Annotated in this window: 60 protein-coding genes (2 of these 60 only partly in view); 36 read left to right on the forward strand and 24 right to left on the reverse strand. The window is 60.1% G+C overall.

What is annotated here, in order from left to right; genetic code table 11:
- Positions 1-137: the 5' end (the start) of a nucleoside hydrolase gene (locus tag ACMGF9_RS01845; RefSeq protein WP_021505119.1), read on the reverse strand. 805 nt of this gene lie to the left of the window's left edge; 137 of the gene's 942 nt are visible here — the first part of the coding sequence; it begins with the start codon at positions 135-137; its stop codon lies beyond the left edge, outside the window.
- A 207-nt stretch (positions 138-344) separates the two neighbouring features.
- On the opposite strand from ACMGF9_RS01845, the gene ACMGF9_RS01850 reads away from it, so the two are divergent.
- Both ACMGF9_RS01850 and ACMGF9_RS01855 read left to right on the forward strand, forming a co-directional pair.
- Positions 345-620, forward strand: coding sequence for a zinc ribbon domain-containing protein (locus tag ACMGF9_RS01850; RefSeq protein ID WP_021505118.1), 276 nt, complete (start codon positions 345-347; stop codon positions 618-620).
- On the forward strand, positions 617-961 hold the full coding sequence (locus tag ACMGF9_RS01855) for a hypothetical protein (RefSeq protein WP_172574980.1): 345 nt from the start codon (positions 617-619) through the stop codon (positions 959-961). The genes ACMGF9_RS01850 and ACMGF9_RS01855 overlap by 4 nt, the downstream gene beginning before the upstream one ends.
- Here ACMGF9_RS01855 and aaeR read toward each other — a convergent pair.
- On the reverse strand, positions 952-1,863 hold the full coding sequence (gene aaeR, locus ACMGF9_RS01860) for an HTH-type transcriptional activator AaeR (protein WP_015379188.1): 912 nt from the start codon (positions 1,861-1,863) through the stop codon (positions 952-954). The genes ACMGF9_RS01855 and aaeR overlap by 10 nt on opposite strands.
- 314 nt (positions 1,864-2,177) lie before the next feature.
- On the opposite strand from aaeR, the gene aaeX reads away from it, so the two are divergent.
- The 5 genes from aaeX (at position 2,178) to ACMGF9_RS01885 (ending at position 6,344) form a co-directional block, all read left to right on the forward strand.
- The gene (aaeX, locus tag ACMGF9_RS01865) at positions 2,178-2,381 is read left to right on the forward strand and encodes a p-hydroxybenzoic acid efflux pump operon protein AaeX (RefSeq protein WP_004936952.1); all 204 of its coding nucleotides are present in this window, start codon (positions 2,178-2,180) and stop codon (positions 2,379-2,381) included.
- Positions 2,382-2,388: 7 nt separating this feature from the next.
- Positions 2,389-3,324, forward strand: a complete 936-nt coding sequence (aaeA, locus tag ACMGF9_RS01870) for a p-hydroxybenzoic acid efflux pump subunit AaeA (RefSeq protein WP_004936954.1) — start codon at positions 2,389-2,391, stop codon at positions 3,322-3,324.
- Complete coding sequence (aaeB, locus tag ACMGF9_RS01875) at positions 3,324-5,291, forward strand: p-hydroxybenzoic acid efflux pump subunit AaeB (RefSeq protein ID WP_015379187.1); 1,968 nt, start codon at positions 3,324-3,326, stop codon at positions 5,289-5,291. The genes aaeA and aaeB overlap by 1 nt, the downstream gene beginning before the upstream one ends.
- Before the next feature lie 280 nt (positions 5,292-5,571).
- Positions 5,572-6,039, forward strand: coding sequence for a ribonuclease (locus ACMGF9_RS01880; RefSeq protein ID WP_004936959.1), 468 nt, complete (start codon positions 5,572-5,574; stop codon positions 6,037-6,039).
- Positions 6,040-6,044: 5 nt separating this feature from the next.
- The gene (locus ACMGF9_RS01885) at positions 6,045-6,344 is read left to right on the forward strand and encodes a barstar family protein (RefSeq protein ID WP_004936963.1); all 300 of its coding nucleotides are present in this window, start codon (positions 6,045-6,047) and stop codon (positions 6,342-6,344) included.
- A 30-nt stretch (positions 6,345-6,374) separates the two neighbouring features.
- Here the strand turns inward: ACMGF9_RS01885 and yjgA are convergent, their stop codons facing one another.
- On the reverse strand, positions 6,375-6,923 hold the full coding sequence (yjgA, locus tag ACMGF9_RS01890) for a ribosome biogenesis factor YjgA (RefSeq protein ID WP_004936968.1): 549 nt from the start codon (positions 6,921-6,923) through the stop codon (positions 6,375-6,377).
- Between the two features lie 179 nt (positions 6,924-7,102).
- Here yjgA and pmbA point away from each other — a divergent pair, with 179 nt between their 5' ends.
- Together pmbA and cybC are read left to right on the forward strand one after the other, a co-directional pair.
- Positions 7,103-8,443, forward strand: a complete 1,341-nt coding sequence (gene pmbA / locus ACMGF9_RS01895) for a metalloprotease PmbA (RefSeq protein ID WP_004936970.1) — start codon at positions 7,103-7,105, stop codon at positions 8,441-8,443.
- Positions 8,444-8,581: 138 nt separating this feature from the next.
- Positions 8,582-8,968, forward strand: coding sequence for a cytochrome b562 (gene cybC, locus ACMGF9_RS01900; RefSeq protein ID WP_015379185.1), 387 nt, complete (start codon positions 8,582-8,584; stop codon positions 8,966-8,968).
- A gap of 4 nt (positions 8,969-8,972) precedes the next feature.
- Here the strand turns inward: cybC and ACMGF9_RS01905 are convergent, their stop codons facing one another.
- Positions 8,973-9,755: an AraC family transcriptional regulator gene (locus ACMGF9_RS01905; protein ID WP_004936980.1), complete on the reverse strand. Its 783-nt coding sequence runs from the start codon at positions 9,753-9,755 to the stop codon at positions 8,973-8,975.
- Between the two features lie 283 nt (positions 9,756-10,038).
- On the opposite strand from ACMGF9_RS01905, the gene ACMGF9_RS01910 reads away from it, so the two are divergent.
- Genes ACMGF9_RS01910 through ACMGF9_RS01920 form a run of 3 tightly spaced genes read left to right on the forward strand, consistent with a single transcriptional unit; the run spans position 10,039 to position 13,152 of the window.
- Positions 10,039-11,493: an FAD/NAD(P)-binding protein gene (locus tag ACMGF9_RS01910; RefSeq protein ID WP_021505114.1), complete on the forward strand. Its 1,455-nt coding sequence runs from the start codon at positions 10,039-10,041 to the stop codon at positions 11,491-11,493.
- Positions 11,490-12,371, forward strand: a complete 882-nt coding sequence (locus tag ACMGF9_RS01915; RefSeq protein WP_015379183.1) for a formyltransferase family protein — start codon at positions 11,490-11,492, stop codon at positions 12,369-12,371. Before ACMGF9_RS01910 ends, ACMGF9_RS01915 begins: the two co-directional genes overlap by 4 nt.
- Positions 12,364-13,152, forward strand: coding sequence for a sulfite exporter TauE/SafE family protein (locus tag ACMGF9_RS01920; protein WP_015379182.1), 789 nt, complete (start codon positions 12,364-12,366; stop codon positions 13,150-13,152). Before ACMGF9_RS01915 ends, ACMGF9_RS01920 begins: the two co-directional genes overlap by 8 nt.
- A 37-nt stretch (positions 13,153-13,189) precedes the next feature.
- Here ACMGF9_RS01920 and rnk read toward each other — a convergent pair whose 3' ends face one another.
- On the reverse strand, positions 13,190-13,600 hold the full coding sequence (rnk, locus tag ACMGF9_RS01925) for a nucleoside diphosphate kinase regulator (RefSeq protein ID WP_004936993.1): 411 nt from the start codon (positions 13,598-13,600) through the stop codon (positions 13,190-13,192).
- Positions 13,601-14,053: 453 nt separating this feature from the next.
- Between rnk and ACMGF9_RS01930 the strand changes: the two genes are divergently transcribed.
- The 10 genes from ACMGF9_RS01930 to ACMGF9_RS01975 all read left to right on the forward strand — a co-directional run bounded on the left by ACMGF9_RS01930 (position 14,054) and on the right by ACMGF9_RS01975 (position 22,977).
- Positions 14,054-14,371, forward strand: a complete 318-nt coding sequence (locus ACMGF9_RS01930) for a glycine dehydrogenase (RefSeq protein WP_086016691.1) — start codon at positions 14,054-14,056, stop codon at positions 14,369-14,371.
- 36 nt (positions 14,372-14,407) lie between these two features.
- Positions 14,408-14,773, forward strand: a complete 366-nt coding sequence (locus ACMGF9_RS01935) for a glycine-rich SFCGS family protein (RefSeq protein ID WP_004937000.1) — start codon at positions 14,408-14,410, stop codon at positions 14,771-14,773.
- Positions 14,773-15,069 (forward strand): DUF4312 family protein, encoded by a 297-nt coding sequence (locus ACMGF9_RS01940; RefSeq protein ID WP_004937003.1) that lies wholly within the window; start codon positions 14,773-14,775, stop codon positions 15,067-15,069. Before ACMGF9_RS01935 ends, ACMGF9_RS01940 begins: the two co-directional genes overlap by 1 nt.
- Positions 15,070-15,099: 30 nt before the next feature.
- Positions 15,100-15,876 (forward strand): DUF4311 domain-containing protein, encoded by a 777-nt coding sequence (locus tag ACMGF9_RS01945; RefSeq protein WP_004937006.1) that lies wholly within the window; start codon positions 15,100-15,102, stop codon positions 15,874-15,876.
- An 11-nt stretch (positions 15,877-15,887) separates the two neighbouring features.
- Entirely contained in the window at positions 15,888-16,538 is a 651-nt protein-coding gene (locus tag ACMGF9_RS01950; RefSeq protein WP_004937013.1) for a DUF4310 family protein, read from the forward strand.
- A 63-nt stretch (positions 16,539-16,601) separates the two neighbouring features.
- Positions 16,602-17,741, forward strand: coding sequence for an amidohydrolase/deacetylase family metallohydrolase (locus ACMGF9_RS01955; protein ID WP_021505111.1), 1,140 nt, complete (start codon positions 16,602-16,604; stop codon positions 17,739-17,741).
- Positions 17,725-18,843: a DgaE family pyridoxal phosphate-dependent ammonia lyase gene (locus tag ACMGF9_RS01960; protein WP_021505110.1), complete on the forward strand. Its 1,119-nt coding sequence runs from the start codon at positions 17,725-17,727 to the stop codon at positions 18,841-18,843. The genes ACMGF9_RS01955 and ACMGF9_RS01960 overlap by 17 nt, the downstream gene beginning before the upstream one ends.
- Positions 18,840-19,580, forward strand: a complete 741-nt coding sequence (gene dagF / locus ACMGF9_RS01965) for a 2-dehydro-3-deoxy-phosphogluconate aldolase (RefSeq protein ID WP_004937022.1) — start codon at positions 18,840-18,842, stop codon at positions 19,578-19,580. The genes ACMGF9_RS01960 and dagF overlap by 4 nt, the downstream gene beginning before the upstream one ends.
- Before the next feature lie 214 nt (positions 19,581-19,794).
- Positions 19,795-21,009: a lactonase family protein gene (locus ACMGF9_RS01970; protein WP_015379180.1), complete on the forward strand. Its 1,215-nt coding sequence runs from the start codon at positions 19,795-19,797 to the stop codon at positions 21,007-21,009.
- Positions 21,010-21,060: 51 nt separating this feature from the next.
- Positions 21,061-22,977 carry a BglG family transcription antiterminator gene (locus tag ACMGF9_RS01975; protein WP_015379179.1) on the forward strand — a complete coding sequence of 639 codons (1,917 nt, stop codon included), beginning with the start codon at positions 21,061-21,063 and terminating at the stop codon, positions 22,975-22,977.
- A 3-nt stretch (positions 22,978-22,980) separates the two neighbouring features.
- Here the strand turns inward: ACMGF9_RS01975 and ACMGF9_RS01980 are convergent, their stop codons facing one another.
- The 13 genes from ACMGF9_RS01980 to ACMGF9_RS02040 form a co-directional block, all read right to left on the reverse strand.
- Positions 22,981-23,403, reverse strand: a complete 423-nt coding sequence (locus ACMGF9_RS01980) for a helix-turn-helix domain-containing protein (RefSeq protein ID WP_015379178.1) — start codon at positions 23,401-23,403, stop codon at positions 22,981-22,983.
- Positions 23,400-23,711, reverse strand: coding sequence for a type II toxin-antitoxin system HigB family toxin (locus tag ACMGF9_RS01985; RefSeq protein ID WP_118891648.1), 312 nt, complete (start codon positions 23,709-23,711; stop codon positions 23,400-23,402). Before ACMGF9_RS01985 ends, ACMGF9_RS01980 begins: the two co-directional genes overlap by 4 nt.
- A 294-nt stretch (positions 23,712-24,005) precedes the next feature.
- Entirely contained in the window at positions 24,006-24,278 is a 273-nt protein-coding gene (gene npr, locus ACMGF9_RS01990) for a PTS phosphocarrier protein NPr (RefSeq protein ID WP_004937034.1), read from the reverse strand.
- Entirely contained in the window at positions 24,275-25,129 is an 855-nt protein-coding gene (gene rapZ / locus ACMGF9_RS01995; protein ID WP_015379177.1) for an RNase adapter RapZ, read from the reverse strand. The genes npr and rapZ overlap by 4 nt, the downstream gene beginning before the upstream one ends.
- 127 nt (positions 25,130-25,256) lie before the next feature.
- Positions 25,257-25,718, reverse strand: a complete 462-nt coding sequence (ptsN, locus tag ACMGF9_RS02000) for a PTS IIA-like nitrogen regulatory protein PtsN (protein WP_016930212.1) — start codon at positions 25,716-25,718, stop codon at positions 25,257-25,259.
- Positions 25,719-25,873: 155 nt separating this feature from the next.
- Positions 25,874-26,161 (reverse strand): ribosome hibernation promoting factor, encoded by a 288-nt coding sequence (hpf, locus tag ACMGF9_RS02005; RefSeq protein WP_004937038.1) that lies wholly within the window; start codon positions 26,159-26,161, stop codon positions 25,874-25,876.
- A 23-nt stretch (positions 26,162-26,184) separates the two neighbouring features.
- Positions 26,185-27,618, reverse strand: coding sequence for an RNA polymerase factor sigma-54 (gene rpoN / locus ACMGF9_RS02010; protein ID WP_021505109.1), 1,434 nt, complete (start codon positions 27,616-27,618; stop codon positions 26,185-26,187).
- Positions 27,619-27,670: 52 nt separating this feature from the next.
- Positions 27,671-28,396 carry an LPS export ABC transporter ATP-binding protein gene (lptB, locus tag ACMGF9_RS02015; RefSeq protein WP_004937040.1) on the reverse strand — a complete coding sequence of 242 codons (726 nt, stop codon included), beginning with the start codon at positions 28,394-28,396 and terminating at the stop codon, positions 27,671-27,673.
- Between the two features lie 6 nt (positions 28,397-28,402).
- A complete protein-coding gene (gene lptA / locus ACMGF9_RS02020; protein ID WP_004937045.1) occupies positions 28,403-28,942 on the reverse strand; it encodes a lipopolysaccharide ABC transporter substrate-binding protein LptA in 540 nt (179 codons plus the stop codon).
- Complete coding sequence (gene lptC / locus ACMGF9_RS02025) at positions 28,911-29,489, reverse strand: LPS export ABC transporter periplasmic protein LptC (RefSeq protein WP_004937047.1); 579 nt, start codon at positions 29,487-29,489, stop codon at positions 28,911-28,913. The genes lptA and lptC overlap by 32 nt, the downstream gene beginning before the upstream one ends.
- Positions 29,486-30,040, reverse strand: a complete 555-nt coding sequence (gene kdsC, locus ACMGF9_RS02030; protein WP_021505108.1) for a 3-deoxy-manno-octulosonate-8-phosphatase KdsC — start codon at positions 30,038-30,040, stop codon at positions 29,486-29,488. Before kdsC ends, lptC begins: the two co-directional genes overlap by 4 nt.
- 17 nt (positions 30,041-30,057) lie before the next feature.
- Positions 30,058-31,044: an arabinose-5-phosphate isomerase KdsD gene (gene kdsD, locus ACMGF9_RS02035; RefSeq protein ID WP_004937051.1), complete on the reverse strand. Its 987-nt coding sequence runs from the start codon at positions 31,042-31,044 to the stop codon at positions 30,058-30,060.
- A 16-nt stretch (positions 31,045-31,060) separates the two neighbouring features.
- On the reverse strand, positions 31,061-32,038 hold the full coding sequence (locus ACMGF9_RS02040) for a calcium/sodium antiporter (RefSeq protein WP_004937053.1): 978 nt from the start codon (positions 32,036-32,038) through the stop codon (positions 31,061-31,063).
- A gap of 303 nt (positions 32,039-32,341) precedes the next feature.
- Between ACMGF9_RS02040 and mlaF the strand changes: the two genes are divergently transcribed.
- The 7 genes from mlaF (at position 32,342) to murA (ending at position 37,153) form a co-directional block, all read left to right on the forward strand.
- On the forward strand, positions 32,342-33,157 hold the full coding sequence (mlaF, locus tag ACMGF9_RS02045) for a phospholipid ABC transporter ATP-binding protein MlaF (protein ID WP_015379174.1): 816 nt from the start codon (positions 32,342-32,344) through the stop codon (positions 33,155-33,157).
- Between the two features lie 4 nt (positions 33,158-33,161).
- Entirely contained in the window at positions 33,162-33,944 is a 783-nt protein-coding gene (gene mlaE, locus ACMGF9_RS02050; protein ID WP_004937059.1) for a lipid asymmetry maintenance ABC transporter permease subunit MlaE, read from the forward strand.
- A gap of 4 nt (positions 33,945-33,948) precedes the next feature.
- Positions 33,949-34,497, forward strand: a complete 549-nt coding sequence (gene mlaD, locus ACMGF9_RS02055; protein ID WP_004937061.1) for an outer membrane lipid asymmetry maintenance protein MlaD — start codon at positions 33,949-33,951, stop codon at positions 34,495-34,497.
- Positions 34,498-34,511: 14 nt separating this feature from the next.
- Complete coding sequence (mlaC, locus tag ACMGF9_RS02060; RefSeq protein WP_004937063.1) at positions 34,512-35,141, forward strand: phospholipid-binding protein MlaC; 630 nt, start codon at positions 34,512-34,514, stop codon at positions 35,139-35,141.
- Complete coding sequence (mlaB, locus tag ACMGF9_RS02065) at positions 35,141-35,443, forward strand: lipid asymmetry maintenance protein MlaB (protein ID WP_118891649.1); 303 nt, start codon at positions 35,141-35,143, stop codon at positions 35,441-35,443. The genes mlaC and mlaB overlap by 1 nt, the downstream gene beginning before the upstream one ends.
- Before the next feature lie 140 nt (positions 35,444-35,583).
- Complete coding sequence (gene ibaG, locus ACMGF9_RS02070; protein WP_004937066.1) at positions 35,584-35,838, forward strand: BolA family iron metabolism protein IbaG; 255 nt, start codon at positions 35,584-35,586, stop codon at positions 35,836-35,838.
- 55 nt (positions 35,839-35,893) lie between these two features.
- Positions 35,894-37,153, forward strand: a complete 1,260-nt coding sequence (gene murA / locus ACMGF9_RS02075) for a UDP-N-acetylglucosamine 1-carboxyvinyltransferase (protein ID WP_004937068.1) — start codon at positions 35,894-35,896, stop codon at positions 37,151-37,153.
- A gap of 71 nt (positions 37,154-37,224) precedes the next feature.
- Here the strand turns inward: murA and degS are convergent, their stop codons facing one another.
- The 3 genes from degS to zapG form a co-directional block, all read right to left on the reverse strand.
- Complete coding sequence (gene degS, locus ACMGF9_RS02080) at positions 37,225-38,283, reverse strand: outer membrane-stress sensor serine endopeptidase DegS (RefSeq protein ID WP_004937070.1); 1,059 nt, start codon at positions 38,281-38,283, stop codon at positions 37,225-37,227.
- A gap of 88 nt (positions 38,284-38,371) precedes the next feature.
- Complete coding sequence (degQ, locus tag ACMGF9_RS02085) at positions 38,372-39,742, reverse strand: serine endoprotease DegQ (protein ID WP_004937072.1); 1,371 nt, start codon at positions 39,740-39,742, stop codon at positions 38,372-38,374.
- Positions 39,743-39,922: 180 nt separating this feature from the next.
- A complete protein-coding gene (zapG, locus tag ACMGF9_RS02090; RefSeq protein WP_004937074.1) occupies positions 39,923-40,324 on the reverse strand; it encodes a Z-ring associated protein ZapG in 402 nt (133 codons plus the stop codon).
- A gap of 231 nt (positions 40,325-40,555) precedes the next feature.
- Here zapG and zapE point away from each other — a divergent pair, with 231 nt between their 5' ends.
- The 5 genes from zapE to sspB all read left to right on the forward strand — a co-directional run bounded on the left by zapE (position 40,556) and on the right by sspB (position 44,257).
- Positions 40,556-41,683: a cell division protein ZapE gene (gene zapE / locus ACMGF9_RS02095; RefSeq protein WP_004937077.1), complete on the forward strand. Its 1,128-nt coding sequence runs from the start codon at positions 40,556-40,558 to the stop codon at positions 41,681-41,683.
- A gap of 264 nt (positions 41,684-41,947) precedes the next feature.
- The gene (gene rplM / locus ACMGF9_RS02100; RefSeq protein ID WP_004937079.1) at positions 41,948-42,376 is read left to right on the forward strand and encodes a 50S ribosomal protein L13; all 429 of its coding nucleotides are present in this window, start codon (positions 41,948-41,950) and stop codon (positions 42,374-42,376) included.
- A gap of 15 nt (positions 42,377-42,391) precedes the next feature.
- Entirely contained in the window at positions 42,392-42,784 is a 393-nt protein-coding gene (rpsI, locus tag ACMGF9_RS02105) for a 30S ribosomal protein S9 (protein WP_004937080.1), read from the forward strand.
- A 325-nt stretch (positions 42,785-43,109) separates the two neighbouring features.
- Entirely contained in the window at positions 43,110-43,751 is a 642-nt protein-coding gene (gene sspA, locus ACMGF9_RS02110) for a stringent starvation protein SspA (protein ID WP_004937082.1), read from the forward strand.
- 5 nt (positions 43,752-43,756) lie between these two features.
- Positions 43,757-44,257: a ClpXP protease specificity-enhancing factor gene (gene sspB / locus ACMGF9_RS02115; RefSeq protein WP_004937084.1), complete on the forward strand. Its 501-nt coding sequence runs from the start codon at positions 43,757-43,759 to the stop codon at positions 44,255-44,257.
- A gap of 64 nt (positions 44,258-44,321) precedes the next feature.
- Here sspB and ACMGF9_RS02120 read toward each other — a convergent pair whose 3' ends face one another.
- From ACMGF9_RS02120 to gltB, 3 genes are all read right to left on the reverse strand, one after another.
- Positions 44,322-44,801, reverse strand: a complete 480-nt coding sequence (locus tag ACMGF9_RS02120) for a hypothetical protein (protein WP_015379171.1) — start codon at positions 44,799-44,801, stop codon at positions 44,322-44,324.
- 165 nt (positions 44,802-44,966) lie between these two features.
- Entirely contained in the window at positions 44,967-46,385 is a 1,419-nt protein-coding gene (locus ACMGF9_RS02125) for a glutamate synthase small subunit (protein WP_015379170.1), read from the reverse strand.
- A 14-nt stretch (positions 46,386-46,399) separates the two neighbouring features.
- Positions 46,400-50,860: a glutamate synthase large subunit gene (gltB, locus tag ACMGF9_RS02130; protein WP_414160510.1), complete on the reverse strand. Its 4,461-nt coding sequence runs from the start codon at positions 50,858-50,860 to the stop codon at positions 46,400-46,402.
- Between the two features lie 691 nt (positions 50,861-51,551).
- Here gltB and ACMGF9_RS02135 point away from each other — a divergent pair.
- Both ACMGF9_RS02135 and arcB read left to right on the forward strand, forming a co-directional pair.
- Positions 51,552-52,490 (forward strand): TIGR01212 family radical SAM protein, encoded by a 939-nt coding sequence (locus ACMGF9_RS02135; RefSeq protein WP_414160511.1) that lies wholly within the window; start codon positions 51,552-51,554, stop codon positions 52,488-52,490.
- A 92-nt stretch (positions 52,491-52,582) separates the two neighbouring features.
- Positions 52,583-54,559: the 5' portion of an aerobic respiration two-component sensor histidine kinase ArcB gene (gene arcB, locus ACMGF9_RS02140; protein WP_015379167.1), read on the forward strand. The gene runs 363 nt beyond the window's last position; the window shows 1,977 of its 2,340 coding nt (coding positions 1-1,977); it begins with the start codon at positions 52,583-52,585; its stop codon lies beyond the right edge, outside the window.

Consider the following 54,559-nt stretch of genomic DNA (forward strand, 5'->3'; position numbering starts at 1 on the left):
CGCGTCACTTTGTCCAGCGTCTGGTTACCCACCACGGTGGTGACCGCCAGCAGGTCGATCTGCGGATTGCCCCAGGCCAGCAACAGAGCGATGGCGTCGTCATGCCCCGGGTCACAGTCCAGTATGATTTTTTTCATGGTTATTCCTGATGCAGGGAGAGGTTTCCGCAGCATAACGCAGCGCGGCGGCGTGGGATAATGCCGATGGTGCTTTTGTTAACGGCATCAAAGCCTTGCCACTTTTACGATGTAATGAAACGTAAATCCTGCTCACCGGGCTTTACCCTGGAGTTTACTCCAGGGTTTACAGTGAGGTTCAGCGTCAATGCACAGAGGAGAGGCGGGATGAGCTTACTGAAACGGTTGTTGGGGCAAAGCGGTATTCACGGCGGTCATCAGCGCGCGGGCCACGGCGGCGGGCATCATGGCAACCGCTATAACCAACATGGCGAGCCGGGGCCGCAGTGCCCGGAATGCCGGGCAGTGAATAAATCGGGCGCCCGTTATTGCCACCGCTGCGGTCAGCCGTTTGCCGCGCTAAGCGCCACCTGCGGCCAGTGCGCCGCGCCGTTGCCGCCGGGCAGCCGCTTTTGTCCGCAGTGCGGCGGCGGTGTGCCGTGAACCGGGGCGGTTGGACACTCGCGCTGCTGCTGGGCGCCATGGCGCTATGGACGCTGCTGGCCTGGGGCGTAGCCGGGGTGCTGGCCTGGCTCCCGGCGTTGGCGGAGGCAGCCGGGAAGGCATCGTTGCCGGTGAACGGTGCGCTGAGCCTGGTGCCGCAGACGGTGCTGGACGCCTGGCTGCCGTGGCTGAAACAGCTGGGCAGCGGGTTGGCGAGCTATTTTCCTCTGCTGCTGACCTGGGCGGGCTACGCCGTCTGGCTGCTGTGGGGCATCGGCATGTTGGCGCTGATGCTGCTGGCCGCGCTGGCGCGCCGCTATTTAAGCGCTGCTCAGCGATAACCCTGATAGACCGCCGCTACGCGTTCGAAATAGTCGGTTAAATAGTTGATGCACACCTGCACCTTCAGCGGCAGTTTGTCCTTCTCGGTATAGAGCGCGTAGATTGGCCGCGGATCCGAATGGTAGCTTTTGAACAGGATCTCGATCTCGCCGCGTTTGATCTCTTCGATCACCCACATCAGCGGGGCGTAGGCGATGCCGGCGCCATTTTTCAGCCAACGGATCATGGTGGAGGAGTCGTTGGTGACGAAGCGCCCCTGCGGGGAAATGCGCGTGGTGATGCCTTCCGGCGACATCAGTTCGAATTCGCTGTCGGGCCGCACGCTGTACTCCAGCCAGGAGAAGTTGACCATGTCGCTCGGCTTCTGCGGCGTACCGTGCTGGATCAGGTAGCTTTTGGCGGCGCACACCACCATCGGCATCTGCCCCAGGCGGCGGGAGAACAGGCTGGAGTCCTGCAGCGCCCCGGTGCGGATCACCAGATCCAGTCCGTCGGTGATCAGATCCGGCGCCGGTATGCCGGTCACCAGGTTGACCGTCAGGCCCGGATACTCTTTCATCATCTCGGCGGTCATGTTCGCCAGCACGTTTTGCGCCATGGTGGACGAGCTGCCGATGCGCAGCGTGCCGGCGGGCGTATTGTTAAACGCGTACAGCTGCTCATGCACTTCGCTGACTTCCTGCAGCATGCGTCGGCAGCCCTGATAGTAGATTTTGCCGGCCTCGGTCAGGCCGATGCTGCGCGTGCTGCGGTTCAACAGCTTGACCTGCAGTTCATTTTCCAGTTTCGAGACGGTTTGACTGATCGATGAAACGCTCATGTCGAGTTGGCGTGCGGCCGCGGTAAACGACCCGAACTCAACCACTTTGGCGAATACCGACATCCGTTTTAATCTTTCCATTATTCACTCTGGCTTAAAAGTGATTTAGATCACAGATTGTTGATGCCTTGATAGTAAGCAGGCTAATATAACGTGGTCGGGTGAATAGACCTTACCAACGTGCGAGAGCGATCGGCAACGCAATCCTGCCGCTCCTCCGGCACCCTCGCAATCCCTGTCGTGGATGTCTGCCCCCAAGTTTAACCTTTTTTCGGGTTCGTGACCTGGACAAGCTGTCCGGTCAAGATTTGTGGCGCGCGCACGCTAAAATGTAAAGAGAATGTGAATGGCGAGATGTGTCTTTCCCCGGCGTAGTGAACAATAAGGAAAAAGTGATGAGTTTGCTTCCGGTTATGGTCATCTTCGGGCTGTCGTTTCCGCCGGTGTTTTTCGAGCTGCTGGTGTCGCTGGCGCTGTTTTTTCTCCTGCGCCGCCTGCTGCAGCCGACGGGGATTTACGATTTTGTCTGGCATCCGGCGCTGTTTAATACCGCGCTGTATTGCTGCTTGTTTTATCTGATTTCGTGTCTTTTTGTTTGAGGTCGCTGTGAAAAATTTTTCGATAAAAATAACCCGAATCGCGATCACTTTGATTCTTGTGCTGTTGGGCATCGCCGCGATATTCAAGGCCTGGGTGTTCTACACCGAGTCGCCGTGGACGCGTGATGCCAAGTTTACCGCCGATGTGGTGGCGATCGCGCCGGACGTCAGCGGCCTGCTGACCGACGTGCCGGTGGTGGATAACCAACTGGTGAAGAAAGGCCAGGTGCTGTTCGTGGTCGATCGGCCGCGTTATGAGCAGGCGCTGGCGGAAGCCGGCGCCGACGTCGCCTACTATCAGACGCTGGCGGCGGAAAAACGGCGCGAGGCCGGCCGCCGCGTGAAGCTGGGCGTGCAGGCGATGTCGCAGGAAGAGATTGACCAGTCGAACAACTCACTGCAGACCGTGCAGCACCAGCTGGCGAAGGCCATTGCGGCACGCGAGCTGGCGCAGCTGGATCTGGAACGCACCACGGTGCGGGCGCCGGCCGATGGCTGGATCACCAACCTCAACGTCCATGCCGGCGAATACATCACCCGCGGCTCGGTGGCGGTGGCGCTGGTGAAGAAAGATTCCTTCTACATCCTGGCGTACCTGGAAGAAACCAAGCTGAATGGCCTGAATAAGGGCGACCGCGCGGAGATCACCCCGCTCGGCAGCAACCGTATCATGCACGGCACCGTCGACAGCGTGGCGGCGGCGGTGAACAACAGCAGCAGCACGGTGAACAACAAAGGGTTGGCCTCGATCGACAGCAACCTGGAGTGGGTGCGCCTGGCGCAGCGCGTGCCGGTGAAGATCCTGCTGGACGCCAAGGATCAACAGCATCCGTACCCGGCCGGCACCACCGCCACCGTGGTGATCGTCGGCAAGAACGATCGCAATGCCGACAGCGGCTCGCCTTTTGTGCGCCTGATGCACCGGCTGCGTGAGTTCGGCTAATGAGCAGCCCAACTTTTATCCGGCTGAGATTCGCCTTCAAACTCAGCTTCGCGATTGTGTTTGCGCTGTTCGTCGGCTTCCATCTCAATCTGGAAACCCCGCGCTGGTCGGCGATGACCGCCGCCATCGTCGCCGCCGGCCCGGCCTTTGCCGCCGGCGGCGAACCCTTCTCCGGCGCCATCCGCCACCGCGGCTGGCTGCGCATTATCGGCACCTTTATCGGTTGCTTCGTCGGCCTGATCATTATCATCACCACCGCCCGTGCGCCGGTGGTGATGCTGTTGCTGTGCTGCATCTGGGCCGGTTTCTGCACCTGGCTCTCTTCGCTGATCAAGGTGGAGAACTCCTATGCCTGGGGGCTGGCCGGGTATACCGCGCTGATCATCATCGTGACGGTCGCCACCAGCGAGTCTCATCTGCTGGAAGCGCCGCAGTTCGCCATCGAGCGTTGCAGCGAGATCGTGCTGGGGATCGTCAGCGCCGTGTTGGCGGATCTGCTGTTCTCGCCGCGTTCGATCAAACAGGACATCGATCGGGCGGTGGATCAACTGCTGGTGGCGCAATACCGCCTGATGCAGATGTGCATCAGCAATGCCGACAAAGAGGATATCGACCGCGCCTGGAGCAATCTGGTGAAGAGCACCACGGCGCTGGACGGCATGCGCAACAACCTGATGATGGAGTCCTCGCGCTGGCAGAAGGTCAACCGCCGGGTAAAAGCGCTGCATACGCTGTCGCTGACGCTGATCACCCAGGCCTGCGAAACCTATCTGATCTTGTTGAATCATCCGGACGCGCTGAAAGACAGCCTGCGTGAGCAGCTGATGGTCCCGGCGGAAACCCCGCAGGAGATCCACAAGCGCATGAAGCTGCTGCGCCAGGTGCTGACCACGCATCGTTCCGAGGAAACGCTGCCGACCCTCACCGGCTGGGTCGGCGCGGCGACGCGCTACCTGCTGCTGTCGAAAGGCGTGCACGCCAACTGCAGCATCAGCGCGGTGGAAGAGGGGGTGTTGAGCAACGAAACCGTGGTCAAGCCGACTTCGGCGGAAGGGCATCACGCGATGATCAACGGCCTGCGCACCTTTGTGGCGACGGCCTTCGGCAGCCTGCTGTGGCTGTGGACCGGCTGGACGTCCGGCAGCGGTTTTATGGTGATCATCGCGGTCATCACCTCGCTGGCGATGCGCACCCCGGCGCCGCGCATGGTGGCGATGGATTTCGTGCTGGGCATGCTGGCGGCGATCCCGGTCGGCTCTCTGTTCTTCATGGTGATCCTGCCGGCGACGCAGCAGAGCATTTTGCTGCTGTGTCTTAGCCTCGGCCTGTTGGCGTTTTTCATCGGCATCGAGGTGCAGAAGCGGCGGCTCGGTTCGCTGGGGCTGCTGGCCGGGACCATCAACATTCTGGTGCTGAGCAACCCGATGGAGTTCAACGTCACCCAGTTTCTCGACGGGGCGCTGGGCCAGTTCCTCGGCAGCTGCGTTGGGCTGATGGTGCTGCTGTTGATCCGCGACAATTCGCGTGAACGCACCGGCCGCACGTTGCTCAACCAGTTCGTCAGCAGCGCGGTGTCGGCGCTGACCACCAAGGCGGCGCGTCGTCGGCAAAACCACCTGCCGGCGCTGTATCAGCAGCTTAACCAGCTGCTGATGATGTTCCCGAACGACATCGCCAAGTATCGTCTGGCGCTGAACCTGATCATTGCCCACCAGCGCATGCAGCGGGCGGAGATTCCGGTCAGCGAAGAGCTGTCGGCCTTCCACCGCCAGATCCGCAGCACCGCCGATCGGGTGGTCTCCGCCAAGAACGACGTCAAGCGCGCCTATTACTACGATCGCTTGCTGGGTGAAATGAACGAGTACCAGCAGAAGCTGGTGGACAATCAGGCGCCGCTCAGCGTCACCGGGCCGGTGAAACGCCTGGCCGACATGCTGCATCGCTATCGTCACGCCTTGATCGATTGATGCGTTCCCTCCTGTTGCGCCGCGTTGTGCGGCGCCTTCCCTGACTATACTGAAAGCAGCGCCTGGCATGGCGAGCCGTCTCATGTGAGGCGGCCCGTTTTCAGAGAGACTCCGAGTGCCAGAACGGCTGGAAAGTGGCATCATTGTCATGAGTGGATGAAACGCTTACCGCCGCGAAAACGTGACGTGCCGGTCATCTTAGTTTCATCCTGGTCGGCTATATACCTAACTAGCCTGGGGGCGCTGCGGCGCCTTCGGCGGCATAATTTCAGGGAATGTCATGAACAAGCGGATTCTGTTGGCGATTGTCATCGCCGTGGTCATCGCCGTCTTCAGCGCGCTGCGCGGCAACGAGCACCGTGCGATCGGCGGCAATGCGACGGTGGTGCAAGCGCCGGCGGGGCAACAGCAGAGCATCGATCGGCTCACGCAGCAGCAAACGGTGGTGAGCTACCTGCAGCAGCATCAGCGGCTTCCGGGCTATTACGTCACCAAGAAGCAGGCGCGCGAGCAGGGCTGGGACCCGCGTTCAGGCAACCTCTGTGCGGTATTGCCGGGCAAGGCGATTGGCGGCGATCGATTCTCTAACCGTGAAGGGCAACTGCCGAGCGCCGGCGGCCGGGTCTGGCGCGAAGCGGACATCAATTACCAGTGTGGCCGGCGCGGCGCCGATCGCCTGCTGTATTCGAGCGACGGTCTGATCTTCGTCACGCGCGACCATTACAAAAACTTCATTCGTGTGGAGTGAGTTTGATGGCAAAAGTAGAGTTTGATTTTGAACAGATCCAGGATGTGCCGACCTTCTACCGCGATTTTGCGCACAAGTTTGCGCTGGACGAGGGATTCGGCGCCAACCTCGACGCGCTGTGGGACGTAGTGACCGGCGATATCGGTCTGCCGGTGGAAATCGAGTTCACTCACCTGAATGCCCGCAGCAAGCGTCGTTTCGGCGCGATCATTCTGCTGTTTGAAGAGGCGGAAGAAGAGCTGGAAGGCAGCCTGCGCTTCAATATCCGCGAAAGCAGCGGCGAACCGGCACATCACCGGGGATGAAACGGGTTCATCCCGGGATGGCGGCGGCGCTTAGTCGGCCGCTTCGGCCAGCTCGCGCAGGTATTGGAAGATCTGGCGGTAAGCCTTAGGCGGCTTGTTGGCGGCCTTCTCTTTCTGCGCGTTGCGCACCAGTGAACGCAGCTGTTGGCGATCGGCGGCCGGGTACAGATCCAGGATCGACGGAATGACGTCATCGCCTTCTTCGACCAGACGGTCGCGCAGCGCTTCCAGCTTGTGGAACAGCGAAACCTGCTGGTTGTGGCGGTTTTTCAGCTTGTCGAGCGCGGTCTGGATCGGCTCGATATCGCGGGCGCGCAGCATTTTACCGATCAGCTGCAGCTGACGGCGACGGCCCTCTTTTTTGATCTTCTGCGCCAGTTCGATGGCGGCACGCAAATCTTCATCCAACGGAATGCGATCCAGCGCGTTTTTGCCCAGATCGACCATTTCGGCCCCCAGGTCTTTCAGCGCTTCGGCATCACGTTTAATCTCACTTTTACTGACCCAGATAATCTCGTCATCGTCCTCGTTTTCATTCTCCGGGACATCGTCGAGCCAGTCTTCAGGCTGTTTGTTCATGGTAGGCTCCGTTAAAAAGAGGCTAATCCTAACAGGTTGCCGGCTTTATGCGAAATTCAACGCGGTTCCTGTTAGACTCAACGGCAGAGATCTCAGGATTTTTGCGCGCCGCTCCGCGTGCACAACTACGCCGCTCCGGCACTTTTCTCAACGATTTTCTGATTAATTATGGCAGATTGATGAAAGTAGTCACTCAAGTTGCAGAACAGCGCAAGGCGCTGGAACAGGCCGTTTCTCAGGCGCTGGAGCTGGCCCGCGCCGGTTCCGACGCGGCGGAAGTCGCGGTCACCAAATCGACCGGCATCAGCGTCAGCACCCGCTTCGGCGAAGTGGAAAACGTCGAGTTCAACAGCGATGGCGCGCTGGGCATTACCGTGTATCACCGCCAGCGCAAAGGCAGCGCCTCTTCCACCGATCTCAGCCCGGACGCCATCGCTCGCACCGTACAGGCGGCGCTGGACATCGCGCGCTATACCTCTGAGGATCCCTGCGCCGGCCCGGCGGAGAAAGATCTGCTGGCGTTCGAGGCGCCGGATCTCGATCTGTTCCACCCGACCGAGCTGGACGCCGAGCGCGGCATCGAGCTGGCGGCGCGCGCCGAGCAGGCTTCGCTGGCGGCGGACAAACGCATTACCAACACCGAAGGCGGCAGCTTCAACAGCCACTACGGCATCAAGGTGTTCGGCAACAGCCACGGCATGCTGCAAAGCTACTGTTCCAGCCGTCACTCGCTGTCCAGCTGCGTCATCGCAGAACAGGACGGTGACATGGAGCGGGATTACGCTTACACCATCGGCCGGGCGATGGGCGATCTGCACAGCCCCGAGTGGGTGGGGCAGGAGTGCGCCCGCCGCACGCTGGCGCGTCTCGCGCCGCGCAAACTGTCGACCATGAAGGCGCCGGTGCTGTTCGCCTCCGAGGTGGCCACCGGATTGTTCGGCCATCTGGTAGGCGCCATCAGCGGCAGCAGCGTTTATCGCAAATCTACCTTCCTGTTGGACTCGCTCGGCAAGCAGATCCTGCCGGCGTGGCTGACCGTCGAGGAGCATCCGCACCTGCTGAAAGGGCTGGCGTCGACGCCGTTCGACAGCGAGGGCGTGCGCACCCAGCGGCGCGATATCGTCAAGGATGGCGTGCTGCAAACCTGGCTGATGACCAGCTACTCGGCGCGCAAGCTGGGCCTGCACAGCACCGGCCATGCCGGCGGCATCCATAACTGGCGCATTGCCGGGCAGGGCGCAGACTTCGCCGGCATGCTGAAGCAGCTCGGTACCGGCCTGGTGGTCACCGAATTGATGGGCCAGGGCGTCAGCGGCGTCACCGGCGATTATTCTCGCGGCGCCGCCGGTTTTTGGGTGGAAAATGGCGAGATCCAGTACCCAGTCAGCGAGATCACCATCGCCGGCAACCTGAAAGACATGCTGCGAAACATCGTCAGCGTCGGCAGCGATATCGAAACCCGCAGCAATATCCAGTGCGGTTCGGTGCTGCTGCCGGAAATGAAGATCGCCGGCCAGTGATCCGCTGCGCGGCCGGCGCCCGCCGGCCGCGCGTTATCCCGTCTCAACCTTGCTTACAAATCTCCGGTTTCGATTTTTCCCGGCCTTGCCTATGGTAACGGTGGGTTAATTAAAACAATAACTGGAAGGTGAGCAAACATGCAGAATACCCTGAAAGCGCTGGCGGCGTTGACGCTGCTGGCAGCCAGTTCGCTGGCGGTCGCCGCCGATCTGGGCGACGATATGGACACCCTGGCGGAAAACTACAAAACGGTGCTGAATACCGACTCCGCCGCTACCCTCAAACAGAGCCTGCAGAACATGCGCGCCGCCGCGCAGGATGCCAAACAGGGCACCCCGCCGAAGCTGGAAGACAAAGCCGCCGACAGCCCGGAGATGAAAGATTTCCGCAGCGGGTTGGATACCCTGATCGGCCAGATCGATCAGGCGCTGGCGCTGGCCAATCAGGGCAAAGTCGCCGAAGCGAAGCAATTGGCGCAAGGCTTCAAACAAACCCGCGACGCCAACCACAAGAAATTCCGCTAATCCGTCAACCGTCGCGCCCGTCTTCCGTCAAATAGGAGGAGGGCGCCTGCCCCAGCACGCGGCGGAACATGGTTGAAAACGCCGCGCTGCTGTCATATCCCATCTCCATCGCCACCTGCGTCACGCTGTGCCCTTCGGCCAGCAGCGCCAACGCCAACACCACGCAGGCGCGCTGGCGCCATTGCGAAAAAGGCAGGCCGGTCTGCGCGCGAAAGAAGCGGCTGAAGGTGCGAATGCTCATGTACAGACGCGGGGCCCACCGCTGCGCGGAGTCGTGGGCGTCGGGGTGTTGCAAAAAGGCGCGGCACAGCTCACCCAGCCGAGGATCGGCGGGCAGCGGGATGTGCAACGGCAAAGGTTGCAGCCGGGCCAGCTCGTGCAGCAGCAGCGCCGCCAGCGCGCCGTCGCGGCCCTGTTGTTCATACTCCAGCGGCATATCCACCGCCGCCATCAACAGCTGGCGCATCAGCGGCGTGACGCTGACCACCTGACATACCTGCGGGCGTTCGGCGGGTAACGCGCCGGGTTCGAGGTACAGGCTGCGGGTGGTGACGCCGACCATCCGCACCGCGTGCGGCATCTGCGGCGGCAGCCACACCGCGTGCTGCGGCGGAACGACCCAATTACCTTGCTGCGTGAAAACGTGCATGACGCCGGTAGCGCCGTACAGCAACTGCGCGCGCCGGTGGCTGTGCATTGGCAGCAGGTGCCCCGGCGGATAATCGGTGCCGATGGCGATCACCGCGCGGGTTACGTGGTCGATGTCATCAATGCGGACGTTGCGCATGTGTTCCCTTTGGCGGGCAAATTGGCCGAAACGCAATGATAGTTGGCCTTTCATATAAAGCAAGCCAGCGACGGTCGCCCTACTATCGGGGCAGAAAAATAACGCTTGTTCGGGGCGCCGTTATTTTATCGGCCATGAAGCCCGTACAAGTCTTCACACCAGGGTGGGACGAAGGTTCTCGTTCTCGCAATACAAGAAGTTAATAAGGAATAAAGCGTCATTTTATTCCAACACCTGAAGCAATAGTTCTTAGCGCAGTTCAATGACTATAAGGTGATATTTCATGTATAAGTTCGGTGTGATTGGCGGCGGGGCCGCCGGCATCTCTTTTGCCTATAACTTTATAAAAAATAAGTCGGTTAATCATTGCAAAAGGCCGCTTTCCCTGACGGTTTTCGACAAGCAGGGATTTAAAGGCGGTATGGCATACAGCAGCGATTTTGACAGCCATATATTAAATATGACGCCGGAAAATATGTCGGCGGATATTTTCGACGAAGCGCACTTCGTTGATTGGATCGCCATGCATTTTCCGCAGTTTTGCCAGGATCGTTATCCGCCGCGCTGGCTGTATCGGGAATATCTCGATTTTATTCGCGACATGACGATATATATGGCGGCGGACAGTAACGTAGCGCTGAATTTCGTGACCGCCGAAGTGAATGCCATCGCGCCGCACGAAGCCGGCTATCGGCTGACCACCGCCTGCGGCGGCGCCGAGCAGATGAACGCGCTGGTGCTGTGTTCGGGGCACAACCCGCCGGAATGCCTTTACCCAGTGGATGGGGTGATCGCTTATCAGGCTCATCAGGATCTGCCGCCGATCAACCCTTATTCGAGCATCGGCGTGATCGGCTGCAGCCTGACGGCGATTGACGCCATCGTTGAACTGATGGAGCGGCTGGGAGCGACCGACATCTGCGCCCTGTCGCGCTCGGGCCTGTTCCCCAGCGTGCAGCCGGCGCTGATGCGTCCGCCGCCGGAGGCGTTTGTTGAGGCGCTGCGGCGCTTTGTCGCCGGCCGCGATTTTATTGACGCGCATCAGCTGGTGCATGCGATCAACGCCGCGCTGGCGCGCCACTATCCGGGGCCGGAGCGGCTGACGGTGCTCTCGGCGCTGGGGGAAAGGCGCGATTGCTACCGCGATCTGGCGGACAGCCTCGATCGCGCGCGCTTTGCCAGGGAGCATATCTGCAGCTATCTGGCGGCGATCCACCCGGCGGTGTGCGCCGCCTGGGTCAAGATGGATGCCAACAACCGGCAGGTCTTCATGCGCTTTTACAACTCCTCCTGGATGCGCAATCGGCACGCCATGCCGATCAAGAATGCCAACAAGATCGTGGCGGCGCTGGAGAGCCAACGCCTGCGCGCCTGCGGCGGCCTGGTGGATATCAGCAAGGCAACGGACGGGTTTATCCTTCGTTGCCATGAGACGCGGGTGCGCGCGCAGTATCTGTTCAACTGCACCACGCCTTCCTATCAACTGCCGCCCAACCGCCTGAGCCAGCAGCTGCTGCAAGACGGGCTGGTGCAAGAGAACCTGTTCGGTGGCGTGAAGTGCAACCCGCATACGCTGAAAATCGCCGACCGACGCGGCCGTGAGCAGCATCTCTACTCGCTCGGCGCGCCCGCCAAGGGCGATCTTTTTTATACCTCGGCGATGGAATCCATCACGCGGGATATCAGCAAAATCGTGTTCAACAACCCTATTTTCAACGCAAAGAAGGCTGAAGTATGAAAAACGTAGCGCTCTTTGTCGGCAACGACATTTTCTCCTGGCTGGTGTGTCAGGATCTGATCGCCGCCCTGAAAGGCGAGTGTGCTTTTACGGTGTATTTCCCCTTGGCGAAAAGCGGCGGCCGCACCCAGGAGCCGGCGGTTCGCCGCCTGGGGCTGTACGAGCGCGAGGTGCTGAACGATTTTGTATTCCCGTTCGTTGGCCGCAACGCCGCCGCCTGTGAGGGTGCCTATCAACCGCCGGCCCTGTTCCTGGCCGCCGCCGGGGTCAAAGCGCATCGCGTTCTCGACATCAATGACGCCACGTTTATCAGCAGCCTGGAGCATATGGACGCGGTGATCTCCCTGCGCTGCTATCAGAAATTCTCCGCCGACTATGTGCGCGCCTTCAGCCGACGCGGCAAGCTGCTGTGGAACCTGCACCCCGGCGACTTGCCGCGCTATCGCGGGGTGATGACGCTATTCCGCGCAATGATGAACGGTGACAAGGGCTGTGCGGTGACGCTGCATGAAATGGATGAGCACTGGGACGCCGGCCCGGTGCTCGCCCGTCTGCCCGCCGAGTTGCGTCACGATCTGTCGTTCCTGGAAAACATGATGTTGCTGGGCGTGCAAAGCGGCACCTTCCTGGCGCGCCAGCTCATGCGGGCGGAACGGCGCGAAGCGATAGCGGCGGAAAAGCAGGGTGATTCGCGCTATTGGGGCTTCCCGGACGCACAGACGCTGGCGCGGGCGGAACAGGCGGGCATTGAGCTGGTGGATCACGACGCCGTGCGCGATCAGTATCTGGGGCTGTTCGTCGGCGATCGTTTCCATCCGCTGGCGGGGCAGTTCTGCGCCGGGTTCGACGACTTCGTGCGGGCGCACGGCCATGATTGAAACGTTGATTGTACTGGGTGCCGGTTTTCTGACCGGCATCACCACCATTCTGTTCGGCTTCGGCGGCGGCTTTGTGGTGGTGCCTTTTGTCTATCACCTGATCTCCGCCTCGGGCGAGCAGCCCGGCCAGGCGATGCATATTGCTGTAGCGACCTCGACAGCGGTGATGATCCTCAACGCGAGTTATGCCACCCTGACCAACTGGCGCAGCGGCAACCTGCTGCGAGAAACCATCGTACCGCTGATCTTTTTCATCGGCATCGGCGCGGCGCTGGGCGCGTTCGCCTCCTCGCTGCTGGCGGACGGCGTGATCCGCTGGCTGTTTGTGGTCTATATGACGGTGACCATCGCCGACTGTCTGTTCCGCCGGGGCTTCCTGATCAAACCGGCGCGCGCCGAACTGTCTCCCGCCACGTTGTGGGGCGGCGGGCCGTTGATCGGCGGCATCGCCACGCTGCTGGGGGTGGGCGGCAGCGTGATGACCGTGCCGCTGCTGCGTCGCCATGGTTACGACATGAAATATTGCGTCAGCGCCGCCAACCCGCTGTCGATCCCGGTGGCGGTGATCGGGGCGCTGATGTATATCGTGTTGGGGTGGCGCGAGATGAGCGGGCCGCAGTATCTGGGTTACGTCAATCTGAACATTCTGGGGCTGCTGGTGGCGGCGGGGATTGCGGGGATCGTGTTTGCCAGGCGCTGTTTGCCGAAGGTGAGCGATGCGCTGCATGCCAAAATCTACGTGCTGCTGCTGATCGCCGTGCTGATCGCTATCTGCCTCTGAGACAGAAAGGGCGGCCGGATGCCGCCCTGAAAACCGCTTAACGGTGGTATTCGCCCGCCGCTTCCGGCTGGTACAGCAATTCCAGCACTTCAATCCGCGCTTCTTCACCGTTCGGCAATTGCCAGGAGATCTGCTTGCCGACGTGCATGCCGAGCAGCGCTGCGCCCAGCGGCGCCATCACCGACAGCTGATCGTGGCTGTCTTTCAGCGAAGCTGGGTAGACCAGCGTGCGCACATGCTCTTCATCGGTGTGCAGATCGCGAAAACGCACGCGGCTGTTCATGGTCACCACGTTGGCCGGCATTTTCTCCGGCGGCAGGATTTCCGCGCGATCCAACTCGTCGTTCAGCGCGGCGGCGACGTCGGTGTTGGCAAAGGCCGGTTGTTCCAATAGCGCATCCAGGCGTTCCGCATCCAGCTCATTAATAGTAATGATGGGTTTGGTCATTCCACTCTCCAGTCAAATCAAAGGGCGCCAGTCTGTGCGCCCATAAATTCGGAAAAACAACACAAAGCAACACCCCCGCGCCAGAGGAGCGGGGGTGTGGGTAATGTCGATTTGTCCCATTGATAGTAGGCGGTTGGGGCGAGAAAAGAAAGAGATCCCGATCACGAAGGCTTTTATCGTCAATCGAGACAAAAAAAACCGTTAGCCGGGTTATGTATTTGTTATCTCATTCACTTTTTCGCCGCAGCGCCGTTTTGCGAAATGGATCTCCGCGCGTCATTCGATTTCCACTTCGAACTGGAAAAAACCGGTCTCCACAGAAAATCTTGCCGGGGGTAGGGTAAAGACATCACAGAAAGCGGGTTATTCAGGTGATGCGCTTTACGGCTTACTGATTAATGTGGGATCTAGGGGTACTGAAAAGTGAATGATGGATCTGCTTCATTAAAAGAAATTGAACAATCCGATATCAGCGAAGCCGGTGAGATCACCGCTCGGGTGCTGGCGGATATTACCGCGATGCTGAATGCTGAGAATATTTATACCAATGCGGTGCAGCAACAGATGCTGGAATCGCATATTCGCGCCATGGTGCTGCGCTCAATAACCGGCGAGCCGTTGCCGGAGGTGGATAAATCATTGTTCGACGAAATTTCCGCCGAGTCCATGCAAATGGCGGAGCGCGTGGTGGATCAGTTTGGCACATTGCCTATCGAAGAGGCCTATTTGCTGTCCGTGCACTTCGAAGTGGCGAAAGATAATAACGCATAGCGGTTAACGCATCGATTTCAATCAGGAGAATATACCATGGGTCAAATTACCGTAGTGATCGGCGATCGTTTGGGCAAAGGGCAAAAAGTCGGCCAGGGCGTTGAAAACGCAGGCGGAAAAGCGGTGGTCATCCCCGGCGTGGCGGCGGATATGAAGCTGGGCGACGTCATGAAAGCGGAAAACGCGCAGCTGGGCATCTCTTTTTGCGGCAGCGGCGGCGCCGGTGCGATTACCGCGCAAACCAAATACGGCTACAAAGCCAAATACGGCATGCGTTCGGTGGAAGAGGGCGTGACGGCAATTAACGAAGGCTGCAACGTGCTGGGTTTCGGCTTTATGGATAAAGAAGAGCTGGGCCAGAAACTGGTGGAAGCCTACGTCAAAAAACATGGCAACCCATAATGAAAGAGCAATATACCACATCGGTAAAGGTGGAGGGTAAAGGCGACAGCAAAGCGAAAGCTTTTGCTTCCGCCTTGGCTAATGTGCAGGGCGCGGTATTAAAGTCCACCAACAATATTCTGCTGCGCATCGAGCCGCAGGACGTCAGCGTAGTGAAGGCGGAAGAGAAAATAACTAAAGAGAAATTTCTTTTCTTCTTTTTGCCGCGTGAAAGAAAGAGCTATGCCGTTTCTCTGGAAATAACCGTGAACGTAACCATTATCAATACCGAGAAGGTTGTCTTCGTCACGAAATAAAAACGTTAGCATAAATGAAAGGGTATACTGATGTTTTTAATCATCTTATTTAAATCGATTATTATCGGTGGGCTGGTGGGGGTCGGCGTAGGGGCCGGCGCCGCACGCATGTTCCACGCGCCGACAACACAGGGCATGGGAGCGTTTCGCACCCTGGGCGAGCTGAACTCCTGCGAGGGCGATCCGGCTTCCCACTTCTCATTCGGTCTGGGCTTCTTCTTCAACGCCTGGGCGTCTTCCGTGGCGGCGGGCTCCTTCACGCAGGACGTCGATCACCGCATCATCCCGCACTGGGGTGCGGCGGCCCTGATGGTCAAGAATCGCAATCTGGCGCAAACGCTGCACGATCCGAAAAAAATGGCTATCGCCTGCGGCATCATCGGCATGCTGGTGGTGGCCTTCCTCAATACCACCGCTTCCGCCGTGCCTGCCGCGCTGCAGGTTACCGCGATCAAGGTGCTGGTGCCGGCGGCCAACCTGCTGGTGAACACCGTGATGCCGGTGATCTTCTGGCTGGCGGCGATCGACGCCGGGCGCCGTTCCGGCTTCTGGGGCACCATCTTCGGCGGCCTGGCGCAGCTGATCATGGGCAACGCCGTACCGGGCCTGGTGCTGGGCATTCTGATCGGCAAGGGCGTGGAAGAGAGCGGCTGGAACAAGATCACCAAGATCATGATGGCGGTGATCGTGCTGCTGTTCGTGCTGAGCGGCTTCTTCCGCGGCTTCGACATGAAAGTTCTCGAGTCCTTCAGCCTCGGCGTGCCGGGCTGGCTGGACGCCATTCACAACACCCTGAGCGGTAAATAAGGAGCGGGATGATGGAAGAGCAAACCCAAAAAGGCTTCTGGTACGCCGACTGGTCATTCCCGATTTTTGTTGGCCTGCTGTCCTCCGGCGTGTTCGCCGGGACGCACATGTACTACCTGTACGGCATCGGCGCCTTTAACGAAGTGGCCTTCGTCTCCATGCTGCGGGCGGGGATGGATACCGGCGTGTACGGCGCGGTGGCGGCGTTCGGCGCCAGCTTCCTGTTCGCGCGCATCATCGAAGGCTCGCTGGTGGGCATCCTCGACATCGGCGGCGCGATCCAGACCGGCGTCGGGCTGGGCGTACCGGCGCTGCTGCTGGGGGCCGGCATCGTGTTCCCGGTCGCCAACTTCGCCGCGTCGCTGGCCACCGGTCTGATCATCGGCCTGGCGATCGGTTACGTGATCATCCTGGCGCGCAAATTCACCATCAATCAGAGCAACTCCACCTACGGCGCGGACGTGATGATGGGCGCGGGCAACTCGTCGGGCCGTTTCCTCGGGCCGTTGATCATCCTGTCGGCGATGACCGCTTCGATCCCGATCGGCATCGGTTCGCTGCTCGGCGCGCTGCTGTTCTATATCTGGGGCAAACCGATCACCGGCGGAGCGATCCTCGGCGCGATGATCCTGGGGGCGATCTTCCCGGTAGCCATTTCTTAAGAGGCCTGCGCCAGGCGCCGCCCGAGGCTGCGGCGGCGCCCGGGCTAACAGGAGCAATGCGGTATGTATGACTTAGTAATCAGAGGCGCCAGACTGGCGGACGATACGCTGATCGATCTGGCGGTAAAGGACGGAAAAATAGCCTCGGTGGGGCGGCTGGCGGCGGACGTCAGCGCCGTTCGCCAGCTGGATCTGGCGGGCAACTGCCGCCTGAGCGCCGGTTGGATCGACGCGCACGTGCACTGCTATCCTGAATCGCCGATTTACCATGACGAGCCGGATCGGGTCGGCGTCGCCAGCGGCGTCACCAGCGTGGTCGACGCTGGCAGCACCGGCGCTGACGATATCGACGCCTTTTATCAGCTGACGCGCAGCGCCAAAACCAACGTTTTCGCCTTCCTCAACATCTCGCGCATCGGCCTGCTGCGGCAGAACGAGCTGGCGGAGTTGACGGACATCGACAAGCGTGAGGCCGGCCAGGCCATCGCCAATCACCCCGGTTTCATCATCGGCATCAAGGCGCGCATGAGCAGCAGCGTGGTGGGGAAAAACGGTACCCGGCCGCTGGTGTTGGCCAAAGAGATCCAGCAGGAAAACCGCCAGCTGCCGCTGATGGTGCATATCGGCAACAACCCGCCGGATCTGGACGACATCGCCGATCTGCTGACCCGCGGCGACATCATCACCCACTGCTACAACGGCAAACCGAACCGCATTCTGACGCCGGCGGGCACATTGCGCGAGTCTATCCAGCGCGCGCTGCGGCGCGGCGTGTTGCTCGACGTGGGGCACGGCACCGCCAGCTTCAGCTTCGAGGTGGCGCGCCAGGCGATCAAACTGGGCATTTTGCCGTACACCATCAGCTCCGATATTTACTGCCGCAACCGCATGAACGGGCCGGTGCATAGCCTGGCGACGGTGATGTCCAAATTCTTCAGCGTCGGCCTGACGCTGCCGCAGGTGATCGCCTGCGTGACGGAGAACGCCGCGTCGGCGCTGCAGCTCAGCGGCAAAGGGCGGCTGGAGCCGGGCTATGACGCCGATTTCACGCTGTTTGAACTGCGCCGCGAACCGCAGGTGTTCGCCGACGCCGAAGGGCAAACCGCCGAGGGCGAACGGCTGTTGGTGCCGCTGGCCGCGGTGGTGGCCGGGAAAATCCTATTAACCGAACAAGGGGAGGCAAGCCATGTCTTCGATTTATGAAAAATACGGTTTGAAGCAGGTGATCAACACCTCCGGCCGCATGACCATTCTCGGCGTTTCCACGCCGCGCCAGGACGTGATCGACGCCGTTGATTACGGCCTGAACCACTATTTCGAAATCAAGGATCTGGTCAACAAGACCGGCGCCTATATCGCCGATCTGCTCAACGTGGAGGACGCGGTGATCGTCTCCTGCGCCTCGGCGGGCATCGCCCAGTCGGTGGCGGCGGTGATCGTTAAAGATAACGCCAATCTGCTGGTGAACCTGCATTCGGCGCCGATCGCCGTGCCGCGCGAGATCGTGCTGCCGCGCGGTCACAACGTCAACTTCGGCGCACCGGTGGACACCATGGTGGCGCTGGGCGGCGGCAAGGTAGTGGAGGCGGGCTACGCCAACGAATGTTCGCCGGAGCAGATTGAAGCCTGCATCACGCCGCAGACGGCGGCGATCCTGTACGTCAAATCGCACCACTGCGTACAGAAAAGCATTCTGTCCGTCGAACAGGCGGCGGTGGTGGCGCGCAAACATAACCTGCCGCTGATCGTCGACGCCGCGGCGGAAGAAGATCTGATGTGTTACTACCAGATGGGGGCCGATCTGGTGATCTACAGCGGCGCCAAAGCCATCGAGGGGCCGACCAGCGGCTTGGTTATTGGCAAGAAACAGTACGTCGAGTGGGTGAAGCTGCAGTCCGGCGGCATCGGCCGGGCGATGAAGGTCGGCAAAGAGGGCATCCTCGGCCTGACGCAGGCAATTGAAAGCTATCTGACGCTTGAGAAAACCACCGGGCAACAGATGGTGGCGCGGATGACGCCGTTCCTCAACAGCCTCAACACCCTGACCGGCGTCAGCGCCAAAACCGTCTGGGACAGCGCCGGCCGCGATATCGCCCGCGCCGAGATCACCTTTGATGAGGCGGTGCTGGGGCGGTCGACCTATGACATCGTTCAGGCGCTGAAAACCGGCGATATTGCCATCTACTTCCGCGGCTACAAGGCCAACGAGGGCAAGATTGAGGTCGACGTGCGCAGCGTCGACGAGCAACAGCTGATGACCGTCTTTAGCTGTATCAAGAACCTGTTTACGGAGAAACAAGCATGAAGCTGCAGCCTAACTACTATCGCGACCGCGTCTGCCTGAACGTGCTGGCCGGCTCCAAAGCCAACGCGCAGGACATCTACGCCGCGGCGGAAGGCCATGTGCTGGTGGGCGTGCTCTCCAAGAACTACCCGGACGTCGACAGCGCGGTGACCGACATGCTGCGCTATGCGCGCCTGATCGACAACGCGCTGTCGGTCGGCCTGGGCGCCGGCGATCCGAAGCAGTCGGCGATGGTCAGCCTGATCGCTCAGCAGGTGCAGCCGCAGCACGTTAACCAGGTGTTTACCGGCGTCGGCGCCAGCCGCGCGCTGCTGGGCCAGAACGACAGCGTGGTCAACGGCCTGGTGTCGCCGACCGGCCGCGTCGGCTGGGTGAAGATCTCTACCGGCCCATTGAGCGCCGCGGCGCCGGACGGCATCGTGCCGGTGGAAACCGCCATCGCTTTGCTGAAGGACATGGGCGGCAGTTCCATCAAGTATTTCCCGATGGGCGGCCTGAAGTGCAAGGACGAATACCAATACGTCGCCAAGGCCTGCGCCGAGCATGACTTCATGCTGGAGCCGACCGGCGGCATCGATCTGGAAAACTACGAGCCGATCGTTGAGATCGCCCTGGCGGCCGGCGTGAAACGCGTGATCCCGCATATCTACAGCTCGATCATCGACGCCGCCAGCGGCGACACGCGTCCGCAGGACGTGAAAACCCTGCTGGCGATGACCAAAAAGCTGGTGGGTTGAACGCGTAATGGGATGAGGTAAACGCTGGGAGGCGAAGGTTTTCCCGTGGCGCGGCATGCCGCGTCGCCGTTAGCTATAGCCTATAGCTTTCAAGTTGCAGCTAGGCGGCAAGCGCAGGAGCTCCAGGAGCTTACTTAAGTAAGTGACTGGGGTGAGTGCGGGCAGCCAACAACGCTGCGGCTTGAAAGATGACGGATATATACTGAGGATTACTATGCGAAACTGGCAGGTTCCAACCCGACGCACCGCGTTGTTCCTGGCGCTGCTGGCCGTGACCGGCCCGGCGCTGCATGCTGAGGATGCAATGAACTCCACGTCATCTCATTTCGCCTATATCGGCACCTACAATCCCAACGGCGAAGGCGTTTACCGGGTGCAGGTCGATCCGGCCAGCGGCGCGTTGAGCCACGCTACGTTGGTCAGCAACGTGCCGAATCCGGCGCAGTTGACGTTGGGTGCTGACGGCAAGACGCTGTATGTCGCCAGTGAAGTGGCCGACTTCAACGGCGGCAAACACGGCGGCATCACCGCTTACCGGGTCAATCCGGCCGATGGCGCACTGACGCAGCTCAACCAGGTAGATTCGCAGGGGGCAGGGCCGGTGTATCTCTCCTTGACGCCGGACGGCCGCCATCTGCTGGTGGCGAACTATGTCAGCGGCAGCGTGGCGGCTTTTCCGATTGAAGCGGACGGCAGCCTGGGCGCCGCCAGCTCGGTGCAGCAACAGCAGGGCCCGGCGGGCGCGGCCAAACCGGCGGCGGCGGTGAACGGCAGCTTCGCCATCAGCGATCACAACGGCCCGCATGCCCATATGATCGCCAGCGATCCGAGCGGCAAGTTCGTGTTCTCCACCGATCTGGGGTTGGATCGCATCTACCAATGGCGCTTTGACGCCGCGAGCGGCCGGCTGACGCCGAACGATCCGCCGTGGATCGCCGCCTCTTCCGCCGGCGCCGGCCCGCGCCACTTTGTGTTCCACCCGGACGGCGACACCGTGCTGCTGGTGAACGAAGAGGCCTCGACGTTGACCAGCTACCGTTTTGATCGCCAAAAAGGTACTCTGAAACAACTGCATGCGGTTTCCGCGCTGCCCGCCGACTATCAGGGCACCAGCTTCGCTTCGGGGCTGGCGCTCAGCAAGAACGGCGACACGCTGTACGTCGCCAACCGGCTGCATAACAGCATTGCCCAGTTCAGCGTGGGCGCCGGCGGCGAGTTGACACCGGTGGCGGAAACCTGGACCCGCGGCGATTATCCGCGTTCGCTGGCGCTGAGCCCGGATGGCCGCTATCTGTATGCGCTGAACCAGCGCAGCGATAACGTCACTCGCTTCAGCGTCAACCCGACGGACGGCAAACTCAGCTTTGTGGGCGGCTATCTGCCGATCGGCAGCCCCTCGCAAATGGCGTTCCTGCCGCCGGCGAAGTAACCCGTGGCCCGCCCGGTTCGCCGGGTGGGCCGCCTGATTGACGGACACAGAATGGTGCGATTTCCTTACCCGCGTTTGGCTTACTTGTTCGATGCTTTGCAAACCGAGACTTTGCCGCAGGATGAGCTGGCGAAGCGTTTCGCCGTGTCCACCCGCACGGTGCGGGCGGATATCACCGCGCTGAACGAGATCCTGGACAAATACGGTGCGCGCTTCGTGCATAGCCGCGGGGCCGGCTATCGTTTGCAGGTCGATAACGCCGCGCTATTCAGCGCCCTGCAGCATCAGGAGCGCCGCAAACAGGCCACCCCGCGCAGCGCGCAGGAGCGGGTGCATTATCTGCTGGTGCGTTTTTTGACCTCAGCCTTCTCCCTCAAACTGGAAGATCTGGCCGACGAGTGGTTCGTCAGCCGCGGCACGCTGCAAAACGACATGGCTGAGGTGAGAGAGCGTCTGGCGCACTATCAATTGACGATCGAAACCAAGCCGCGCTACGGCATGAAGCTGTTCGGCGCGGAGATGGCGATCCGCGCCTGCCTGACCGATCTGCTGTTCCAGCTGCAGTTGGCCGACGCCGAGAACCCGTTGCTCAACAACGAGATCCTGTTGCAGCCGCAGGTGGCGGCGTTCGCCGGATTGTTGCACCCGCTGTTGTCGCAATACGCCATTCGCCTGACCGACGAGGGCGAGCAGTACCTGATCTTCTACTGCGCGGTGGCGCTGCGGCGCATCAACGACGGTTATCCGCTGCCGGACTTCGAGGTGGAGGACGGCGACGAGGCGGTGCGTCAGGTGTCGACCCGTCTGGCGGCGGAGCTGCGCGCGGCCTCCGGCAAAGAGATCTCGATGGCCGAAGAGGCCTATCTGCGGGTCAACATCGCCGCGCGGCGCGTGCAGGACGTGCAGCCGACCGAGATCAACGCCGACGATGAAGAGGCGCTGGTGGACTACATCCTGTCCTACATCAACGCACACTATAACTACAACCTGCAGGGCGACGAGCAGCTGCGGGCCGATCTGCTCACCCATATCAAGACCATGATTACGCGGGTGAAATACCAGATCAATATCCCCAATCCGCTGCTGGCCAACATCAAGCAGCACTATCCGATGGCTTACGACGTGACGCTGGCGGCGGTCTCCAGCTGGGGCAAGTACACCCCCTATACCCTGAGCGAGAACGAGATCGGCTATCTGGTGTTGCACATCGGCGTGGGGCTGGAGCGGCATTACAACATCGGTTATGAACGCCACCCGCAGGTGATGCTGGTGTGCGACACCGGCAACTCGACGGTGCGCATGATCCAGGCGCAGATTGCGCGCAAGTACCCGCAGCTGGTGATGACGCGCATCGTCTCGCTGCGCGATTACGAGATGCTCGCGCACATCGACGAAGACTTCGTGATTTCCAACGCCCGCATCGGCGAGAAGAACAAGCCGGTGGTGGTGATGTCGCCGTTTCCGACCGATTATCAGCTGGAGCAACTGGGCAAGCTGGTGCTGGTGGATCGCACCCGGCCGTACATGCTGGAGAAGTTCTTCGACGCCGAACATTTTATGGTGCTCAACGAGCCGCTGACGCAGGCGGAGCTGTTCAGCCGGGTGTGCGGCCAGCTGGAGCGAGAAGGGTACGTCGGCGCGGACTTTTATCCGTCGGTGGTCGAACGCGAGGCGATCGTCTCCACGCTGCTGGGCGAAGGTATCGCGCTGCCGCATTCGCTGGGGCTGCTGGCGAAGAAGACCGTGGTGGTGACGCTGCTGGCGCCGCAGGGCGTCGCCTGGGGGGAAGGTGAGGTTGCGCACGTGATTTTCCTGCTGGCGATCAGCAAGAGCGATTATGAAGAGGCGATGGCGATCTACGAGCTGTTCGTCACCTTCGTGCGTGAACGTTCAATGAGCCGCCTGCTGGGCAGCGACAGTTTCGACAGCTTCAAAGCGGTGGCGCTGGACTGCCTGAGCCGGAGTTGAGGGCTAATCCGCTTCCGGCAGGAACAGGGCCGGGGGCAGATTGAAACGCTTGGCCAGCGCCATAATGTGCGGAATGGTCAGCGATCTTTTACCGTTCAGGATTTGGTTAACCAACGACTTTTTACCGATCTCATGTTCAAAATCACTTTGGCTGAGTTGGTGCTGTTCCATAAGGACGCGAAGCGCGGCTACCCCCTGTGGTAACTGGGCGATACGCTGGTTGAATGCGGTAAATTCGGCGCTGTTGTCTTCATATTCGGCGATCTTTTTTGCCAGCATGTCAATCAGCGGATGGTGTTCGTCGTTTTCCAGCAGGTATTCCACCAATTCAAGCGCTTCCCGGTAGTCTTGCTGAGCGCGGCTGCCCTGCAACAAGGGCACGGCGCGCAGTAGCGCATCGGCCGCCTTAATAGCATCTGTAATCATGATGAACTCCTTCGATAGTGCTGCATCAGCTTGTCGTATTCGGCGTGGCTAACGATATGCTTTATGAAGACTTTCTGTGTCTCGAAGCTGGCAAAGAACAAGATCCGCAGGTGGTTGCCGCCGACGTCAATGACCCACCATTTCTCTTTGTATTTCATACGATCGAGCGAAGGAAAAAGCGCTTTTAACTCGTCCGGCGTGCGGAACTCGCCCCGTCGCAATGTTTTATAAATGGCCTCGAGAGCAGTGGCTTCATTGGGATATTGCTTCGTTGCGTTATTGAACGGTTCCCTGGAAATGATATGCATCGTTCCTTCGATTCCTACCCGGTGAACATTATAGCGACTGCCGGTGAAGTTCACAAATTGTAAACTTTTCGTTGTCCCGTAAGCAAAGCGTGGGGAAACACCCGCCTGTTGTCTGTTTTTGCGTTACACACTATTGCGATTATCGTGGTGGGGGTAAATCCATGACGTGAATTTACAGGCGGTTACGGCTGATTCTGGAAGCGGATTCGCAAAGTGAGAAACGGGAGGGCTACGTTATGGGAGGGGCGGAGGCAACACATGCGCCGAGGCGACGCATGGGGAGAGTCTCAGCGACTAATCTTCATCAAACCCGGAGTTGAACAGCTCGACCACCGCCGCCAGCGCGTTGACTTCGTCGGGGCCGGTCGCTTCGACTTCGATATGCCGGCCCTGGGCGGAGTCCAGCATCAGCAGCGCGATGACGCTGCTGGCTTCGGCTTCGGTGCCGCTTTCGTTGCGCAGCATCACTTCGGCGTCGAAGCTTTGCACCAGTTCGAACAGTTTCATCGCCGGGCGCGCGTGCATGCCCAGCTTGTTTTTGATTTCAACCGTCTGTTTGACCGTCATTGTTTGCGCTTTTCCAGCGTGCGGTGGCGCGACTGCACGTTCTTGCCGCGCGAGCGGAAGTAATCGGCCAGCTGTTCCGCCACGTACACCGAACGGTGCTTGCCGCCGGTACAGCCGATGGCGACCGTCAGGTAGCTGCGGTTGTTGGTTTCCAGCATCGGCAGCCACTGTTCCAGATAGCTGCGGGTCTGGTAGATGAAGTTGTGCACTTCGGTATGGCGATCGAGGAACGACGCCACCGGTTTGTCCAGGCCGGTCATCGGCCGCAGCTTCGGATCCCAGTGCGGGTTCGGCAGGAAGCGCACGTCGAACACGTAGTCGGCGTCGATCGGGATACCGTGTTTGAAGCCGAAGGATTCGAACACCATGGTCAGTTCGCGCTCGCGCTTGCCCAGCAGGCGGGTGCGCAGCATTTCGGCCAGTTCGTGCACCGACATTTCCGAGGTGTCGATAATCAGGTCCGCCCGCGAGCGCAGCGGTTCGAGCAGATCGCTCTCTTCGTCGATGGCGCTTTCCAGCGACAGGTTTTTGCTGGAGAGCGGGTGCAGGCGGCGGGTGTCGCTGTAACGGCGGATCAGCGTGTTGCGATCGGCGTCGAGGAACAGCAACTGCGGCGAGAAGCTGTCCGGCAGCTGAGTCATCGCGTATTCGAACACTTCCGGTGATTCAGGCATGTTGCGCACGTCGATGCTGACTGCTGCGGAGATATTGCGTTCCGCCAGCGTATTGGCGAGCTGCGGCAGCAGCACTACCGGCAGGTTGTCAACGCAGTAAAAACCCATGTCTTCCAGCGCCCGCAAGGCGACGGATTTTCCGGAACCGGAACGGCCGCTGACAATCATCAGCACCATGTGGCAACTCCCCTGGCATCGCGGCGGCGTTCATCGCCACCGTTAAACTTTGTTATTCCGGCCGTGGCCGGATCCATCATCATAAAACAGTATCGTTATCCGGGCTGGAAGTCACGCCGGCCGGGCATCACTCGGTGATGATTTGGTAAAGTTCTTCGTCGCTCTGCGCGGCGCGCAGGCGGCGGCATACGGTTTTGTCGGCCAGGCGTTTGGCGACCAGCGACAGCGTATGCAAATGGGTTTTGCACTGATCGGCAGGCACCAGCAGCGCGAACAGCAGGTCGACCGGCTGGTTGTCGATAGCGTCGAAAGCGATGGGTTGGTCGAGACGGATAAACACGCCAACGGCCCGCAGTGTGTCCTCTTCCAGTTTGCCGTGGGGAATGGCGATACCGTTGCCGATACCGGTGCTGCCCATGCGCTCCCGGGTGAGAACCGCGTCAAACACCACCTGCGAAGGCAGATTGAGCTGTTTGGCGGCCAGTTCGCTGATAATTTCCAAAGCCCGCTTCTTGCTGGTGCAGTGTACCGAGCTTTTGGTGCACTCGATGTTTAACACCGAGCTTAATTGCATATATTCGTTGTTCATCTCATCTTCACTTAAAACCGCGCCGCCGGGCGAACCCGGCAAGGCGGTTTTTCGTCGGTTTTAACCCTGATTACCGTTCGGCGCGTCACCCATGCGGGTCACGCGCCGAAGGGTGAGGCGGCGACGGATGCCGCCTCATGGAATGGGTTAGGGTGTCAGTGTTGCTTCAATTTGTCTTTATGTTTGTTCAATTGACGTGCCAATTTGTCGATCAGCGTATCAATTGCGGCATACATATTCTCGTCTTCCGAGGTGGCGTGCAACTCGCCTCCATTCACGTGCACCGTTGCTTCCGCAATTTGCTGCACTTTTTCCACACTTAATACAACATACACCTGATTGATGCGATCAAAATACTGTTCGAGTTTGGCGAACTTGTTGTTCACGAACTCGCGCAACGGATCGGTGATTTCGATGTGGTGTCCGGTAATGTTGAGCTGCATAGTGTCTTCCTTCTCAATAGAGGTCAAACCAACTGTTTACGCTGGTTCGACGGCGGGATGGACAAAGACTCTCGGTACTTGGCGACGGTGCGCCGCGCCACGATGATCCCCTGATCGGCGAGCAGGGTGGCCAGCTTGCTGTCGCTGAGTGGTTTGGCGGGGTTTTCCGCCGCAATCAATTTCTTCACCAACGCGCGGATCGCCGTCGAGGAGGCTTCGCCGCCGCTGTCGGTATTCACGTGGCTGGAGAAGAAATATTTCAATTCGAAAATGCCGCGCGGGCTGTGCAGAAACTTCTGCGTGGTGACGCGCGAGATCGTCGATTCATGCATCTCCACGGCCTGGGCGATATCCGCCAGCACCATGGGTTTCATAAACTCTTCGCCTTGCTCGAAGAACGCCTGCTGTTGATCGACGATGCAGCGGGTGACCTTCAGCAGCGTCTCATTGCGGCTCTCCAGGCTTTTAATCAGCCACTTGGCTTCCTGCAGGTTGCTGCGGATGAACTGGCCGTCGGCTTCGCTGCGGGCGCTGTTGCCCAGCGCGGCGTATTGCTGATTGATCTTCAAACGCGGCACGCTGTCGCCGTTGAGCTCGACCGTCCATTTGTTCTGCGTCTTGCGCACCAGCACGTCCGGAATCACGTATTCCGATTCGCCGGTATTGATCGACTGCCCCGGGCGCGGATCGAGCGACTGAATCAGCAGCATCGCTTCTTTCAGTGTATCTTCTTTTAGCCGGGTTGATCGCATCAGGCTGCGAAAGTCGTGGTTGGCCAGCAGATCCAGATGGTCGCTGATGATCAGCCGCGCTTCGGCCAGGTAAGGGGTGTCTTTGGCGTATTGGGAGAGCTGCACCAGCAGGCAATCGCGCAGATCGCGCGCGGCGACGCCGATCGGATCGAAACGTTGCACGCGCTTCAACACCGCCTCGACTTCCTCGAGGGTCACGTTTTCGTCGCCCAGGCTTTCCAGAATGTCTTCCAGCGGCACGGTGAGATAGCCGGTGTCGTCCACCGCGTCGACGATGGAGGTGGCGATGGCGGCGTCGGTATCGGAAAACGGCGTCAGATCCACCTGCCACATCAGGTAATCCTGCAGCGTTTGGGTGGTCTCGCCCTGATAGACCGGCAGCTCGTCGTCGCTGTAGTCGGTGCCGGTGCCGGACGGCGTGCCGGCGGTGTAGATCTCATCCCAGGTGGCGTCCAGCGGCAGCTCTTCCGGCATGTCTTTCTGTTCCAGCGCCTCGCGGGTATCGAGCCCCTCGGTCTCCTGGGTTTCTTTGGCGTCGATTTCGTCGTGCAGATCGGTCTGTTCAAGCAGCGGATTGCTCTCCAGCGCCAGCTGGATCTCTTGCTGAAGCTCAAGCGTGGACAACTGCAGCAGGCGGATCGCCTGCTGGAGCTGAGGAGTCATGGCCAGCTGTTGACTGAGCCTGAGTTGCAAACCTTGCTTCATAGTTTTCTGTCTACTTCCGTTAACGGTGTCGCCCCGCAGGGCGCGCCGGCGCTTAGAGGCGGAACTCTTCGCCCAGATAAACGCGTTTAACCTGCTCGTCGGCCAGAATAGCATCCGGCGTGCCGTGGGCAATCAGTTTGCCCTGGCTGACGATGTAGGCGCGTTCACATACGTCCAGCGTCTCGCGCACGTTGTGGTCGGTGATCAGCACGCCCAGGCCGCTGTCACGCAGGTGCTCGATGATTTTTTTGATGTCGATAACGGAAATCGGATCCACCCCGGCGAAGGGTTCGTCCAGCAGAATGAATTTCGGGTTGGCCGCCAGCGCGCGGGCGATTTCGACGCGGCGGCGTTCACCGCCGGACAACGCCTGGCCAAGGCTGTCGCGCAGATGGGAGATATGGAACTCTTCCATCAGCTCCTTGGCACGGTCTTCGCGCTGTTCGCTGGTGAGGTCGGGACGGATCTCCAGCACCGCCATCAGGTTGTCGTACACGCTCAGGCGGCGGAAGATCGACGCTTCCTGCGGCAGGTAACCAATACCGCGGCGCGCGCGGGCGTGCAGCGGCAGCAGGCTGATGTCTTCTTCGTCGATCACGATGCGCCCGGCGTCGCGCGGCACGATGCCGACCACCATGTAGAAGGTGGTGGTTTTACCTGCACCGTTCGGGCCGAGCAGGCCGACGATCTCGCCGGATTTCACTTTCAGGCTGACGTCTTCGACAACTTTACGGCCCTTGTAGGCTTTCGCCAGGTTTTCTGCGATGAGTGTTGCCATAAGTGATTAGTTACTCTTTTTTTGCTCGTTTTTGTCTTGCAACTGCGACGGTACCAGAACCGTTGTCACGCGTTTGCCTTTATCGCTAAACGCCTGCATTTGCTGCTGTTGCACCAGATAGGTGATGCGATCGCCTTTCACGTTGCTGTCGAGCTGCTCCAGATAGGCGTTGCCCGTCAGGGTCACCAGCTGGGTCGCCACGTCGTAACGCACTTTCTGCGCGTGGCCTTTGACCGGCTTGCCGCTGTCCTGCATCTGGTAGAAGGTTACCGGGTTGCCGAACGCTTCAATATAGGTCTTATTCTGATCTCCGCCCGGGCGGGTGACTACCACCTTGTCTGCGCGAATATCGATGGTGCCCTGTTTGATCACCACGTTGTCGGTGAAGGTGCTGACGTTGCTTTGCATGTCCAACGACTGCTTGAGCGAGTCGATGCTGACCGGCTGGCTGGAGTCGGATTTCAGCGCCAGAGCGGGGGCGCTGGCGGCCAAAACTAAGCTGCCGAGCAACAGGTTACGGAGTTGGTTTTTGGTTCTGAATTTCATAGTTGGTCTTAACCTTATCAATCAGCTCAGCGGTTTTGGTCCGCAGGTTCCCACGCATTTTCATGCCGTTAGAGGTAAAATTGGTCCCGTAAAGCGTGACTTCGTCATCGGAGGTGACGTCCTGGGTGACCAGGTTTACCTGAGCGTTGTCCGTCTTAATTTTTTCCAGCTGCGAGGTGGTGGTCAGGCTGTTCACCTCGACGTGACCATACAGATACAGCATTCGGTCTTTAGTCAGTTTGGCGCGATCGGCGCGAACTGACCAGGTGGCCACCGCATTCTCATCGAACAGCGTCATCACCGGCTGGGTGAACCAGCTCAGCTCGCCGGCGGTGTAATACTTCGCGTCTTCCGCCACCAGTTTGTAATTCAGTTTACCGGCCGGGTTGTACACCACGGTGACCGTGTGCTGGCTCTGGTAGGTCGGATCCTGATCGTTGACCGGGCCAGGGGCCGTGTCGTCGCTGAAGTCCGTCATGTTCCAGCCGATCAGCGCCAGAACGATCACCGTCAACAGGATGGTGATCCACAGTTTGGTTTTACTCATATCGACAGCCCTTTGGCGTCCTCCAGCTTATTTTGAGCCAAAAGAATGATGTCGCACAGTTCGCGTACCGCGCCGCGGCCGCCGGCAATGCGGGTGACGTAGTGGGCGCGCGGCGTCAGCAGCGGATGGGCGTCCGCCACCGCGACCGCCAGGCCGACCTGCGCCATCACCGGCCAGTCGATCAGGTCATCGCCGATATAGGCGACCTGATCCGCCGTTAACGACAGTTTATCCAACAGTTCGCGGAAGGCCAAAAGCTTATCGGACTGCCCCTGATACAGATGGGTGATGCCGAGCGTCTGCGCGCGGTCCTCCAGCAGCTTGGCGGAGCGCCCGGTGATGATCGCCACCTCGATGTCTGAGGTTTTCAAGCAGCGGATGCCGTAGCCGTCGCGCACGTTGAACGCCTTCAGTTCTTCACCGTTGTTGCCCATGAAGATCAGGCCGTCCGACAGCACGCCGTCAACGTCGCAAATCAACAGGCGGATGTTCCCGGCACGCGCCATAACCTCTTGTTCTACCGGCCCGTAGCAGGTTTCTACCATACCCATTCCGTTCTATTCCTTAATTAAACGACGCCGGCGCGCAGCATGTCATGCATATGTACCACACCCAGCAACTGGTCGCCATCGGCAACCAGCAGCGCGGTGATGTGGCGTTGTTGCATCAGGTTCAATGCATCGACCGCCAGGATGTTGGGGCGCACCCGCACGCCGCCCGGCGTCATGACATCGGCAATCTTCGCCTCGTGCAGGTTGATGCCCATGTCGAACACCCGGCGCAGGTCGCCATCGGTAAAGATGCCGGCGATTTTCATCAGATCGTCGCAGATCACCGTCAGGCCCAGATTTTTGCGGGTGATTTCCAGCAACGCGTCGCGCAACGAGGCGTCGGCGCTGACGTGGGGAATTTCATCGCCGCTGTGCATGATATCGCTAACCCGCAGCAGCAGTTTGCGGCCGAGTGCGCCGCCCGGATGCGACAGCGCGAAATCTTCCGGCGTGAAACCGCGCGCTTTCAGCAGCGCGACGGCCAGCGCATCGCCCATCACCAGCGTGGCGGTGGTGCTGGTGGTCGGCGCCAGCCCCAGCGGGCAGGCTTCCTGCGGCACCTTGATGCACAGGTGGATATCCGCCGCTTTACCCATCGAGCTTTCCGGATTGTTAGTCATACAGATGAGGGTGATCTGTTGGCGTTTCAACACCGGGATCAGCGCCAGGATCTCGCTGGACTCGCCGGAGTTGGAGATGGCGAGCACGATGTCCTGCGGGGTGACCATGCCCAAATCGCCATGGCTGGCCTCCGCCGGATGAACGAAGAATGAGGGCGTGCCGGTGCTGGCGAAGGTCGCGGCGATCTTGCAGCCGATGTGGCCGGATTTGCCCATGCCCATCACCACCACTTTGCCGCCGCAGGCGGCGATGGTTTCGCAGGCGCGGGTGAAGTCTGCGTTGATGTAGCTGTCGAGCTGAGCCAGCCCTTCACGCTCTATCTGAAGCACTTCTTTGCCGGCCTGTTGAAAATCGAAGCCCGGTTGCAACTCAATGTTCGACATACTCATTCCCGTCGGTTTAGCCGAAAGTACTGAAAGGGTTAAAGAACAGCACCGCAAGATACGCAATAAAGCCGCATAATAACAGCGCGCCCGCCAGGTGGCCGATGCGATGTTTGCGGCCGATGCACAGCACGCTCAGCAGCACGCTGGCCGCCAGCATCACCCAGTAATCGCGCTGGAAGGCGGCGGTGTCAACGCTGCCCGGCGACAGCAGGGCGGGTACGCCCAGCACGATCACCGTGTTGAAAATATTGGAGCCGATGATATTGCCAATCGCCATATCATCCTCGCCCTTGAGCGCCCCGGCGATGGAGGTGGCCAGTTCGGGCAGGCTGGTGCCGATGGCGATAATGGTCAAACCGACCACCAGTTCGCTCAGACCGAAATAGTGCGCGATCACCGTCGCGTTATCGACCACCATTCTGGAAGAGAGCGGCAGAATGATAAACGCCAGCACCAGCCACAGCACCGCCACGGTATTGCTGCTGTCCTGCGGCAGCTCGGCGATCTGCTCCATGGTCAGGCTGTCGCTGCCCTCGCGCTGCGCCAGCCGGGCGATTTTCAGCATCAGCAGGATGAAGCCGGCGGCGGCGGCCAGCAGCAGCACGCCGTCCAGCCTGCTCAGGGTGCCGTCCATCAACACGAAACCGCATAATACTGTGACCGCTAACATCAGCGGCAGTTCGCGCCGCAGTATTTCAGAGCGCGCGGCCAGCGGGTGAATCAGCGCCGCCACGCCCAGAATCAATAAAATGTTGGTGATGTTGGAACCTAATACGTTGCCAACGGCCATATCTATCTGCCCGTTCAGCGCGGCGGTGGTAGACACGATCAGCTCCGGCAGCGAGGTGCCGATGCCGACGATGGTCATGCCGATGATCAGCGGCGGTACGCCGAGCGAGCGGGAAATCACGGCAGCACCATAAACTAAGCGGTCTGCACCGTACACCAGTAGAAATAAACCAACGATTAATAATGCTATCGCGAGAAACATGCAGGGTCCTTTGTCGGGTATTATCCCGGTTCGTTGGTTAAAGCCGTCAATGCGGCGGTATTGCTTGCCCTCCGTTGCGCGCGTTTGAGCCGCAGCAACGGTTTTCCCCGGCTAATAGTTGAACAGTTTCGTTTTTTTTCGTTATGGCGCCAATTTTGACCGGGTGGCGCGGAAAAGTAAAACCAATGGCACCATTGGTTGCGAAATGGCAGTAAGTTTTTGTAAAGATGAGACGGATTGCGCCCATTGCTTTAACATCACGGGTAGATTCAGCAAAAGATGAGTCGTAAAGGATCCATTAACATGCTCCAAAAGGCAGATAATTTGGTCGAAGTGCGCGACATGAGCTTCTCGCGCGGCGACCGACGGATATTTGAAGACATCAACCTGACGGTGCCCCGCGGTAAGGTCACGGCGATCATGGGGCCATCAGGCATCGGCAAAACCACGCTGCTGCGCCTGATCGGCGGCCAGCTGGCGCCGGACAGCGGGGAGATTTGGTTCGACGGCGACAACATTCCCGCGTTGTCCCGCCGTCAGTTATACGACGCGCGCAAAAAGATGAGCATGCTGTTCCAGTCGGGCGCGCTGTTTACCGATTTGACCGTATTCGAAAACGTGGCCTACCCGCTGCGCGAGCACAGCAACCTGCCGGAGCCTTTGTTGCACAGCACGGTGCTGATGAAGCTGGAAGCGGTGGGGCTGCGCGGCGCGGCCCAACTGATGCCCAATGAGCTTTCCGGTGGCATGGCGCGCCGGGCGGCGTTGGCGCGCGCGATCGCGCTGGACCCGGAAATGATCATGTTCGACGAACCCTTCGTTGGCCAGGATCCGATCACCATGGGGGTGCTGGTCAAGCTGATCGACGAGCTGAACCATGCGCTGGGCATTACCTGCATCGTGGTGTCGCACGACGTGCCGGAGGTGCTGAGCATCGCCGACTACGCCTACATCGTGGCCGACAACCGGGTGATCGCCGAAGGCACCACACAGCAATTGCAGAACAATCCTGATGCGCGCGTGCGCCAGTTCCTGGATGGTATAGCGGATGGGCCGGTGCCGTTCCGCTATCCGGCCGGGGATTATCAGACCGAACTGCTAGGCTTAGGGAGTAAATAAGCTCATGTTATTAAGAGCGTTAGCGTCGTTGGGGCGCAGTGGCATCAACACCAGCGCCAGCTTTGGCCGCGCCGGGTTGATGCTGTTCAACGCGTTGATTGGCCGGCCGGAACCCGGCAAGCAGTGGCCGCTATTGTTGAAACAGCTCTACAGCGTCGGCGTGCAGTCGCTGCTGATCATCATGGTCTCCGGGCTGTTTATCGGCATGGTGCTGGGCCTGCAGGGCTATATCGTGCTCACCACCTACAGCGCCGAGGCCAGCCTTGGCATGATGGTGGCGCTGTCGCTGCTGCGCGAGCTGGGGCCGGTGGTCACGGCGCTGCTGTTTGCCGGCCGCGCCGGTTCCGCGCTCACGGCGGAAATCGGCCTGATGAAGGCGACGGAGCAGATCTCCAGCCTGGAAATGATGGCGGTTGATCCGCTGCGGCGCATCGTGGCGCCGCGCTTCTGGGCCGGGCTTATCAGCATGCCGCTGCTGACCATCATCTTCGTGGCGATCGGCATTTGGGGCGGTTCGGTGGTCGGCGTGGATTGGAAGGGCATCGACAGCGGCTTCTTCTGGTCGGCGATGCAGGGCGCCGTGGAGTGGAAAAAAGATCTGCTCAACTGCCTGATCAAAAGCGTGGTATTCGCCATTACCGTAACCTGGATTGCCATTTTCAATGGGTACGACGCCGTGCCTACCTCTGAAGGGATTAGCCGGGCGACGACGCGTACCGTGGTGCATTCGTCACTGGCGGTGTTGGGATTGGATTTCGTGCTGACCGCACTGATGTTTGGGAATTGATTCGATGCAAACGAAGAAGAGTGAAATCTGGGTTGGGGCATTTATGCTGATCGCGCTGTGCGCCATCGTGTTTATCTGCCTGCAGGTGGCGAACCTTAAATCGATCGGCAGCGAGCCGACCTACCGCATTTACGCGACGTTCGACAACATCGGCGGCCTGAAACCGCGTTCGCCGGTGAAAATTGGCGGCGTGGTGATCGGCCGCGTGGCGGACATCGAACTCGATTCGAAAACCTACACGCCGCGCGTGGCGCTGGATATCCAGAAAAAGTACGACCAAATCCCGGATACCAGTTCGCTGGCGATCCGCACCTCCGGCCTGCTGGGCGAGCAATATCTGGCGCTTAACGTGGGCTTTGAAGATCCTGATATGGGCACCACCATCCTGAAAGATGGCGGCACCATTCAGGACACCAAATCAGCCATGGTTCTGGAAGACCTGATCGGCCAGTTCCTGTATAAAAGCGGCGGTCAGGACAGCGCCAAATCGGGAGACGCGGCCGCTGAGCCGGCTGCCGGCGCCGCACCGCAACCCGCTGTTCCAAATCATTAAGAGAGGATACCTGCATGTTTAAACGTTTACTGATGGTGGCTCTGCTGGTGGTTGCACCGCTGGCGAGCGCAGCCGACCAAACCAATCCCTACAGCATGATGCAAGAAGCGGCGCAGAAGACTTTCAGCCGTTTGAAGAACGAACAGCCGAAGATCAAGCAGGACCCGAACTACCTGCGTGCCATCGTGCATCAGGAACTGATGCCGTTCGTGCAGGTGAAATACGCCGGCGCGCTGGTGCTGGGGCGTTACTACAAAGAGGCAACGCCTGCGCAGCGCGAAGCTTACTTCACCGCCTTCCAGGCTTACCTGGAGCAGGCTTACGGCCAGGCGCTGGCGATGTATCACGGCCAGACTTACCAGATCGCGCCTGAACAGCCGCTGGGCAATGCCGACATCGTGGCTATTCGCGTCACCATCATCGACAACGGCGGCCGCCCGCCGGTGCGTCTGGATTTCCAATGGCGCAAGAACAGCAAAACCGGCTACTGGCAGGCGTATGACATGATCGCCGAAGGCGTCAGCATGATCACCACCAAGCAAAATGAGTGGGCGTCTACGCTGCGTACTCAGGGCATCGACGGCCTGACCAAGCAGCTGCAGGCCGCCGCCGCGCAGCCTATCACGCTGGACAAGAAAAACTGATGTCGGCAGCGCTCAGCTTCGAATCAGAGCGGCAGACGCTGATCCTGCGCGGTGAACTGGACCGGGAAACGCTGCAGCCGCTGTGGCGGCAGCGCGCCGTGCTGATGGCGGATAAAACCGCGATCGACGTGGCGCAACTGCAGCGCGTGGACTCCGCCGGGCTGGCGCTGTTGCTGCATCTGCAGGAAGAGCAGCGCCAACGCGGCGTAGCGCTGAAAATTTTCGGCGCTACCGAGCGCCTGAAAACGCTGATCGCGCTCTACAACCTGCAGGCGATAATGCCTGTCGATACCGCCGGTTAGCGGCGTTTTAGGCCGCTCTTGCGTGGTAAAACGATACAAAGCCCCTGTTATGCAGGGGCTTTTTCTTTAGTTTAAGAAAACATCGTATTCCACTAAGATACTAGGCTGTTTATGATCCTTTAGCGGCAGAACTGGATACTATGGAAACCAACGAGATTAAAGACGTGCTGATGCAGGCATTGGCACTGGATGAAGTACATGTGACGGGCGACGGTAGCCATTTTCAGGCGATCGTGGTCGGTGAACTGTTCGCCGGCATGAGCCGCGTCAAAAAACAGCAGACGGTTTACGCACCGCTGATGGAATACATTGCGGACAACCGCATTCATGCCTTGTCTATTAAGGCGTACACCCCTGAAGAGTGGCAGCGAGACCGCAAACTCAACGGATTTTAAGGCTGTTTGCCCTGCCGGGCGGGCAGCTTCAGATTAGATAACAGAGAGTAGTCAGATGGATAAATTTCGTGTGCAGGGTCGGACCCGCCTGAGCGGTGAAGTGTCTATTTCCGGGGCCAAAAACGCCGCCCTGCCGATCCTGTTCGCCGCCCTGTTGGCGGAAGAGCCGGTCGAGCTGCAGAATGTCCCTAAGCTGAAGGACATCGACACCACCATTAAACTACTCAACCAGTTGGGTACCAAGATTGAGCGCAACGGTTCGGTCTTCGTGGACGCCAGCGGCGTGAACGAGTTTTGCGCCCCTTACGATCTGGTGAAAACCATGCGCGCTTCCATTTGGGCGCTGGGGCCGCTGGTGGCGCGTTTCGGCCGCGGTCAGGTTTCCCTGCCGGGCGGCTGCGCGATTGGCGCGCGTCCGGTCGATCTGCACATCACCGGCCTGGAGCAGTTGGGCGCTGAGATCAAGCTGGAAGAAGGCTACGTCAAGGCGTCCGTCGAGGGCCGCCTGAAGGGCGCGCACATCGTCATGGACAAGGTGAGCGTGGGCGCGACCGTGACCATCATGAGCGCCGCGACCCTGGCGACCGGCACCACCGTTATCGAAAACGCCGCGCGTGAGCCGGAAATTGTCGATACCGCCAACTTCCTCAACACGCTGGGCGCGAAGATCAGCGGCGCAGGCAGCGACAAGATCACCATCGAGGGCGTCGAGCGTCTGGGCGGCGGCGTGTACCGCGTGCTGCCTGACCGCATCGAGACCGGCACCTTCCTGATCGCCGCCGCGGTTTCCGGCGGCAAAGTGATGTGCCGCAACACCCGTCCGGACACGCTGGATGCGGTGCTGGCCAAGCTGCGCGAAGCCGGTGCCGATATCGAAGTGGGCGAAGACTGGATCAGCCTGGACATGCACGGCAAGCGCCCGAAAGCGGTCACCGTGCGCACCGCGCCGCACCCGGGCTTCCCGACCGACATGCAGGCTCAGTTCAGCCTGCTGAACCTGGTGGCGGAAGGCACTGGCGTCATCACCGAGACCATCTTCGAAAACCGCTTCATGCACGTGCCGGAACTGATCCGCATGGGCGCACACGCGGAGATCGAGAGCAACACCGTGATCTGCCATGGCGTTGAACAGCTGTCCGGCGCTCAGGTGATGGCGACCGATCTGCGCGCTTCCGCCAGCCTGGTGATCGCCGGCTGCATCGCCGACGGTGTGACCGTTGTCGATCGCATCTATCACATCGATCGCGGCTATGAGCGTATTGAAGACAAGCTGCGCGCGCTGGGTGCGAACATCGAGCGAGTGAAAGGCGAGTAAGTCATTAGCGCCGGCGCGGCTGCGTCGGTAGGATGAATAGCAAAGGGCCGGCTATCAATGCCGGCCCTTTTTTAATTGCTGTCTTCCGGGAATTCACCCACCGTCATTTTCAACGTAATGCGTTTGCCGTCGCGCAGCACGATAACCGGTATCTCGGTGCCCGGCCTGATCTCCGCCACCTGGTCCATGGTTTCCAGCACGGATACCGCCGGTTTGTTATCCACGTTGATGATGATGTCGTTGATCTGGAAACCGGCGTTGCTCGCCGGGCCGTTCGGCGTAATTTCGGTCACTATGATGCCCTGCAGGCGATCGATGCCGGAATTGGAGGGGCGCAGCGGAATGATCTCCTTGCCCTGAATGCCGAAATAGCCGCGGATAACGCGTCCGTCGCGGATCAGCTTGTCCATGATCTTGGTAGCCAGTTCGATCGGGATCGCAAAGCCCAGTCCTTCCGGCGTTTCGCCGTCGGTGATTTTGTCATAGGTCAGGGTGTTGATACCGATCAGCTCACCCAGCGAGTTGACCAGCGCTCCGCCGGAGTTGCCGCGGTTGATTGAGGCGTCGGTCTGCAGGAACGTCTGCCGGCCAGTGGTGCTCATACTGATGCGTCCGGTAGCGCTGAGGATACCCTGAGTCACGGTTTGCCCCAGGTTATAGGGGTTGCCGATCGCCAGCACCACGTCGCCGACGTGGGCAACGCGATTTTTATTGGTCGGGATCACCGGCAGGTTGCCGGGATCGATCTTCAGCACCGCCAGGTCGGTCAGGCCGTCGGAGCCGACCAGCAGCGCTTCATAGCGGCGGCCATCCTGCAACACCACGGTGATCTGCTGAGCGTCTTTGATCACGTGGCGGTTGGTGATGATATAGCCGCGTTCGTTCATGATCACGCCGGAACCGAGCGACAGCACGTTGGCGGCGCCGTTCAGGTTACGGTTGTAGATGTTCACCACGGCAGGGGCGGCGCGGCGCACCGCCTTGTTGTAGCTCACCGGCGTTTCGTCGCTGGTATTCTCGGTTTTCTCTGCAAACAGGCCGTTGGAAGAGCGCAGCATGGGCAGGGCGGCCAACAGCAGGCCGGCAACGATGAGACCGATAACGACAGAACGCAAGAGCTTAGCAAACATGGAGTTTTCGTGGTGTGGTGAACGATGTTCGGAGGATAGCATGAGTTAACCGGGCGCAGTATGTCACCGAGCCCGGTTTTTGCACAAATTAACGCAGCAGCAGATAAATGGTTTCGTTACCGCGCACGATATTGAGCGCCATCACCGGTGGCTTGGCTTCCAGCACCTTGCGCAGCGCGGTGATACTGTCCACGCGCTGGCGGTTGACGCCGATGATCACGTCGCCTTTTTGCAGGCCGATTTGCGCCGCCGTCGAGCCTTTATCCACGTTCTCCACCTTCACGCCCTTGTCGCCGCTCGGCAGCGCGCCGTTGCTGAGGGATACTCCCTGCAGCGCCGGCGACAGCGTTTCGGCGTTGGTCGAGGCGCTCTCGCTGTTGTCCAGCGTGACCGAGACTTCCTGCGGTTTACCGTCGCGCAGCAGGCCTACCTTGAGCGTTTTGCCCGGTGCGGTGGTGCCGACCTTGGCGCGCAGTTCGGCAAAGCTGTTCACCGGTTTGCCGTCGACGGAAACCAGAATATCCCCGGCTTTGATGCCGGCCTTGGCGGCGGCGGATTTCGGCAACACTTCGCTGACGAAGGCGCCGCGCTGCGCGTCGGTGTTGAAGGCTTTGGCCATGTCCGGGGTCATTTCACTGCCCTTGATGCCAAGCAGGCCGCGTTTCACTTCGCCGAATTCGATCAGCTGCTGGCTCAGGTTCTGCGCCATATTGCTCGGAATGGCGAAGCCGATGCCGACGTTGCCGCCGCTCGGCGCCAGAATGGCGGTATTGATGCCGATCAGTTCGCCGTTCAGGTTAACCAGCGCGCCACCGGAGTTGCCGCGGTTGATGGAGGCGTCGGTCTGAATGAAGTTTTCCAGCCCTTCCAGATTCAGGCCGGTGCGGCCCAGCGCCGAGATGATGCCGGAGGTGGCGGTTTGGCCCAGGCCGAACGGGTTGCCGACCGCCACGGCGAAGTCGCCGACGCGCAGCTGGTCGGAATCGGCCATCTTGATGGCGGTCAGGTTTTTGGTATCGCTGAGCTGCAGCAGGGCGATGTCGGACTGTTCATCGCGCCCGACCAGCTTGGCGTCCAGCTCGCGACCGTCGTTCAACTGCACGCGGATTTTATCGGCGTTGTTGATGACGTGGTTGTTGGTCAGCACGTAGCCCTTGGCGGCGTCGATGATCACGCCGGAACCCAGCCCTTCAAACGGGCGGGAGCTCTGCTGTTGGCCGGGGAAGTTGGGGCCGAAGAAGCGTCTGAACTCTTCCGGCAACTGTTGACGCTGCACCTGGGTGCCGGCGACATGCACGCTCACGACGGCGGGCAAGACTTTTTCCAGCATCGGCGCCAGGCTCGGCAGCGGCTGCCCCTGCACGGCGACGGGCAGGGCCGCGTTGGCCGCCGGTGCGGCGCTGAGCGCCAGACCGAGGCTCATTGCCAATGCACTAAGAATTAACGACTTTTTCTTCATTGATGATAACTCTCTCAATACCTGCCGATGAAAATTTGATGATAAGGCAATCGCCTTGTCATAGTGAAGGGTAAGACCGTGAATTTGCGTGCAAAGTTCAGTAAAGGTAATGCGAAGGAAGGTCAATATGGCACAAACGGGATTAAACCCGCGGGAGGCCCCGCGGGCGAAGAAGGAATATCAGTCGCGGCGTGCGCTTTGACCGCGCAGCAGGCCGGAGGCCCCTTCCGAATAGTCGCGCGGCATTTCCACCGGCGCCTGATCGTTGTCCGCTTCCGCTTCGGTCAGGCGATAGCGGAACGGGTTCTCCTGCATCGGCAGATCCGGCAGCAGGTTGTTGGAGCTTTTCGCCATGTGCTGATACAGCTGGCGATAATCGCGCGCCATGTTATCCAGCAGCTCGGCGCTGCGGGCGAAGTGGCCGACCAGCTCCTGACGGTACTCTTCCAGCTCGGTTTTGCTCTTGTCCAGCTCATTCTGCAAGACTTGTTGTTGACGCAATTTACGGTTGCCAAAACGCATCGCCACCGCACCAATCACGATACCGACGACCAAACCAATCAGCGCATACTCCCAGGTCATGATGACTCCTATTTTGACTTCGTTGTTCCGCAGGGATTTTTCACTTAATAATATCCACTATAACCGTTAACCTTGTCCGAGTGGAATCCTGATGCGCTTCCACCTAATTTTTACAGGGTTTTCAGCGGCGCCCGCAGCGGGCATTTGTGGCGATAACGGTGCGAATCGGCATCAACTTGCCGCCAACGTTGGCTAAATAATTTCTAAGCGTTCTTAGGGAACATCGAACAGATGCAGGCACTATCACCGTTATCTCGCTACCAGCAGGCGCTGGATGCGGGGGAATATCAGGCCGATGAGGTTCAACGCCGGGCCGTCACTCAACTGGATCGCATTTATCAGGCTCTGCGGCAAAAGCCGGCGGCGAACGCGCCTGCCGGCGGGCTGCGCGGCAAGCTCAGCCGCTTGCTGGGCAAGGGCGGCGACACGGCGCCGCAGCGCCCGGTGCAGGGGTTGTATATGTGGGGCGGCGTCGGGCGCGGCAAAACCTGGTTGATGGATATGTTCTTCCACAGTTTGCCGGGCGATCGCAAAATGCGTCTGCACTTCCACCGCTTCATGCTGCGGGTGCATGAAGAGCTGACCGAGTTGCAGGGGCGGGAAAACCCGCTGGAAATCGTCGCCGACGGCTTTAAGGCCGAGACCGACGTATTGTGCTTCGACGAATTCTTCGTCTCCGACATCACCGACGCCATGCTGCTGGCCACGCTGCTGCAGGCGTTGTTCGCGCGCGGCATCACGCTGGTGGCCACCTCGAACATCCCGCCGGACGATCTGTACCGCAACGGTCTGCAGCGGGCACGTTTCCTGCCGGCCATCGATCTGATCAACGAGTACTGCGACGTGATGAACGTCGACGCCGGCATCGACTATCGTCTGCGCACCCTGACCCAGGCGCACCTCTACCTGACACCGCTGAGCGACCAGACGCGTGAGGCGCTGGATCGGATGTTCGTCAAGCTGGCGGGCAAGGCGGGGGAGGACGCGCCGGTGCTGCAGATCAACCATCGGCCGCTGCAGGCGATCCGTTCGGTGGACGGCGTGCTGGCGGTGGATTTCCACACGCTGTGCGAAGAGGCGCGCAGCCAGCTGGACTACATCGCGCTGTCGCGGCTGTATCACAGCGTGATCCTGTATAATGTGCAGGTGATGGGGCCGCTGAAAGAGAATACCGCGCGCCGTTTCCTGGCGCTGGTGGATGAATTTTACGAGCGTCACATCAAGCTGGTGATCGGCGCCGAAGCGTCGATGTTCGAGATCTATCAGGGGGTGCAGCTGAAATTTGAATTCCAGCGCTGCCTGTCGCGCCTGCAGGAAATGCAGAGCGAAGAGTACCTCAAGCTGCCGCATCTGCCCTGAGCCCGCCGGGCCTATCGCCGGTTGTCCGCCGCCGGCGATAAATTTATTTTCCATTCAAAAACCGTTCGATCTTTGTGAGCGACTTCTCTATAATCTTGCGACCCCACGTTACAACAAAGTTTTTTTTCCCAAAAACTTTATAGTGCCGGCAATGGCTATTCGAAGGGGTAGGTTTGCTGGACTTGTATGGTCGTGTGAGCCTCAACTGTTTTCGAGCGTTTGGGTGTTCACCAACGTGTAACTAATTATTGGGTAAGCTTTCTAATGAAAACTTTTACAGCTAAACCAGAAACCGTAAAACGCGACTGGTACGTTGTTGATGCAGATGGTAAAACTTTAGGCCGTCTCGCTACTGAACTGGCTCGTCGCCTGCGCGGCAAGCATAAAGCGGAATACACCCCGCACGTGGATACCGGTGATTACATCATCGTTCTGAACGCTGACAAAGTTGCTGTAACCGGCAACAAGCGTACAGACAAAGTGTACTACCACCACACCGGCCACATCGGTGGTATCAAGCAAGCGACCTTTGAAGAGATGATTGCCCGCCGTCCTGAGCGCGTGATTGAAATCGCGGTTAAAGGCATGCTGCCAAAGGGCCCGCTGGGTCGTGCTATGTTCCGTAAACTGAAAGTTTACGCGGGCACCGAGCACAATCACGCGGCACAGCAACCGCAAGTTCTGGACATTTAATCGGGATTAATGGCAATGGCTGAAAATCAATACTACGGCACTGGTCGCCGCAAAAGCTCCGCCGCTCGCGTCTTCATCAAGCCGGGCAACGGTAACATCGTTATCAACCAGCGCAGCCTGGAACAGTACTTCGGTCGCGAAACTGCCCGCATGGTAGTTCGTCAGCCGCTGGAACTGGTCGACATGGTTGGCAAACTGGACCTGTACATCACCGTTAAAGGTGGTGGTATCTCCGGTCAAGCTGGCGCTATCCGTCACGGTATCACCCGTGCACTGATGGAATACGATGAGACTCTGCGTTCTGAACTGCGTAAAGCTGGCTTCGTCACCCGTGACGCTCGTCAGGTTGAACGTAAGAAAGTCGGTCTGCGTAAAGCACGTCGTCGTCCGCAGTTCTCCAAGCGTTAATTTTCGCTGCTTCGGCAGTGCGATTTACGCAAAAAACCCGGTGCTTCACCGGGTTTTTTTACGCCTGAAATCCGCCGTCCCCGACTAAAATCTGTGGCATATCAGACAATTCAACATGAATTCGCCGCACCGCCCCCACAAAACAAGCAGAATCTGGTAAACTATCATCCACTTTTGCGCCTGTTCGCCGTGCAGTTGACCTCCTGGGCCGGTTTTTTATGGGCTCGGGTCGCGCTGCGTGCTGCCGGCCTGCGGCAAGATTATTCAGGATAGCAGCCTGTCAGTTGGCTATTCGCAGTATTTTCTAGATAACTTGGAGGTTTTCATGGCTGTCGCTGCCAACAAACGTTCGGTAATGACGCTGTTCTCTGGCCCGACCGACATTTTTAGCCATCAAGTACGTATCGTACTGGCGGAGAAAGGTGTCAGCGTCGAGATCGAGCAGGTCGAAATGGATAACCTGCCGCAAGATCTGATTGACCTCAACCCTTACCAGACGGTGCCTACGCTGGTCGATCGCGAACTGACCCTGTATGAATCCCGCATCATCATGGAATATCTGGATGAGCGTTTCCCGCACCCGCCGCTGATGCCGGTTTACCCGGTTGCCCGTGGTGAGAGCCGTCTGATGATGCTGCGCATCGAGAAGAACTGGTACTCGCTGATGGACAAGATCGAGAAGAGCAGCGGCCAGGAAGCGGAATCCGCCCGTCGCCAACTGCGCGAAGAGTTGCTGGCGATCGCGCCTATCTTCGGTCAGGCGCCGTATTTCATGAGCGAAGAGTTCAGCCTGGTGGATTGCTACCTGGCGCCGTTGTTGTGGCGTCTGCCGCAGTTGGGCATCGAATTGAGCGGTGCCGGTTCCAAAGAGCTGAAAGGCTACATGACCCGCGTCTTCGAACGCGACGCCTTCCTGGCTTCCCTGACCGAAGCCGAGCGTGAAATGCGCCTGCAGACCCGGGGCTAAGCGCGATGGACATGTCTCAGATGACGCCGCGTCGCCCGTATCTGCTGCGGGCGTTCTACGACTGGCTGCTGGATAACCAACTGACGCCGCACCTGGTGGTCGACGTGACTCGCCCGGACGTGCAGGTGCCGATGGAGTTCGCGCGTGACGGCCAGATCGTGCTGAATATCGCGCCGCGCGCGGTAGGCAACCTGGCGTTGGGTAACGAAGACGTGCAGTTCAACGCGCGCTTCGGCGGCGTGCCGCGTCAGGTTTCGGTGCCGATGGCCGCCGTGCTGGCGATCTATGCGCGTGAAAACGGCGCCGGCACGATGTTCGAACCGGAAGCCGCCTACGACGAGAGCGAAGGCGTGTTCGAAGGTCTGGACAATGAGACGATCCCTTCGGAAACCCTGATGTCAGTGATCGACGGCGATCGCCCGGATACCGCGGAAGACAACGGCCCGGATGACGAACCGCCGCAGCCGCCGCGCGGTGGCCGCCCGGCGCTGCGCGTGGTGAAATAACCCCGTGAGAACAAACGAAAAAGCACCCCATGGGGGTGCTTTTTTTTTGCCCGGCAGACGCGGGTCAGCCTTTCAACGCGGCAATGCAGGCGTCGCGCGGCGCGCTGAGATCGCCTACGCGTACGGTAGACAGGGCGTGGGTTGCGCGCTCACGGAAACTGCTGATGGCGGTGTCGCCTTGCACTTCCGGCGGTGCGGTGCAAATGTCATTGAGCGGCAGATCGTTGCCTTTGTTGAGCGCCTGCAACACCGCCGCCGGATTGTAGATCAGGGCTGCGGAGAGGGCCGATTTGATGCCGGCGGTAAAGCCGGCATTGCCGCCGCCGGCCAACTTGGGCGCCAGGGCAATCCAGCTGTCGTCCCCCAGCCGGATGCTGTTTTCCACGGCGCCGAACTGCCCGGCCTTGCCCAACTGCGCCACGACCGGCCGTGCGCCGCGCGCTTCGATATTGTAACCAACCTCCTGCGAATCCAGCGCCATGGCTGAAGCGCTGAAATTGACGGCCAGCAGCGCGCCGGCCAACAGGGAAATGGAGCATTTCATGTTCGCTATCCTTATCTCGGTGTCAGGCGCAGCCGCGCCCCGCAATGGTGCTAACTCAATACTATAGCGCGTTGAGGCGGTGAGGAGCGGGGAGGTTGTTACAAAGCGTGGCAGGCTAAAAACAGAGGCCCGGCAATATGCCGGGCCTCTGATGGTACGGAAGGTTTACACTTCCAGATAGTTCATGATGCCGTCTGCCGCTTTGCGGCCTTCGGCGATCGCCGTCACTACCAGGTCAGATCCGCGCACTGCGTCACCACCGGCGAAGATTTTCGGGTTGCTGGTCTGGAACGCGTTGTCGCTGCCTTCCGGCGCCAGGATGCGGCCCTGTTTATCCAGCTGCACGTCGTGCGCCGCCAGCCAGTCCATGCGGTGCGGGCGGAAGCCGAACGCCATCACCACCGCGTCCGCGTCGATCACGTGTTCGGAACCAGGCACCTGCTCCGCCGTCTGACGGCCGTTGGCATCCGGCGCGCCCAGCTGAGTGCGCACCATTTTCACTCCGGCCACGCGGCCGGCGCTGTTCAGTTCGATGCTCAGCGGCTGCAGGTTGAACTGGAAGTCCACCCCTTCTTCCCGGGCGTTCTTCACTTCGCGCTTGGAGCCCGGCATGTTGGCTTCGTCGCGGCGGTAGGCGCAGATGACCTGCGTTGCGCCCTGACGCACCGAGGTACGCACGCAGTCCATGGCGGTATCGCCGCCGCCCAGCACCACCACCCGTTTGCCTTCCATGCTGACGTAAGGCTCGTGCTGCTCGGTTTCATACCCCATCAGCTGCTTGGTGTTGGCGATCAGGAACGGCAGCGCGTCGTACACGCCCTGCGCCTCCTCATTCTCCAGGCCGCCGCGCATCGACTGATAGGTGCCGACGCCGAGGAACACCGCATCGTACTCGCTCAGCAAGGTCTCCATGCTGACGTCTTTACCCACTTCGGTGTTCAACTGGAACTCGATGCCCATCTCGCTGAAGATGCCGCGGCGTTTGACCATCACTTCCTTTTCCAGCTTGAAAGCCGGGATGCCGAAGGTCAGCAGGCCGCCGATCTCCGGATGACGATCGTATACGACCGCCTTGACGCCATTGCGGGTCAGCACGTCGGCGCAGGCCAGCCCGGCGGGGCCGGCACCGACGATCGCCACGCGTTTGCCGGTCGGCTGCACGTGCGACATGTCCGGCTTCCAGCCCATTTCGATGGCCTTATCGCTGATGTAGCGCTCGATATTGCCGATGGTGACCGCACCGAACTCGTCGTTCAGGGTGCAGGAGCCTTCGCACAGGCGATCCTGCGGGCATACGCGGCCGCACACTTCCGGCAGGCTGTTGGTCTGATGCGCCAGGTCCGCCGCTTCCATGATGCGGCCTTCATTGGCCAGTTTCAGCCAGTTCGGGATGTAGTTGTGCACCGGGCACTTCCACTCGCAGTACGGGTTGCCGCAGGACAGACAGCGGTCCGCCTGGGCCTTGGCCTGGGTTTCCGAAAACGGTTCATAGATCTCGACGAACTCGATTTTGCGGATCTTCAGCGGTTTCTTTGGCGGATCAACACGCTGCAGGTCGATAAATTGATAAACGTTCTGGCTCATTAATGACCTACCTCTTACTGCGCCTGCACCCGCAGCTCGGCTGCGGAACGGCTACGGTGACCCAACAGCGCTTTGACATCGCTGGACTTCGGTTTGACCAGGGCGAACTTCGGCGCCCACTCCGGCCAGTTGGCCAGGATCTCTTCCGCGCGGGAAGAGCCGGTCGCCTGCACGTGTTCGGTGATCAGGCCGCGCAGGTGCTCCTCATGGATCGCCAGCTGATCGACATCCAGCACTTCCACCAGCTCCGGGTTCACGCGCTTGCGGAACTCGCCGTCTTCGTCCAGCACGTAGGCGAAGCCGCCGGTCATGCCGGCACCGAAGTTGATGCCGGTTTTACCCAGCACGCAGACGATGCCGCCGGTCATGTATTCGCAGCCGTTGTCGCCGATGCCTTCCACCACGGTGATGGCGCCGGAGTTGCGCACCGCGAAACGTTCGCCCGCGCGGCCGGCGGCGAACAGCTTGCCACCGGTGGCACCGTACAGGCAGGTGTTGCCGACGATGCTGGCTTCATGGCTGCGGAAGGCGGAACCGATCGGCGGGCGCACCGCGATGCTGCCGCCGGCCATGCCTTTGCCGACATAGTCGTTGGCGTCGCCGGTCAGGGTCAGCTCGACGCCGCCGGCGTTCCAGACGCCGAAGCTCTGCCCGGCGGTGCCGGAGAAGTGCGCCTTGATCGGATCGCCTGCCATCCCCTGATCGCCGTGTACGTTGGCGATCGCGCCGGACAGCATGGCGCCCACGGAGCGGTCGGTGTTGCGAATGTCGAAGTAGAAGGTTTTACCTTGCTTCGCTTCGATGTACGGCTGCGCCTGCGCCAGCAACTCTTTGTTCAGCAGACCCTTGTCGAACGCCGGGTTGCTGCTTTCGGTACAGTACACCGCTTTGCCCGGATGCGGCGTGGCGGTTGTCAGCAACGGCGACAGATCCAGCTTGTTCTGCTTGGCGGAAATGCCGTCCAGCTCGGTCAGGAACTCGGTGCGGCCGATCAGATCCACCAGCTGGCTCACGCCCAGCTGGGCCATGATCTCGCGGGTCTCACGCGCGATAAACTGGAAGTAATTCGTCACGCGTTCCGGCAGGCCGTGGTAGTGATCGCGGCGCAGCTTGTCGTCCTGAGTCGCAACGCCGGTCGCGCAGTTGTTGAGGTGGCAGATGCGCAGGTATTTGCAGCCCAGCGCCACCATTGGCCCGGTGCCGAAGCCGAAGCTTTCCGCGCCCAGGATCGCCGCTTTGACGATGTCCACGCCGGTTTTCAGGCCGCCGTCCACCTGCAGGCGGATCTTGTGGCGCAGGCCGTTGGCCACCAGCGCCTGCTGGGTTTCCACCAGGCCCAGTTCCCATGGGCAGCCGGCATATTTCACCGAGGACAGCGGGCTGGCGCCGGTGCCGCCGTCGTAACCGGCGATGGTGATCAGATCGGCATAGGCTTTCGCCACGCCGGTGGCGATGGTGCCAACGCCCGGCTCGGACACCAGTTTCACCGAGATCACCGCCTTCGGGTTGACCTGCTTCAGATCGAAGATCAGCTGCGCCAGATCTTCGATCGAGTAGATGTCGTGGTGCGGCGGCGGGGAGATCAACGTCACGCCCGGCACCGAGTAACGCAGTCTGGCAATGTACGGGGTGACTTTGTCGCCCGGCAGCTGGCCGCCTTCGCCCGGTTTGGCGCCTTGCGCCACCTTAATCTGGATCACGTCGGCGTTCACCAGGTACGCTGGCGTGACGCCGAAGCGGCCGGAGGCCACCTGTTTGATGCGCGACACCTTGTTGGTGCGGTAGCGCGCCGGATCTTCGCCGCCTTCGCCGGAGTTGGAGAAGCCGCCGAGGCCGTTCATGGCGATCGCCAGCGACTCGTGCGCTTCCGGGCTCAACGCGCCGATCGACATCGCCGCGGTGTCGAAGCGTTTGAACAGCGACTCCGCCGGTTCAACCTCATCGACCGGGATCGGTTCGCCTTTCGGCGTGATGGCCAGCAGATCGCGCAGCATGGCGACCGGCCGCTCGTTCACCAGCTTGGCGTAGGCCTGGTAGTCGCTGTACTCGCCGCTGTGCACCGCTTTTTGCAGCGAGTTCACCACGTCCGGGTTGTAAGCATGGTATTCGCCGCCGTGCACGAACTTCAGCAGGCCGCCTTGCTCCAGCGGTTTGCGTTTCAGCCAGGCGCGCTTGGAGAGGTTCTGCAGATCCTGCTGGAAGTCGCTGAAGCTGGCGCCGCCGATGCGGCTGACCACGCCCTGGAAGCACAGATCCGCCAGATCGCGGTGCAGGCCGACCGCTTCGAACAGCTTGGAACAGCGGTAAGAGGCGATGGTCGAGATGCCCATTTTGGACATGATCTTGTACAGGCCTTTGTTGATGCCGTTGCGGTAGTTCAGCATCACGTCGCGGTATTTCTTGTCGATCGCCTGGCTGTCCACCAGCTTGGCCAGGGTTTCATAGGCCAGATACGGGTAGATGGCGGTCGCGCCGAAGCCGAGCAGCACGGCGAAGTGGTGCGGATCGCGGGCGCTGGCGGTTTCAACGATCAGGTTGGCGTCGCAGCGCAGGCTTTTCTCCACCAGCCGGGTTTGCACGGCGCCAACGGCCATTGGGGCCGGTACCGGCAGGCGGCCGGGCGCGATGGCGCGGTCGGACAGCACCAACAGCACTGCGCCTTCGCGCACCTTGCGTTCCGCTTCGTCGCACAGGGCGCGAATGGTCTGCTCCAGATCCTGCTGTTGCGGGTCGAAGGTCAGATCGAGCGTCTCGGCGCGATAGTATTCGCCTTCCAGCGTGGTGAGCTGTTTGAAATCGGAGTACAGCAGGATCGGTGATTTGAAGCTCAGGCGGTGCGCCTGGCCTTCGGCTTCGCAGAACACGTTCATTTCACGGCCGATGCTGGTGGCCAGCGACATGACGTGCGCTTCGCGCAGCGGATCGATCGGCGGGTTGGTGACCTGCGCGAACTGCTGGCGGAAGTAGTCGTAAACGATGCGCGGCCGGCTTGAAAGCACGGCGAACGGGGTATCGTCGCCCATCGAGCCGGTGGCTTCCTGGCCAATTTCGCCTAGCACGCGGATCACCTGATCCAGCTCTTCACTGCTGTAGCCGAACTGTTTCTGGTAGGTTTCGAGCTGCGCGTCGTCGAGCTCGCGGCTGCCGACCTGATCGTCCGGCAGATCTTCGAACGGCACCAGGCGTTTGACGTTTTTCTCCATCCACTCTTTATACGGATGGCGGCTTTTCAGATCGTTGTCGGTTTCCGCCGAGTGCAGGATGCGGCCGCTGCGGGTGTCGATCACCATCAGCTCGCCGGGGCCGACGCGGCCTTTTTCCACCACTTCATCCGGCTGGTAATCCCAGATGCCGACTTCGGAGGCGCAGGTGATCAGCTTGTCTTTGGTGATCACATAGCGCGCCGGCCGCAGGCCGTTGCGATCGAGGTTACAGGCGGCGTAGCGGCCGTCGGACATCACGATGCCGGCCGGGCCGTCCCACGGCTCCATGTGCATCGAGTTGAAGTCGAAGAAGGCGCGCAGATCGCCGTCCATGTCCGGGTTGTTCTGCCAGGCCGGCGGCACCAGCAAGCGCATGGCGCGGATGAGATCCATCCCGCCCGCCAGCAGCAGCTCCAGCATGTTGTCCAGCGAGCTGGAGTCGGAGCCGGTTTCGTTGACGAACGGCGCGGCGGCCTGCAGATCCGGGATCAGCGGCGTTTGGAATTTATAGGTACGGGCGCGCGCCCACTGGCGGTTGCCGGTGATGGTGTTGATTTCGCCGTTGTGCGCCAGGTAGCGGAACGGCTGAGCCAGCGGCCAGCGCGGCACGGTGTTGGTGGAAAAGCGCTGGTGGAACAGGCAAATGGCCGATTCCAGGCGCAGGTCCGCCAGATCGAGATAGAAGCGCGGCAGATCCGCAGGCATGCACAGGCCTTTATAGATCGTCACCAGGTTGGAGAAGCTGCAGACGTAGAAACTGTCATCCTGCACCCGTTTCTCGATGCGGCGGCGCGCCACGAACAGGCGGCGTTCCATATCGCGCGGGCGCCAGCCGGCCGGGGCGTTAACGAAGATTTGCTCGATGCGCGGCAGGGAGGAGAGGGCGATTTCACCCAGCACGTCCGGGTTGGTCGGCACTTCGCGCCAGCCGACGATCGACAGCGTTTCGTTTTGCAGCTCTTCTTCCACGATGCGGCGGCTGAGGCGCGCTTCCTCTTCATTCTGGCTGAGGAACATCATGCCGACGGCGTAGTTTTTGGCCAAACGCCAGCCGCGCTCTTCCGCCACCATGCGGAAGAAGCGATCGGGTTTTTGCAGCAACAGGCCGCAGCCGTCGCCGGTCTTGCCGTCGGCGAGGATCGCGCCGCGGTGCTGCATGCGGGCCAGCGCGTGAATGGCGGTGCGCACCACCTTGTGGCTAGGTTCGCCTTCTATGTGGGCGATCAGGCCGAAACCACAGTTGTCCCTCTCTTGGGATTTATCGTACAACATATCGTGAACCTCCCCAGGCTCTGCGTGACTCTCACAACCTACTGCGAGGGGGCTTCCCAATTTCAGGCAGAAGTCCAATCAGCAAGTTAACCCCGCCAATCTGCTTTTCCGCCCTCCATCAATGGCCTCTCGTGACGGTCTCACAAGTGGTATAGGACTTGTTTTAAGAGGGAGTCTTCAATTACTGCATAAATATGACGAGACGTTTGCCCGTCCAGAAAGCTTCCAGCGGACTTCCAACTTAGCGAGAAAGAATTCGCAGGTCAAATGTGGGCTTAAGATAGATTCTTATCGAATTGATGATGTTTATTTATTTGAAAAATAAGTGTTTTAATGCATTTTTGCACTATCATGGGGCAACGCCGATCCGCTCAGAAGTGTGAGCTGTCTCACTATAGTGCAACCCCTTAATCTCTGCACCATGCTAGTGCGAGGGGTAATGCCAGAGTTTTATTCTATAAGATATTGCTTTTCTGATGTTTATGACTATTTTTCACCGTGTTGTCATATTGCCGTTAACGGTTGCGTGACGATTAGAATAATTCATCAGAATTATAGTGAATTGATTTGCATTTATGATGAATAGTTATGCCTGGTGGCGCCTTGCGGGGAAAGCGTTGATCTCTGTCATCGCGGGAAAAGCCGTTTCTTATTAGCATCGCGGCTTTGAACACAGAGAACCACCAAGATTATGCAGTTGCCGCAATTAGTCAATATGTTTGGCGCGGATCTCCAGCGCCGCTATGGCGAAAAGATCCATAAACTCACGCTGCACGGCGGATTCGGCTGCCCTAACCGCGACGGCACGTTGGGGCGCGGCGGCTGTACGTTCTGCAACGTCGCCTCGTTCGCCGATGAGGCGATGCAGCGGCAGAGCATCGCCGAACAGCTGGCGCAGCAGGCCGCGCGGGTCGATCGGGCGCGGCGCTATCTGGCCTATTTCCAGGCCTATACCAGCACCTATGCGGAGGTTGAACGGCTGGAGGCGATGTATCGGCAGGCGTTGACGCAGAGCGCCATGGTCGGCCTGTGCGTCGGCACCCGGCCGGACTGCGTGCCGGCCGCCGCGCTGGATCTGCTGACGGGCTACCGCGAGCAAGGCTATGAGGTGTGGCTGGAGCTGGGGCTGCAGACGGCGCACGATAAAACACTGAAGCGCATCAACCGCGGCCATGATTTTCGCTGTTATCAGCAGACTGCGCGGCTGGCCCGGCAGCGCGGGCTGAAGGTGTGCTGCCATCTGATCGTCGGGCTGCCGGGAGAAACCCAGCGCGATCATCTGCTCACGCTGCAGCAGGTGACGGAGACCGGCGTCGACGGCATCAAGCTGCACCCGCTGCACGTCGTCACCGGCAGCACCCTGGCGCGGGCGTGGCAGGCCGGGCGGTTGCCCGAACTGGCGCTGGAGGATTACGCCGCCAGTGCCGGGGAGATGATCCGCCATACGCCGGGGGAGGTGGTGTACCACCGCCTTTCCGCCAGCGCCCGCCGGCCGACGCTGCTGGCGCCGCTGTGGTGCGAAAACCGCTGGAGCGGCATGCAGGCGGTCGGCGCTTATCTGCAACGGCACGGCGGGCAGGGCAGCGCGCTGGATGAAAAGTGGCGCTACCGCCCTGGCATGCCGCTCTGAAGTGCAATCTTTGCCACACTTCGGCGTTTGCCGCCTTATCTCACCGCTGTTTTACGGTATGATTCAAAAGATTGTGTCTGATGGGAGCCGCTATGAAGCAAATCCGGGTGTTGGCCCAGTACTACGTTGATTTAATGGTGAAACTGGGGTTGGTGCGCTTCTCGCTGCTGCTGGCCTCGGCGCTGGTGGTGCTGGCGATGGTGGTGCAGATGGCGGTGACCATGCTGCTGCGCGGCGAAGTGGAAAGCATCGACGTGGTGCGTTCGATCTTCTTCGGCCTGTTGATCACCCCGTGGGCGGTCTATTTTCTCTCGGTGGTGGTGGAACAGTTGGAAGAGTCGCGCCAACGGCTGGCGCGGCTGGTGGACAAGCTGGAAGAGATGCGCCACCGCGATCTGGAGCTCAATCAGCAGCTCAAAGACAATATCAGCCAGCTGAATCAGGAGATCGCCGACCGTATCAAAGCGGAAGAAGAGCGCCTGCAGGTGATGGAAAAGCTGACGGAAGAGATGGAGCAGCGCGAGCAGGCGCAGATTGAGCTGGGCCAGCAATCGGCGCTGCTGCGTTCCTTCCTCGATGCCTCGCCGGATCTGGTCTACTACCGCAACGAAGACAAAGAGTTTTCCGGCTGCAACCGCGCGATGGAGCTGTTGACCGGCAAGAGCGAGAAGCAATTGATCGGCCTGACGCCGTTCGACGTCTACGGCCAGGAGATCGCCGAAAAGGTGATCGAAACCGACGAGAAGGTGTTCCGCCACAACGTCTCGCTGACCTACGAACAGTGGTTGGTATATCCCGATGGCCGCAAGGCCTGTTTCGAGCTGCGCAAGGTGCCGTTTTACGACCGGGTGGGCAAACGCCACGGGCTGATGGGCTTTGGCCGCGATATTACCGAGCGTAAGCGCTACCAGGACGCGCTGGAGAACGCCAGCAGGGAGAAGACCACCTTTATCTCCACCATCAGCCACGAGCTGCGTACGCCGCTTAACGGCATCGTCGGCCTGAGCCGCATTCTGCTCGATACCGAGCTGAACGACGAGCAGCTGAAATACCTGAAGACCATCCACGTCAGCGCCATCACCCTCGGCAATATCTTCAACGACATTATCGAAATGGACAAGCTCGAGCGGCGCAAGGTGCAGCTCGACAACCAGCCGGTGGACTTCACCGGTTTCCTGGCGGATTTGGAGAACCTCTCGGGCCTGCTGGCGCAGCCGAAAGGGCTGCAGTTCGTCATGGAGCCGCAGACGCCGCTGCCGCAGCAGATCGTGACCGACGGCACCCGCCTGCGGCAGATCCTGTGGAATCTGATCGGCAACGCGGTGAAATTTACCCAGCAGGGGCAAATTGTGGTGCGCGTACGGCGCGAGGCGCAGGAGAAGCTGGTGTTTGAAGTGGAAGATTCGGGCATGGGCATCCCGCAGGACGAGCAGGACAAAATCTTCGCCATGTATTACCAGGTGAAAGATCAGCGCGGCGGCCGCCCGGCCACCGGCACCGGCATCGGGCTGGCGGTCTCCAAGCGGCTGGCGCAGAGCATGGGCGGCGACATCACCGTGCGCAGCGAACAAGGGCACGGTTCTTGCTTTACCTTAACCATCAAGGCGCCGGCGGTGCAGGAAGCCGTCAGCGCGGCGCCGGAGGAAGAGGCGCTGCCGTTGCCGGCGCTGCACATCCTGCTGGTGGAAGATATCGAACTGAACGTGATCGTGGCGCGCTCGGTGCTGGAGAAGCTGGGCAACAGCGTCGACGTGGCGATGAACGGCCACGACGCGCTGGCGATGTTCGATCCGGACGAGTTCGATCTGGTGCTGCTGGACATCCAACTGCCGGACATGACCGGGCTGGACATCGCCCGGGCGCTGCGCGAGCGCTATGCCGGGCAGGCGCTGCCGCCGCTGGTGGCCCTGACCGCCAACGTGCTGAAAGACAAAAAAGAGTATCTCGAGGCGGGCATGGACGATGTGCTGAGCAAGCCGCTGTCGGTGCCGGCGCTGACCAAGGTCATCAAACACTATTGGGATCATCAACCTTCTCACACTTCAAAGAAAACGGAGCACAAGGCGATG

It is taken from the genome of Serratia sp. BNK-23 (genome assembly GCF_047456145.1).
In the GTDB taxonomy this organism is placed as follows: Bacteria; Pseudomonadota; Gammaproteobacteria; order Enterobacterales; family Enterobacteriaceae; genus Serratia; species Serratia nematodiphila.

Excerpts from the sequence above, each read along its gene's own strand:
- sspA (WP_004937082.1), top strand. The coding sequence starts at position 43,110 with ATGGCTGTCGCTGCCAACAAACGTTCGGTAATGACGCTGTTCTCTGGC.
- ACMGF9_RS01980 (WP_015379178.1), bottom strand. The coding sequence starts at position 23,403 with ATGATTACAGATGCTATTAAGGCGGCCGATGCGCTACTGCGCGCCGTG.
- ACMGF9_RS01945 (WP_004937006.1), top strand. The coding sequence starts at position 15,100 with ATGTTTTTAATCATCTTATTTAAATCGATTATTATCGGTGGGCTGGTG.
- dagF (WP_004937022.1), top strand. The coding sequence starts at position 18,840 with ATGAAGCTGCAGCCTAACTACTATCGCGACCGCGTCTGCCTGAACGTG.
- ACMGF9_RS01920 (WP_015379182.1), top strand. The coding sequence starts at position 12,364 with ATGATTGAAACGTTGATTGTACTGGGTGCCGGTTTTCTGACCGGCATC.
- ptsN (WP_016930212.1), bottom strand. The coding sequence starts at position 25,718 with ATGAACAACGAATATATGCAATTAAGCTCGGTGTTAAACATCGAGTGC.
- ACMGF9_RS01960 (WP_021505110.1), top strand. The coding sequence starts at position 17,725 with ATGTCTTCGATTTATGAAAAATACGGTTTGAAGCAGGTGATCAACACC.
- mlaB (WP_118891649.1), top strand. The coding sequence starts at position 35,141 with ATGTCGGCAGCGCTCAGCTTCGAATCAGAGCGGCAGACGCTGATCCTG.
- yjgA (WP_004936968.1), bottom strand. The coding sequence starts at position 6,923 with ATGAACAAACAGCCTGAAGACTGGCTCGACGATGTCCCGGAGAATGAA.
- rpoN (WP_021505109.1), bottom strand. The coding sequence starts at position 27,618 with ATGAAGCAAGGTTTGCAACTCAGGCTCAGTCAACAGCTGGCCATGACT.
- ACMGF9_RS01985 (WP_118891648.1), bottom strand. The coding sequence starts at position 23,711 with ATGCATATCATTTCCAGGGAACCGTTCAATAACGCAACGAAGCAATAT.
- ACMGF9_RS01910 (WP_021505114.1), top strand. The coding sequence starts at position 10,039 with ATGTATAAGTTCGGTGTGATTGGCGGCGGGGCCGCCGGCATCTCTTTT.
- ibaG (WP_004937066.1), top strand. The coding sequence starts at position 35,584 with ATGGAAACCAACGAGATTAAAGACGTGCTGATGCAGGCATTGGCACTG.
- mlaE (WP_004937059.1), top strand. The coding sequence starts at position 33,162 with ATGTTATTAAGAGCGTTAGCGTCGTTGGGGCGCAGTGGCATCAACACC.
- lptB (WP_004937040.1), bottom strand. The coding sequence starts at position 28,396 with ATGGCAACACTCATCGCAGAAAACCTGGCGAAAGCCTACAAGGGCCGT.
- ACMGF9_RS01955 (WP_021505111.1), top strand. The coding sequence starts at position 16,602 with ATGTATGACTTAGTAATCAGAGGCGCCAGACTGGCGGACGATACGCTG.
- pmbA (WP_004936970.1), top strand. The coding sequence starts at position 7,103 with ATGAAAGTAGTCACTCAAGTTGCAGAACAGCGCAAGGCGCTGGAACAG.
- ACMGF9_RS01970 (WP_015379180.1), top strand. The coding sequence starts at position 19,795 with ATGCGAAACTGGCAGGTTCCAACCCGACGCACCGCGTTGTTCCTGGCG.
- npr (WP_004937034.1), bottom strand. The coding sequence starts at position 24,278 with ATGACGGTCAAACAGACGGTTGAAATCAAAAACAAGCTGGGCATGCAC.
- gltB (WP_414160510.1), bottom strand. The coding sequence starts at position 50,860 with ATGTTGTACGATAAATCCCAAGAGAGGGACAACTGTGGTTTCGGCCTG.
- ACMGF9_RS01905 (WP_004936980.1), bottom strand. The coding sequence starts at position 9,755 with ATGCGCAACGTCCGCATTGATGACATCGACCACGTAACCCGCGCGGTG.
- ACMGF9_RS01950 (WP_004937013.1), top strand. The coding sequence starts at position 15,888 with ATGGAAGAGCAAACCCAAAAAGGCTTCTGGTACGCCGACTGGTCATTC.
- rplM (WP_004937079.1), top strand. The coding sequence starts at position 41,948 with ATGAAAACTTTTACAGCTAAACCAGAAACCGTAAAACGCGACTGGTAC.
- lptC (WP_004937047.1), bottom strand. The coding sequence starts at position 29,489 with ATGAGTAAAACCAAACTGTGGATCACCATCCTGTTGACGGTGATCGTT.
- ACMGF9_RS01915 (WP_015379183.1), top strand. The coding sequence starts at position 11,490 with ATGAAAAACGTAGCGCTCTTTGTCGGCAACGACATTTTCTCCTGGCTG.
- degS (WP_004937070.1), bottom strand. The coding sequence starts at position 38,283 with ATGTTTGCTAAGCTCTTGCGTTCTGTCGTTATCGGTCTCATCGTTGCC.
- ACMGF9_RS01975 (WP_015379179.1), top strand. The coding sequence starts at position 21,061 with ATGGTGCGATTTCCTTACCCGCGTTTGGCTTACTTGTTCGATGCTTTG.
- aaeX (WP_004936952.1), top strand. The coding sequence starts at position 2,178 with ATGAGTTTGCTTCCGGTTATGGTCATCTTCGGGCTGTCGTTTCCGCCG.
- cybC (WP_015379185.1), top strand. The coding sequence starts at position 8,582 with ATGCAGAATACCCTGAAAGCGCTGGCGGCGTTGACGCTGCTGGCAGCC.
- murA (WP_004937068.1), top strand. The coding sequence starts at position 35,894 with ATGGATAAATTTCGTGTGCAGGGTCGGACCCGCCTGAGCGGTGAAGTG.
- ACMGF9_RS02120 (WP_015379171.1), bottom strand. The coding sequence starts at position 44,801 with ATGAAATGCTCCATTTCCCTGTTGGCCGGCGCGCTGCTGGCCGTCAAT.
- rpsI (WP_004937080.1), top strand. The coding sequence starts at position 42,392 with ATGGCTGAAAATCAATACTACGGCACTGGTCGCCGCAAAAGCTCCGCC.
- ACMGF9_RS01885 (WP_004936963.1), top strand. The coding sequence starts at position 6,045 with ATGGCAAAAGTAGAGTTTGATTTTGAACAGATCCAGGATGTGCCGACC.
- zapG (WP_004937074.1), bottom strand. The coding sequence starts at position 40,324 with ATGACCTGGGAGTATGCGCTGATTGGTTTGGTCGTCGGTATCGTGATT.
- ACMGF9_RS01880 (WP_004936959.1), top strand. The coding sequence starts at position 5,572 with ATGAACAAGCGGATTCTGTTGGCGATTGTCATCGCCGTGGTCATCGCC.
- ACMGF9_RS02125 (WP_015379170.1), bottom strand. The coding sequence starts at position 46,385 with ATGAGCCAGAACGTTTATCAATTTATCGACCTGCAGCGTGTTGATCCG.
- ACMGF9_RS01850 (WP_021505118.1), top strand. The coding sequence starts at position 345 with ATGAGCTTACTGAAACGGTTGTTGGGGCAAAGCGGTATTCACGGCGGT.
- zapE (WP_004937077.1), top strand. The coding sequence starts at position 40,556 with ATGCAGGCACTATCACCGTTATCTCGCTACCAGCAGGCGCTGGATGCG.
- degQ (WP_004937072.1), bottom strand. The coding sequence starts at position 39,742 with ATGAAGAAAAAGTCGTTAATTCTTAGTGCATTGGCAATGAGCCTCGGT.
- ACMGF9_RS01935 (WP_004937000.1), top strand. The coding sequence starts at position 14,408 with ATGGGTCAAATTACCGTAGTGATCGGCGATCGTTTGGGCAAAGGGCAA.
- ACMGF9_RS02135 (WP_414160511.1), top strand. The coding sequence starts at position 51,552 with ATGCAGTTGCCGCAATTAGTCAATATGTTTGGCGCGGATCTCCAGCGC.
- rnk (WP_004936993.1), bottom strand. The coding sequence starts at position 13,600 with ATGACCAAACCCATCATTACTATTAATGAGCTGGATGCGGAACGCCTG.
- hpf (WP_004937038.1), bottom strand. The coding sequence starts at position 26,161 with ATGCAGCTCAACATTACCGGACACCACATCGAAATCACCGATCCGTTG.
- aaeR (WP_015379188.1), bottom strand. The coding sequence starts at position 1,863 with ATGGAAAGATTAAAACGGATGTCGGTATTCGCCAAAGTGGTTGAGTTC.
- mlaC (WP_004937063.1), top strand. The coding sequence starts at position 34,512 with ATGTTTAAACGTTTACTGATGGTGGCTCTGCTGGTGGTTGCACCGCTG.
- kdsD (WP_004937051.1), bottom strand. The coding sequence starts at position 31,044 with ATGTCGAACATTGAGTTGCAACCGGGCTTCGATTTTCAACAGGCCGGC.
- kdsC (WP_021505108.1), bottom strand. The coding sequence starts at position 30,040 with ATGGGTATGGTAGAAACCTGCTACGGGCCGGTAGAACAAGAGGTTATG.
- mlaD (WP_004937061.1), top strand. The coding sequence starts at position 33,949 with ATGCAAACGAAGAAGAGTGAAATCTGGGTTGGGGCATTTATGCTGATC.
- aaeB (WP_015379187.1), top strand. The coding sequence starts at position 3,324 with ATGAGCAGCCCAACTTTTATCCGGCTGAGATTCGCCTTCAAACTCAGC.
- sspB (WP_004937084.1), top strand. The coding sequence starts at position 43,757 with ATGGACATGTCTCAGATGACGCCGCGTCGCCCGTATCTGCTGCGGGCG.
- lptA (WP_004937045.1), bottom strand. The coding sequence starts at position 28,942 with ATGAAATTCAGAACCAAAAACCAACTCCGTAACCTGTTGCTCGGCAGC.
- mlaF (WP_015379174.1), top strand. The coding sequence starts at position 32,342 with ATGCTCCAAAAGGCAGATAATTTGGTCGAAGTGCGCGACATGAGCTTC.
- rapZ (WP_015379177.1), bottom strand. The coding sequence starts at position 25,129 with ATGGTGCTGATGATTGTCAGCGGCCGTTCCGGTTCCGGAAAATCCGTC.
- ACMGF9_RS01940 (WP_004937003.1), top strand. The coding sequence starts at position 14,773 with ATGAAAGAGCAATATACCACATCGGTAAAGGTGGAGGGTAAAGGCGAC.
- ACMGF9_RS02040 (WP_004937053.1), bottom strand. The coding sequence starts at position 32,038 with ATGTTTCTCGCGATAGCATTATTAATCGTTGGTTTATTTCTACTGGTG.